General features: G+C 69.5%; 54 protein-coding genes (2 of these 54 only partly in view). 24 read left to right on the plus strand and 30 right to left on the minus strand.

Features of this window, described 5'->3' with window-relative positions:
* Positions 1–808, plus strand: the 3' portion of a protein-coding gene (locus A5700_RS02740; protein ID WP_068074205.1) for an FAD-dependent oxidoreductase. The gene continues 692 nt to the left of window position 1, outside the view; only the last 808 of its 1,500 coding nucleotides appear in the window; the start codon falls outside the window, past its left edge; its stop codon occupies positions 806–808.
* Positions 809–843: 35 nt separating this feature from the next.
* On the opposite strand, the gene A5700_RS02745 is transcribed toward A5700_RS02740, so the two are convergent.
* The 3 genes from A5700_RS02745 to A5700_RS02755 all read right to left on the minus strand — a co-directional run bounded on the left by A5700_RS02745 (position 844) and on the right by A5700_RS02755 (position 3,724).
* Positions 844–1,407, minus strand: coding sequence for a tat pathway signal sequence (locus A5700_RS02745; RefSeq protein WP_068074203.1), 564 nt, complete (start codon positions 1,405–1,407; stop codon positions 844–846).
* Positions 1,408–1,446: 39 nt separating this feature from the next.
* On the minus strand, positions 1,447–2,490 hold the full coding sequence (locus A5700_RS02750; RefSeq protein ID WP_068074202.1) for a bifunctional 2-polyprenyl-6-hydroxyphenol methylase/3-demethylubiquinol 3-O-methyltransferase UbiG: 1,044 nt from the start codon (positions 2,488–2,490) through the stop codon (positions 1,447–1,449).
* A gap of 61 nt (positions 2,491–2,551) precedes the next feature.
* A complete protein-coding gene (locus A5700_RS02755; RefSeq protein WP_068074201.1) occupies positions 2,552–3,724 on the minus strand; it encodes a glycosyltransferase in 1,173 nt (390 codons plus the stop codon).
* Between the two features lie 426 nt (positions 3,725–4,150).
* On the opposite strand from A5700_RS02755, the gene A5700_RS02760 reads away from it, so the two are divergent.
* Both A5700_RS02760 and A5700_RS02765 read left to right on the plus strand, forming a co-directional pair.
* Positions 4,151–5,515: a PPE domain-containing protein gene (locus A5700_RS02760; protein ID WP_068204427.1), complete on the plus strand. Its 1,365-nt coding sequence runs from the start codon at positions 4,151–4,153 to the stop codon at positions 5,513–5,515.
* Between the two features lie 125 nt (positions 5,516–5,640).
* The gene (locus tag A5700_RS02765) at positions 5,641–6,468 is read left to right on the plus strand and encodes an MOSC domain-containing protein (protein ID WP_068074311.1); all 828 of its coding nucleotides are present in this window, start codon (positions 5,641–5,643) and stop codon (positions 6,466–6,468) included.
* 23 nt (positions 6,469–6,491) lie between these two features.
* Here the strand turns inward: A5700_RS02765 and A5700_RS02770 are convergent, their stop codons facing one another.
* The 3 genes from A5700_RS02770 to A5700_RS02780 all read right to left on the minus strand — a co-directional run bounded on the left by A5700_RS02770 (position 6,492) and on the right by A5700_RS02780 (position 7,505).
* The gene (locus tag A5700_RS02770; protein ID WP_068074197.1) at positions 6,492–6,743 is read right to left on the minus strand and encodes a hypothetical protein; all 252 of its coding nucleotides are present in this window, start codon (positions 6,741–6,743) and stop codon (positions 6,492–6,494) included.
* An 82-nt stretch (positions 6,744–6,825) separates the two neighbouring features.
* Complete coding sequence (locus A5700_RS02775) at positions 6,826–7,074, minus strand: DUF6480 family protein (protein ID WP_068074195.1); 249 nt, start codon at positions 7,072–7,074, stop codon at positions 6,826–6,828.
* A 176-nt stretch (positions 7,075–7,250) separates the two neighbouring features.
* The gene (locus A5700_RS02780) at positions 7,251–7,505 is read right to left on the minus strand and encodes a hypothetical protein (RefSeq protein ID WP_068074193.1); all 255 of its coding nucleotides are present in this window, start codon (positions 7,503–7,505) and stop codon (positions 7,251–7,253) included.
* A 254-nt stretch (positions 7,506–7,759) separates the two neighbouring features.
* Between A5700_RS02780 and A5700_RS02785 the strand changes: the two genes are divergently transcribed.
* Positions 7,760–8,317 carry a CsbD family protein gene (locus A5700_RS02785; protein WP_068074303.1) on the plus strand — a complete coding sequence of 186 codons (558 nt, stop codon included), beginning with the start codon at positions 7,760–7,762 and terminating at the stop codon, positions 8,315–8,317.
* Positions 8,318–8,345: 28 nt separating this feature from the next.
* Entirely contained in the window at positions 8,346–9,011 is a 666-nt protein-coding gene (locus A5700_RS02790) for an IF2 family translation initiation factor (protein ID WP_068074191.1), read from the plus strand.
* Positions 9,012–9,020: 9 nt separating this feature from the next.
* On the opposite strand, the gene A5700_RS02795 is transcribed toward A5700_RS02790, so the two are convergent.
* Entirely contained in the window at positions 9,021–9,686 is a 666-nt protein-coding gene (locus A5700_RS02795; protein WP_068074189.1) for a cutinase family protein, read from the minus strand.
* A 73-nt stretch (positions 9,687–9,759) separates the two neighbouring features.
* A complete protein-coding gene (locus A5700_RS02800) occupies positions 9,760–10,101 on the minus strand; it encodes a DUF3253 domain-containing protein (protein ID WP_082966214.1) in 342 nt (113 codons plus the stop codon).
* Positions 10,102–10,171: 70 nt separating this feature from the next.
* On the opposite strand from A5700_RS02800, the gene A5700_RS02805 reads away from it, so the two are divergent.
* On the plus strand, positions 10,172–11,272 hold the full coding sequence (locus A5700_RS02805) for a spore photoproduct lyase family protein (RefSeq protein WP_068074187.1): 1,101 nt from the start codon (positions 10,172–10,174) through the stop codon (positions 11,270–11,272).
* Positions 11,273–11,275: 3 nt separating this feature from the next.
* Here the strand turns inward: A5700_RS02805 and A5700_RS02810 are convergent, their stop codons facing one another.
* The 4 genes from A5700_RS02810 to A5700_RS02825 form a co-directional block, all read right to left on the minus strand.
* Complete coding sequence (locus A5700_RS02810) at positions 11,276–12,049, minus strand: enoyl-CoA hydratase/isomerase family protein (RefSeq protein WP_068074185.1); 774 nt, start codon at positions 12,047–12,049, stop codon at positions 11,276–11,278.
* A 50-nt stretch (positions 12,050–12,099) separates the two neighbouring features.
* Positions 12,100–12,555: a nitroreductase family deazaflavin-dependent oxidoreductase gene (locus A5700_RS02815; RefSeq protein WP_068074299.1), complete on the minus strand. Its 456-nt coding sequence runs from the start codon at positions 12,553–12,555 to the stop codon at positions 12,100–12,102.
* An 82-nt stretch (positions 12,556–12,637) separates the two neighbouring features.
* On the minus strand, positions 12,638–13,663 hold the full coding sequence (locus tag A5700_RS02820; protein WP_068074183.1) for a YihY/virulence factor BrkB family protein: 1,026 nt from the start codon (positions 13,661–13,663) through the stop codon (positions 12,638–12,640).
* A gap of 111 nt (positions 13,664–13,774) precedes the next feature.
* The gene (locus A5700_RS02825; RefSeq protein WP_068074181.1) at positions 13,775–15,034 is read right to left on the minus strand and encodes a mechanosensitive ion channel family protein; all 1,260 of its coding nucleotides are present in this window, start codon (positions 15,032–15,034) and stop codon (positions 13,775–13,777) included.
* Positions 15,035–15,207: 173 nt separating this feature from the next.
* On the opposite strand from A5700_RS02825, the gene hrpA reads away from it, so the two are divergent.
* Positions 15,208–19,119: an ATP-dependent RNA helicase HrpA gene (gene hrpA / locus A5700_RS02830; protein ID WP_068204429.1), complete on the plus strand. Its 3,912-nt coding sequence runs from the start codon at positions 15,208–15,210 to the stop codon at positions 19,117–19,119.
* A gap of 205 nt (positions 19,120–19,324) precedes the next feature.
* On the plus strand, positions 19,325–20,305 hold the full coding sequence (locus A5700_RS02835) for a hypothetical protein (protein WP_156671046.1): 981 nt from the start codon (positions 19,325–19,327) through the stop codon (positions 20,303–20,305).
* A gap of 6 nt (positions 20,306–20,311) precedes the next feature.
* Here A5700_RS02835 and A5700_RS26470 read toward each other — a convergent pair whose 3' ends face one another.
* On the minus strand, positions 20,312–20,482 hold the full coding sequence (locus tag A5700_RS26470) for a hypothetical protein (RefSeq protein WP_197502938.1): 171 nt from the start codon (positions 20,480–20,482) through the stop codon (positions 20,312–20,314).
* A 177-nt stretch (positions 20,483–20,659) separates the two neighbouring features.
* Here A5700_RS26470 and zwf point away from each other — a divergent pair, with 177 nt between their 5' ends.
* Positions 20,660–22,162 carry a glucose-6-phosphate dehydrogenase gene (gene zwf / locus A5700_RS02840; RefSeq protein WP_068074178.1) on the plus strand — a complete coding sequence of 501 codons (1,503 nt, stop codon included), beginning with the start codon at positions 20,660–20,662 and terminating at the stop codon, positions 22,160–22,162.
* On the opposite strand, the gene A5700_RS02845 is transcribed toward zwf, so the two are convergent.
* Positions 22,159–23,085, minus strand: coding sequence for a class I SAM-dependent methyltransferase (locus A5700_RS02845; protein WP_068074176.1), 927 nt, complete (start codon positions 23,083–23,085; stop codon positions 22,159–22,161). The genes zwf and A5700_RS02845 overlap by 4 nt on opposite strands.
* 119 nt (positions 23,086–23,204) lie before the next feature.
* Here A5700_RS02845 and A5700_RS02850 point away from each other — a divergent pair, with 119 nt between their 5' ends.
* Positions 23,205–24,080: a CoA ester lyase gene (locus tag A5700_RS02850; RefSeq protein WP_068074174.1), complete on the plus strand. Its 876-nt coding sequence runs from the start codon at positions 23,205–23,207 to the stop codon at positions 24,078–24,080.
* A 168-nt stretch (positions 24,081–24,248) separates the two neighbouring features.
* Positions 24,249–25,484, plus strand: a complete 1,236-nt coding sequence (locus A5700_RS02855; RefSeq protein ID WP_068074173.1) for an osmoprotectant NAGGN system M42 family peptidase — start codon at positions 24,249–24,251, stop codon at positions 25,482–25,484.
* A gap of 5 nt (positions 25,485–25,489) precedes the next feature.
* Here A5700_RS02855 and A5700_RS02860 read toward each other — a convergent pair whose 3' ends face one another.
* The 4 genes from A5700_RS02860 to A5700_RS02875 all read right to left on the minus strand — a co-directional run bounded on the left by A5700_RS02860 (position 25,490) and on the right by A5700_RS02875 (position 30,240).
* The gene (locus A5700_RS02860; protein ID WP_068074171.1) at positions 25,490–26,947 is read right to left on the minus strand and encodes an aldehyde dehydrogenase; all 1,458 of its coding nucleotides are present in this window, start codon (positions 26,945–26,947) and stop codon (positions 25,490–25,492) included.
* 93 nt (positions 26,948–27,040) lie between these two features.
* Positions 27,041–27,808 carry a class I SAM-dependent methyltransferase gene (locus A5700_RS02865; protein WP_068074169.1) on the minus strand — a complete coding sequence of 256 codons (768 nt, stop codon included), beginning with the start codon at positions 27,806–27,808 and terminating at the stop codon, positions 27,041–27,043.
* Positions 27,809–27,859: 51 nt separating this feature from the next.
* A complete protein-coding gene (locus tag A5700_RS02870) occupies positions 27,860–28,543 on the minus strand; it encodes a GAP family protein (RefSeq protein ID WP_068074167.1) in 684 nt (227 codons plus the stop codon).
* Positions 28,544–28,686: 143 nt separating this feature from the next.
* Entirely contained in the window at positions 28,687–30,240 is a 1,554-nt protein-coding gene (locus A5700_RS02875; protein ID WP_068074165.1) for a GMC family oxidoreductase, read from the minus strand.
* A 339-nt stretch (positions 30,241–30,579) separates the two neighbouring features.
* Between A5700_RS02875 and A5700_RS02880 the strand changes: the two genes are divergently transcribed.
* The 5 genes from A5700_RS02880 to A5700_RS02900 all read left to right on the plus strand — a co-directional run bounded on the left by A5700_RS02880 (position 30,580) and on the right by A5700_RS02900 (position 34,383).
* Positions 30,580–31,137, plus strand: a complete 558-nt coding sequence (locus A5700_RS02880; RefSeq protein ID WP_231973919.1) for a TetR/AcrR family transcriptional regulator — start codon at positions 30,580–30,582, stop codon at positions 31,135–31,137.
* A 30-nt stretch (positions 31,138–31,167) separates the two neighbouring features.
* A complete protein-coding gene (locus tag A5700_RS02885; protein ID WP_068074164.1) occupies positions 31,168–31,635 on the plus strand; it encodes a lipocalin-like domain-containing protein in 468 nt (155 codons plus the stop codon).
* 41 nt (positions 31,636–31,676) lie between these two features.
* Positions 31,677–32,438, plus strand: a complete 762-nt coding sequence (locus A5700_RS02890; protein WP_068074292.1) for an SDR family NAD(P)-dependent oxidoreductase — start codon at positions 31,677–31,679, stop codon at positions 32,436–32,438.
* A 254-nt stretch (positions 32,439–32,692) separates the two neighbouring features.
* Positions 32,693–33,694, plus strand: coding sequence for a zinc-dependent alcohol dehydrogenase family protein (locus A5700_RS02895; protein WP_068074163.1), 1,002 nt, complete (start codon positions 32,693–32,695; stop codon positions 33,692–33,694).
* Between the two features lie 56 nt (positions 33,695–33,750).
* Positions 33,751–34,383 carry a class I SAM-dependent methyltransferase gene (locus A5700_RS02900; RefSeq protein ID WP_068074161.1) on the plus strand — a complete coding sequence of 211 codons (633 nt, stop codon included), beginning with the start codon at positions 33,751–33,753 and terminating at the stop codon, positions 34,381–34,383.
* A 2-nt stretch (positions 34,384–34,385) separates the two neighbouring features.
* Here the strand turns inward: A5700_RS02900 and A5700_RS02905 are convergent, their stop codons facing one another.
* On the minus strand, positions 34,386–35,036 hold the full coding sequence (locus A5700_RS02905) for a heme oxygenase (biliverdin-producing) (RefSeq protein ID WP_068074159.1): 651 nt from the start codon (positions 35,034–35,036) through the stop codon (positions 34,386–34,388).
* Positions 35,037–35,376: 340 nt separating this feature from the next.
* On the opposite strand from A5700_RS02905, the gene A5700_RS02910 reads away from it, so the two are divergent.
* Positions 35,377–37,620 (plus strand): SpoIIE family protein phosphatase, encoded by a 2,244-nt coding sequence (locus A5700_RS02910; RefSeq protein WP_231973918.1) that lies wholly within the window; start codon positions 35,377–35,379, stop codon positions 37,618–37,620.
* Positions 37,621–37,637: 17 nt separating this feature from the next.
* On the opposite strand, the gene A5700_RS02915 is transcribed toward A5700_RS02910, so the two are convergent.
* Positions 37,638–38,546 carry an alpha/beta fold hydrolase gene (locus A5700_RS02915; RefSeq protein ID WP_068074155.1) on the minus strand — a complete coding sequence of 303 codons (909 nt, stop codon included), beginning with the start codon at positions 38,544–38,546 and terminating at the stop codon, positions 37,638–37,640.
* 53 nt (positions 38,547–38,599) lie between these two features.
* Here A5700_RS02915 and A5700_RS02920 point away from each other — a divergent pair, with 53 nt between their 5' ends.
* The 3 genes from A5700_RS02920 to A5700_RS02930 all read left to right on the plus strand — a co-directional run bounded on the left by A5700_RS02920 (position 38,600) and on the right by A5700_RS02930 (position 41,890).
* Entirely contained in the window at positions 38,600–39,070 is a 471-nt protein-coding gene (locus A5700_RS02920; RefSeq protein WP_068074154.1) for a helix-turn-helix domain-containing protein, read from the plus strand.
* A gap of 182 nt (positions 39,071–39,252) precedes the next feature.
* The gene (locus A5700_RS02925) at positions 39,253–40,044 is read left to right on the plus strand and encodes a DUF4436 domain-containing protein (protein ID WP_068074290.1); all 792 of its coding nucleotides are present in this window, start codon (positions 39,253–39,255) and stop codon (positions 40,042–40,044) included.
* Positions 40,045–40,120: 76 nt separating this feature from the next.
* Positions 40,121–41,890 (plus strand): amidohydrolase, encoded by a 1,770-nt coding sequence (locus tag A5700_RS02930; RefSeq protein ID WP_068074152.1) that lies wholly within the window; start codon positions 40,121–40,123, stop codon positions 41,888–41,890.
* 11 nt (positions 41,891–41,901) lie between these two features.
* On the opposite strand, the gene A5700_RS02935 is transcribed toward A5700_RS02930, so the two are convergent.
* The 4 genes from A5700_RS02935 to A5700_RS02950 all read right to left on the minus strand — a co-directional run bounded on the left by A5700_RS02935 (position 41,902) and on the right by A5700_RS02950 (position 45,626).
* Entirely contained in the window at positions 41,902–42,258 is a 357-nt protein-coding gene (locus A5700_RS02935) for a DUF732 domain-containing protein (RefSeq protein WP_068074150.1), read from the minus strand.
* Between the two features lie 102 nt (positions 42,259–42,360).
* Positions 42,361–42,903 carry an FKBP-type peptidyl-prolyl cis-trans isomerase gene (locus tag A5700_RS02940; protein WP_369828209.1) on the minus strand — a complete coding sequence of 181 codons (543 nt, stop codon included), beginning with the start codon at positions 42,901–42,903 and terminating at the stop codon, positions 42,361–42,363.
* Positions 42,904–42,982: 79 nt separating this feature from the next.
* On the minus strand, positions 42,983–44,161 hold the full coding sequence (locus A5700_RS02945; RefSeq protein ID WP_068074149.1) for a serine hydrolase domain-containing protein: 1,179 nt from the start codon (positions 44,159–44,161) through the stop codon (positions 42,983–42,985).
* 10 nt (positions 44,162–44,171) lie between these two features.
* Positions 44,172–45,626 (minus strand): biotin carboxylase, encoded by a 1,455-nt coding sequence (locus A5700_RS02950; protein WP_068074287.1) that lies wholly within the window; start codon positions 45,624–45,626, stop codon positions 44,172–44,174.
* Between the two features lie 331 nt (positions 45,627–45,957).
* Between A5700_RS02950 and A5700_RS02955 the strand changes: the two genes are divergently transcribed.
* The gene (locus A5700_RS02955) at positions 45,958–46,251 is read left to right on the plus strand and encodes a hypothetical protein (RefSeq protein WP_068074147.1); all 294 of its coding nucleotides are present in this window, start codon (positions 45,958–45,960) and stop codon (positions 46,249–46,251) included.
* Positions 46,252–46,264: 13 nt separating this feature from the next.
* On the opposite strand, the gene A5700_RS02960 is transcribed toward A5700_RS02955, so the two are convergent.
* The 3 genes from A5700_RS02960 to A5700_RS02970 are packed head-to-tail and all read right to left on the minus strand — an operon-like array spanning position 46,265 to position 51,826.
* Positions 46,265–49,630, minus strand: a complete 3,366-nt coding sequence (locus A5700_RS02960) for an ATP-binding protein (RefSeq protein ID WP_068074145.1) — start codon at positions 49,628–49,630, stop codon at positions 46,265–46,267.
* Positions 49,623–50,333, minus strand: a complete 711-nt coding sequence (locus A5700_RS02965) for a DUF4194 domain-containing protein (RefSeq protein WP_068074143.1) — start codon at positions 50,331–50,333, stop codon at positions 49,623–49,625. The genes A5700_RS02960 and A5700_RS02965 overlap by 8 nt, the downstream gene beginning before the upstream one ends.
* Positions 50,330–51,826, minus strand: coding sequence for a DUF3375 family protein (locus tag A5700_RS02970; RefSeq protein WP_068074141.1), 1,497 nt, complete (start codon positions 51,824–51,826; stop codon positions 50,330–50,332). The genes A5700_RS02965 and A5700_RS02970 overlap by 4 nt, the downstream gene beginning before the upstream one ends.
* 226 nt (positions 51,827–52,052) lie before the next feature.
* On the opposite strand from A5700_RS02970, the gene A5700_RS02975 reads away from it, so the two are divergent.
* Positions 52,053–52,289: a hypothetical protein gene (locus A5700_RS02975; protein ID WP_068074139.1), complete on the plus strand. Its 237-nt coding sequence runs from the start codon at positions 52,053–52,055 to the stop codon at positions 52,287–52,289.
* An 11-nt stretch (positions 52,290–52,300) separates the two neighbouring features.
* On the opposite strand, the gene A5700_RS02980 is transcribed toward A5700_RS02975, so the two are convergent.
* Positions 52,301–53,134 (minus strand): helix-turn-helix domain-containing protein, encoded by an 834-nt coding sequence (locus tag A5700_RS02980; protein ID WP_068074137.1) that lies wholly within the window; start codon positions 53,132–53,134, stop codon positions 52,301–52,303.
* A gap of 102 nt (positions 53,135–53,236) precedes the next feature.
* Here A5700_RS02980 and A5700_RS02985 point away from each other — a divergent pair, with 102 nt between their 5' ends.
* Positions 53,237–53,938, plus strand: coding sequence for an SDR family NAD(P)-dependent oxidoreductase (locus A5700_RS02985; RefSeq protein ID WP_068074135.1), 702 nt, complete (start codon positions 53,237–53,239; stop codon positions 53,936–53,938).
* Positions 53,939–53,966: 28 nt separating this feature from the next.
* Here the strand turns inward: A5700_RS02985 and A5700_RS02990 are convergent, their stop codons facing one another.
* Entirely contained in the window at positions 53,967–54,479 is a 513-nt protein-coding gene (locus tag A5700_RS02990) for a nitroreductase/quinone reductase family protein (protein WP_068074133.1), read from the minus strand.
* Positions 54,480–54,594: 115 nt separating this feature from the next.
* A complete protein-coding gene (locus A5700_RS02995) occupies positions 54,595–55,431 on the minus strand; it encodes an NlpC/P60 family protein (RefSeq protein ID WP_068074131.1) in 837 nt (278 codons plus the stop codon).
* Between the two features lie 238 nt (positions 55,432–55,669).
* Here A5700_RS02995 and A5700_RS03000 point away from each other — a divergent pair, with 238 nt between their 5' ends.
* A protein-coding gene (locus A5700_RS03000; RefSeq protein WP_255377870.1) for a sensor domain-containing protein crosses the window boundary here: on the plus strand, positions 55,670–56,191 show its 5' portion. 117 nt of this gene lie beyond the right edge of the window; 522 of the gene's 639 nt are visible here — the first part of the coding sequence; it begins with the start codon at positions 55,670–55,672; the stop codon falls past the right edge of the window.

Consider the following 56,191-nt stretch of genomic DNA (forward strand, 5'->3'; position numbering starts at 1 on the left):
GGACCGCGGCGGCTACTTCGCGCGCGTGAAGCCCAGTCGCTCGTACTGCTTCGCCTTCAAGGTCCCCGGCACCATCACCCGGCCGATGATGATCTCCACGGATTCACCGACCCGCTCGGTGCGCTACGCGCCGACCGCAGACGGCGAGCGGCTGATCGTGGGCGGCGGCGGGCACACCGTCGGCCGCAAGAAAAGCCCCACCAAAGCCCTCGAGGAACTGAAGTCGTGGGCGCGTCAGCACTACCCGGGCGCCGAGCAGACGCACTTCTGGTCGGCGCAGGACTACACCCCCATCGACCAACTGCCCTATGTCGGGCCGATCCTGCCGAACAGCGAAACCATCTTTGTGGCAACGGGATTCAACAAGTGGGGCATGACGAACGGCGCGGCCGCGGCGCTGGCCCTGTCCAGCCGCATCCTGGGCGGCCGGATGGACTGGGCTCGGGCGTTCGCCAGCTGGAGCCCCCACGAGCTGTCGGGGATCACCACGGCCCTGCAGGCGAACCTCGAGGTGGGCTTCGACCTGGCGAAGGGGTGGGTCACGCCGGCGCTTCGCACGGGCCGGCGCGACCCCACCGGCGACGAGGGCGGCGTGGTGAGCGGGCCGCCGTGGCACCTGGAGGCGCGGTGCCGCGTCGACGGCACCGAGCACCGGATCTCGCCGGTGTGCCCGCACCTCGGGGGCATCGTGAACTGGAACGACGCGGACAAGGCGTGGGAATGCCCGCTGCACGGATCGCGCTTCGCGCCCGACGGCACCCTGCTGGAGGGCCCGGCGACCCGCGACCTCACGGCCTCGTCGCGCTGAACGCTGCGGCGCGGATCGTCGCCCCGCGGGCCTGATTAAACCTGACGCCACGACGGCTGGGCGGGGTCGGCGAGCCGCTGCTCGACCGGACCGACCCCGAAGACGGCGATCACCGCCGGCTCGGGCTGGTTGGCCGGCACGCCGTCGTAGTGCGGGGTGCGAGCCGCGCGCTTCACGAAGCCACCGGGGCCCACCGGGGCGGCGTCCTGCGGGGCGAAATCGTTGCCGCTGTTGACGAACCACGTCCCCGACACCACCACCTGGATCCGGTCGGTGGCGTAGGTGTGCGGCGCGCTGAACCAGCCCGGGTTCCACCTCATCATCACCAGGTAGGGGCCCGGCCGGTCGAAATCGCCGTACAGCTTTGCCATTTCGCCGCTGTGCGGCGGCAGGTTGCCCCAGGGCTGGAAACTGATCTGGTCGAACGGCTCGACGAACGTCTGGGCCGGGTCGGGGCCGGCCTGCGGGGGTGGCGTGAGTCCGATGTCGCCCAGGCGGCCCGTTGACGTGACGTCGGCCCTGTCGGTGGCCGCCAGCGTCGCCAGCAGCAGCGGCGCCGCCAGCAACAACGCCCGCCGGTTGGAGTCCGTCTCAGCCATCGCGCCTCCCGATCCCGTTGATCCCACGATAGGCGAGATTCAGCCCGACTTCCCAAACACCATCCAGCGCAACTCGATCGGCGAGTCTGCGGGTTCGACGTCGAAGACGTCCAGGCCGTTCGCCCAGCCCTCGAACCAGCCCGTCGGGGGCCAGGACTCGGCGGGAAGGTGCGCCTTCTCGTAGTCGAACGCGGAGTCGTCGGCGATCGGCTCGAGCGGCAGGCCGGCCGCCGCGGCGATCACCTCCTCGCGGGTGAAAATCATGTTGTTGCACTGCTGGCTGAACTGCAGCGTGGCCTCGTCCGGCAGATAGCCGGGGCGCGGCACGAACGTGTTGAACACCAACCGGCCGCCCGCGGTCAGGCACTGGGCGGCGAGTTCGCACATGCCGCGCAGCTCGTGGGCCGTCCGGAAGTCGGGGACCACCTCGGAGAGCACGAGCAACTGGTACTCGTCGCGCACGCCCTCCATCGCGGTGAAGACGTCGCGTTGCACGACGGTGACGGGCAGCCCCTCCCGTTGCGCCTCGCTGCGGATCACGTCGGCGAATTTCGGGGTCATCTCGACCGCGTCCACCGGGTGGCCACGGCGGGCCAGCGCCAGGGCGTTGCGGCCGGTCCCCGCGCCGACGTCCAACACTTTGCAGGCGGCCGGCTCGGCAGCTTCCGCGGCGAGCGCCAGCACCCGCGCGTCCGGTTCGGTGCCGAACAGCGGCGGCGGCCGCACGGCCACCCACTGCTCGTAGTCGGCCTCGATGGTCCGCCAGTCCGCCTGGATGCGGAAGTTGACCCCCGTTCCGAACGGCGAGTGAAAAGCGATGAGGACGTCCGACCGGGACGACGCCCGGAAGGCCTTGGCCAGCTCGGCCCGCAGCACGGTACGCAACTGCGCCGATTGCTGCGGGGTGTACCAGACGCCGAGGCTGGCGCAGATGTTGCCGCACAGCAAGACGTATTCGTCGAGCAGAGCCGGAACCGCGGGCACCCGGATCTGGCCCTCGGCCGCCGAACGCCGATAGAGCCGCCGCACCAAGGCCTCGTGCAGCACCGAGGGGTCGGGCGGGTGGCTCGGCGGATCCTGCACGAGAACCTTCTACACGACCCCGTGGCTTTCCACCACCGCTCGGGCGGCCCGGACGGCTCGATCAGCCTGACTCGGCGGCGGCTTCCAGCAGGTCGGCGGCCGCGGCGAGGCTTGCGCCCGGCGGGGTCATGCGCGCGCCGACGTCCCGGGCGCGGTCGCGGTAGTGCGGCGCGAGCACCGCGCGCAAGTCCGCCACCAACGTATCCAGCGTGCTGGCCGAAAACGGCCTGCCGATGCCGATTTCGAGCTGGTGGATCGAGTCGGCCCAGATCGGCTGGTCGAGCCACAGCCACAGGATCAGCATCGGCACCCCGGCCCGCATGGCCGCCGCGGTGGTTCCGGAACCGCCATGGTGCACCACCAGGCGGCACGCCGGGAACACCGTGGCGTGATTGACCGCGTCGACGATCTTGACGTGGGCGGGCTGCTCGGCGTCGGTGAAGTCGTTCGGGCCGCTGCAGATCAAGGCCCGCTCATCCAGCCGGGCGCAGGCCGCGCTGATCACCGCGACGGTCTCCGCGGGGGAGGTGACGGGGGTGCTGCCGAAGCCGAAGTACAGGGGCGGCGGCCCGTCGCCGATCCAGGACAGCACCTCGGCGTCGGCGGCGGTCGGCATTTCCAGGGTCAGCGAACCCACGAAGGGGCGCCGCAATCCCGACGCCGCCCACTCCGCGGCCAACTTGGGCACACAGAACTCTTCGTAGGCCTGGATCTCCAGGGCGCGGGCCCGCGCCGGTTCCGGCTCCTCGGGCAGCCCGAGGAGAATCCGTTGGGCACCGGCGGCGATGTTGGTGATGTGTGACTGCAGGCCGCCGAGTTCGAGCGCTTCGGCGGGGAAGAAATGCAGGGCGGCCAGCGGGACCTCGTAGCGTTCGGCGACGTTGGCGACGAGCCGCTGCTCGTTCATGCCGGCCACCACCAGGTCGGCGCCGTCGACGAGCGCCGTCAACGCGGTGTTCTTCTCCGACCAGACGCTGGACGCGTCTTCGGCCAGTTGCGGCAGCACGTCCATGGGATTCGGGCCGTGCTGGACGAACCGGGTGGCGAGGTCGATCCGCTCCCGGGTGTCCGGCCCGTAGGCCGCCGCGACCAGGCCCGCCGCCGCGGCGAAGTCGAGCTTGTCCGGCGGAACCGCCAACCGCACCTCGTGGCCCCGGGACAGCAGTTCGCGCGCGACGGCGACGCACGGTTCGACGTCGCCCCGGCTGCCGTAGGCCGCCAGCACAATTTTCATGTACGCCCCATTTCGCGGTGTCGCTCTAGATCCAAGCAGAACCGCGACGACCGCACCGTGCCGCCGCCGCGGCGGCCGCGCGACCTGGGGCTTGCCCCGGCCAACGGTCGCGCCCGGGACGGCGCCCGAAAGCGGGCCGCTCACATCGGCCTGCCGCTGCGGGGCGCGCAACTGAACGCGCTGTAACGTACGCGTTAACCAGCCGCAACCTGGATTCGCGGTCAGCCACGCCGCGGGGCCACGCTGCAGGCCCCCGCACGACCGGCGCCGGCTGCCTGGCCTGGGCCGCAGGCCCGCTGGTCGCCGTGCCCACAGTAGTAAAGGAATGCGATTTGTTTGCTGCCCAGCTGGTTATTCCTGAACGACGGTCGGCGCAGCCGGCGTCGTGTTCGGTTACCCGGGTCTAGGCCGAGGGGAGGAGGCGACATGGACTTTGCGGTGCTGCCGCCGGAGGTCAACTCCGCGCGGATGTATTCCGGCCCCGGTTCGGGACCCATGCTCGCCGCCGCGGTGGCGTGGGACAGCTTGGCCGCCGCGCTGCACTCGGCCGCCAGCGGATATCAGTCCGAGATCGCCGGCCTGACCGCCGGGCCGTGGCTCGGGCCGTCGTCCGCGGCGATGGCCGAGGCGGCCGCCCCCTACGTCGAGTGGCTGCGGATCACCGCCTCCCAGGCCGAGCAGACCGCCAACCAGGCGCGGGTCGCGGCCGCGGCCTACGAGACGGCGTTCGCCGAGACCGTGCCACCGCCGGTGGTGACCGCCAACCGGACGCTGCTGGCCGGTCTGGTCGCCACGAACGTGCTCGGGCAGAACACCCCGGCCATCGCGGCCACCGAGGCGCAGTACGCCGAGATGTGGGCCCAGGACGCCGGTGCGATGTACGGGTACGCCGGTTCGGCGGCATCGGCGACCACGCTGACCGCCTTCGCGCCGCCGCAGCAGAACAGCACGTCCGGATCCGAGCAGTCATCGGCGGTCAACCAGGCCACCCGCCTCGCGGCGGGCAACTCCCAGAACGCCGTGTCGTCGGCCCAGCAGGCGTTCGCGCAGGTGCCCACCACCCTGAGTAACCTCGCGGCGGCGCCCGCCGCCGCGGCCGACCCCTCGAGCGCGATCAGCGGTCTCGACGAACTCAGCGACCTGATCGCGGTGTTCCTGGACGCACCCGCCAGCGTCGCCGGCCTCGGCATCGACTCGCCGTCGGCCGCGGTCGCCCTGCCGTTCGACATCGTCGGCGCCGAGACCGGTTTCCACACCGACGACATCATCAGCGGCTGGGCCGGCGTGCAACCCTTCCCCGGCAACGGCCCGGTGCCGCCCACCCCGTTCCCGGTCATCACCAACCTGGCGGGCGGATCGGCCGCGCCGGCCGCCGCGGGCCTCGGCCAGGCCGGTACCGTCGGCAGCCTGTCCGTCCCGCCGACGTGGACCGCGGCGGCCCCGGCGATCCGCCCGGCCGCCCTCGCGCTGCCCGCCACCGCCTTCACTGCCGCCGCGCCGGCCGCCCCCGCGGCGCCCGTCGCGCCCGGCTCGGGCAGCTTGTACGGCTCGATGGCGGCGGCAGGCATGGCCGGGCGGGCGATGGCCGGCACCGGCGCGCGCGGCGCCGAGCGGGCGGCGGCCGCCGGGGGCGGGAAGGCCGCCAAGGCTGCAACCGAGACCCCGCCGCCGCCGGGCGGACCCATCACGAGCATCGCCGCCGAGCTGCGGGAACTGGCGTCGCTGCGCGACGCCGGGATCATCACCGAGGCGGAGTTCGTCGAGCAGAAACAGCGGCTACTGCCGCACTGAGGTGCCGGGAGCTCGCGCGGCCCGAGCCGCCGGTCCGCCTGCCGGGCCGCAAGGTGATCGCGGCCGCGGACTCTGCGACGATGTGGAACACCACCGACAACAGGTTTCGACACAGGCAGGCAACCGTGCACCTCGACGACCGCGGAGAGTTCCGGGTCCAGACTCTGCTCCGCTACCCGGTGAAGTCGATGCTGGGCGAGACCGTGCAGAGCCTGTTTGTCGACGAGACGGGAGCCGCGGGTGACCGGCGGCTGGCGCTGCTCGACGGGGCGACGGGCCACGTCGCCAGCGCCAAGAACCCGCGACTGTGGCGGGCCCTGCTGACCTGCACCGCCAGCGCGGCCGCCGGCCCGGTGAGCATCCGGCTACCCGACGGCACCCAAGTGCGCGCCGACGATCCTGCGGTGGACGAGCTGATCTCGCGGTTGACGGGGCGAGCGGTCCGGTTGGTCGCCCAACGCCCGGACGGGGCTACGCTGGAACGCCCGGATCCGGAACAGCTGCTGGAGCTGGGGTTGGACGCCGACGTGGGCGGGCGCATCTTGACGATCGCTCAGGCCACGCCGGGGGCGTCGTTCACCGACGAGGCGCCGCTGCACGCGATCACCACCGCCACCCTCGATCACATCGGCGTGGAAGCGCTGCGGTACCGGCCGAACGTGGTGATCGCCACGCCGCCGGGTTACCCGCCGTACGCCGAAAACGATTGGGCCGGTTCACAGGTCGTGGTCGGCGAGGCGCGCCTACGCGCGCTGACGGCAACCTCGCGGTGCGTGGTTCCCACGCTGGAACACGGGCCGTTGCCCCGAGCCCCGCAGGCCTTGCGCGTGCCTGCGGCCGAAAACCGGATCAACACCGGCGGCCACGGTGCGCAGCCGTGCGCGGGGGCGTACCTCGCGGTGGCCGAACAAGGCACCATCCGGGTAGGCGACCCGGTGAGCATCCCGGCCTAGGCGGCCGCGGCCGTCCTGGTCCCTCAGCCGCCGAGGTTGCGCACGGCGGTGTCGAGGTCTTCGGCGAGCTCGGCCAGCTGCCGCTCGGAGGGTTGCGCGTCTCCGGCCCGGGCCACCAGCTCGCCGCGCGTCGAGATTTGCAGAGCGCCTTGATATTCCGGCGAGGCGAGCTGGTCCGGTGTCACCACCTCGACTCGGCCTTCGATCAGAACCAAGGCGGCTTCGGAGTCGCTGCTGCCCAGCAGCCGCTGCACGTCACTCGCGTTGACCGTCATCACTTTCCCCGTCTCGTGCGCCGTCGGCCCGTCGTGGACGTAGCTGTGCCCGCCACGGAGCCGCGTAACCGTGTGTGAACCCTCACCCCAGGACGCCGGCGATCTTGAGCACCAGCAGCACCGCCACGGCCACGAAGGCAAGGACGAAGATGCCGATGCCGACCGCGCTCAACACGCCGCTTGGCCGCAGGCCGCCCGTGGCGGGCTCTTGGTGGTCGATCGCACCCGAGGTTTGCGCCGCGGCCGGGGGAGTGTCTCCCGGTGTGGCGCCTCCGCCCGGTTCGAGGCCCGGCGTGCGCGCGGGCTCGGGGTTGGGAGGTTGTGCGGTCATAGCGGTGCCGACCCTTCCGTCGCAGTGGGTCCTGTCGAACTGTCATGCCGGGCAACGCATGTCGCGACGCCCGGTGGTACGACCCACAGTGGGGTGCCGGTGCCGAGCGCGGGGCGTCGCCAGTGACCCAAGGGGAGGCTACCCGCCGCGCCGCGCCTCTAACGTTCGGCGGGCGATCAGCTTTCGACGTGCGGGGTCGGGCTTTGCGCGGATTCCCATTTCGACTCCGCGGAGCGCTTCACCGCGGTTCCGGCGGCCAGGTCGAGTTGGAACGTTTCACCGTTGTCGTCTTCGAAGGTGACGATGAAACCCCCGGAAGTCGCGTCCTTGAACACCACTTTGTAGGGCCGTTCGCCGCAACCGCGGTCGACGGCGACGATGTCGCCTGGGCTGACGTCGTCGATGGGGTCGTTGCCGGAGACTTCGGACATGGCGTCGACGGTAGTCGATGCCCGCCGACCGGCACCCGCCCGGGCGTTTACCCCGTCCGAATCATGATCCGATGGTGCGAAATGCCCTCGCCCGTAACATGTTTCGTTCCAACGGCAAGCCGCCCATCAGTCCCGCCGCCGGCAGTGGCGGGGATCACAGCGTTGTTTAGGTGGCCGGATCCGTGGAATGCCAGGGCCTGGACACCGAGGACCCGCGCCGGGTCGGAGGCGACAGGCTCAAGGAGACGTTTGGGATGAGTGAGCAGAACAAGGCCGACGAGGCACGCAAGGGATTGATCGATTCGGTCAAGGGCAAGGCCAAAGAGGTCGTGGGCGCCGTGACCGGCAACGAATCGCTGACCGCCGAGGGTCAGCTGGAACAGACGCAGGCGCACGACCGCAAGGAGGCGAACGCCATCGAGGCCGACGCCGAGGCGCAAGCGAAGCAGGCGCAGGACCAGGCCGCCGAGGTCAGGGCGGCGGGCGCCGATCAGCGGCTGGCGGCCGACGCGCAGGCAGTGGCGGCCGAGGACTCCATCGAGAACCAGCAAGCAACCCAGAAACGCGCCGCCGAGCAGGCCGCGCAGCGTCGCGCGGTCGCCGAGACGACGCAGGCCGAGATCGCGGCGCAGCGCGAGGCGCAGCAGGCCAGGGCCGAGGAGCGTGAGGAGATCCGCGACGCCACCGAGGAGGTTGTCGACGCCCTCGCCGAGCACCAGACCTCGGTGCAGGTGGCCGACAACGAGGAATCGGAGGCCGCGCGGCTGCGCCGCCACGCCGAGAACGTGTCCGACGAGGCCGACCTGCCCTGACGGCGGGTCTGAAGACAGGGAGAGAGTCATGAGGATTTCCGAGCTTCCGCTGGCGGTGCTGCGGTTCAACTACCAGCTCGCGCGGTTACCACTGCAGCTGATCGAGGATCGGGTGATCACCCGCATCCCCACCGAGGCGCCCGCGCGGCTGTTCTACGAGCGCTCGCTCGGCATGCTCGACACCACCGTCGGAAACGCGCTGGGAGACCCGGACCTGGTGGAGCGCGGTGCCGCGCTCGTCGAGCGCAGCGACGCGCTGGGGCGGGCGGCGCAGCTCGACGCCAAGGCGTCGACCCGCAAGCAGCAGGCCGACGCGAAACTGCAGGGCGCTCGCGAGGAGGCTGTGCAGGAACGCCAGGAGGCGCAGGCGGCCACCCAGCAGGAGATCAAAGAGGCCCGCAACGCCGCCGAGCAGCGCAAGCGCGACGCCGCCCAGTCGGCCCAGAAGGCCAGCGCCGCGGCGAAGCAACGCGCCGACGAGGTGGCCGCCAAGCAGAAGGAGACGGTCGAATCCACCAGGCGCCAGGTGGAGAACCGGACTCAGGCCACCGAAAAAGCCGCCGCAGAGGCCGCGGCGGCCAAGATCGACAAGGCCGAGGACAAGCTGGGCGAGGCCGCCGCGAAGCGCGCCGAGGCCGACCGGGTCGAGGGGCTGGCCGACGCCGAGAAGCGCGAACGCAAGGCCAACGACTGACGCCGCTGGTCAGACGCGCGGCGGGGGCCCTTGGTTGATCTTGTTGACCGCGTACGTCGCGGCCTGGTTGGTCATCCCCGCCTCGATGTAGGAGACGTGGGCCATGATGTTGCCGCCCGGCGAGCAGATCGGGTCGTCGGGTGCGCACAGGCTCAAGGTCTTGCCGCCGTAGGCCGGGTTGATGGTCGGCAGCGGCTGGCCTCCCCACAGCATGGTGGAGAACCCGCTGGTCGGCTCGCCGAACAGGGCGACTGCGGCGACGTGGTCCGCCACCGACGCCGGCATCGCGTTGGTGGCCAGGTCGATGACGGTCGAGCCTTGCGAGTAGCCGCCGAGCACGAGCCGGGAGTTCGGGCAGTTGGCGACGGTCTGTTGAATGTGGGAGCTCGCATCGGCCGACCCGGCGTTGGCGCTGTTGTGGTAGTCGTCGTTGGCGGGGTAGTTGACCGCGTAGACGTCCACGGACCGGCCGCCCAGCTGCGAGGTCAGCGAGTCGACGAAGGCCTGCCCGATGTTGCCCAGCCCCGGCTCCTGGTGAGTGCCGCGCGCGAACACCACCGCCACGTCCGAGCAAGGATCTGCCGAGGCGGCGGGCGGGCCGAGGGGTGCGCTCAGCAACGCCCACGTCGTCGCAGCCGAGACACCCAGGATCCGAACAGTTGCGCGTGCGGTCATGCCCAAATCCTGACATACCGGTCCGCACGGCCGCGCCCGCGGCTGGAACGGCGGCGGTGAAGGGCGAGCCGGGTCAGCCGCCGGCGGGCCGGATCCGCACGGCGCCCCGCCAGTCGCCGTCGGGTTCGAGGACGCGGCCGCGCTGGACGATCTCCACCTCACCGGCGCGGGCGAGGTGGCGCGCCGCGTCGCGGGCGTCGTCCATCAGCGACCGCCAGTCGGCGCCACCGACGGCCCGGGCGGCGTCCGACGGGCAGATGCTGCTCTGGCGGCCCCGGTGCGCGGCGAGCGCGCGGATCGACGACGTGAGCCGGCTGCGGAGCGGCCCGTCGCCCAGGGCCGCCGCGTCGTCCTCGGCGACCCGGCCGCCGTCGTCGAGCGCCCGCTGCAGCTCCGCGCGCATCCTGTCAGCCATATCACCAGTCAACACCCGGCCGCGGCCGTGGTCCGCGGAACCGCCACCGACGCGCGACCGTTGAACCGGCATGCGCGTCGACACCTCCGCCCTCAGGACGCCGGCCGACCTCGCCGGCCGGCTCCTCGACATCAAGCGGATCTACCACGAGCCCGGCATCGAGCGCTTCGCGCGGGCCCGTGAGGTGCTCGACCGCTTTGCCGGCGCCGAACTGATCGAGGTCCCGTCGCACCAGGCGATACCGGGGTTGTACGGCAGCGAGGGCAACGTCGAGGACTGGGTCCGCAACAAGCGCGAGGTGCTGGTCCTCGGGGAGAAGAAGAGCCTGTCGGCGCGCCGCAACGAACGGTCCAGCGACTGGATCGCCCCGTCGACCGCCAACGGCTGCGCCATGGCCTGCTCGTACTGCTACGTGCCGCGGCGCAAGGGGTACGCCAACCCCATCACGGTGTTCGCCAACATCGACAAGATCACCGGCTACCTCGAGCGGCACGCCGCACGGCAGGGCGTCAAACCGGAACCCAACCAATGCGACCCGGTGGACTGGGTCTACGACATCGGCGAGAACAGCGACTGCTCGGTGGACGCCCTGGTGTCGGCCAACGTGCGTGACCTGGTCGACCTGTTCGCCCGCATCCCGAACGCCAAGGCCAGCTTCGCCACCAAGTTCGTCAACCGCGACCTGTTGGCCTACGACCCGCGGGGCGGCACCCGCGTGCGGTTCAGCCTGATGCCCGCAGGCGTGTCCCGGATGGTCGATATCCGCACCTCGAAGATCGCCGACCGCGTCGCGGCCATCGACGACTTCGTCGAGGCGGGCTACGAGGTGCACCTCAACTTCAGCCCGGTCATCGTCTACGACGGCTGGCTGGACGACTGGGCCGAGCTACTCGACCAGGTCGCGGATCACACCAACCAGCGGACCAAGCGGCAGTTGGCGGCCGAGATCATTTTCCTCACGCACAACCAGGGGCTGCACGACGTGAACCTCGGCTGGCACCCCAAGGGCGAGGAGTTGCTGTGGCGGCCGGAGCTGCAGCAGCTCAAGCGCAGTCAGAGCGGGCAGTGGAACGTGCGCTACAAGAGCCCGTGGAAGGGGCGCTGGGTGCAGGACCTCACCGACCTGATCGCGGTCAAACTGCCCGACTGCCGGGTGCGGTACGCCTTCTGACCGTCATCGCCCACGCCACCGCGGCGTGCGCTTCTCGGCCCACGCCCGCAGCCCCTCGGCGACGTCCTCGGTCGCCCCGGCCACCTTGCGCATGGTCTCGCCGAAGCGCACCGCTTCGATCCAGCCCATGTCCGCGGCGCGCCACGCCACCTCCTTGGTCGCCCGCTGGGCCAACGGCGCGGCCTCGGTGAGGGTGCGGGCCCAGGCCGCCGCCTCGGTCTGCAGGTCGCCGGGCTCGACCAGCTTCCAGACCAACCCCACCTCCTTGGCCCGCTCGGCGCTCATCGGCTTTCCGGTCAGCAGCAGCTCCATGGCGTTCGCCCAGCCCACCCGCTGCGGCAACCGGATGGCGCCCACGATCGTCGGCACACCCAGGGACACTTCGGGGAAGCAGAAAGTCGCCTCCGTACTGGCAATGACGAAGTCGCAGAACAGGACTCCGGTCACTCCGTAGCCGATGCAGGGGCCGTGCACCGCGGCGATGGTCGGCTTGAACAACTCCATCCCGCTCTCGAACGAGTTGATCGTCGGCTTCTCCCAGAAGGTGCCGCCGAACGTACCGACCGAACCCTCGCCGTCTTTCAGGTCGCCCCCGGCGCAGAAGACGCTGCCGTTGGCCGTGAGGATCCCGACCCAGGCGTCCAGGTCGTCGCGGAAGCGGTCCCAGGCCGCGTTGAGCTCCTGGCGCAGCGCGCCGTTGATGGCGTTGCGCGCCTCGGGCCGGTTCAGCGTGAGGGTCGCGACGTGGTCGTGCAACTCATAGGTGACGAGGCTCATGGCTGAACCCTATTGCGCCCCGCGCCCGCTGCGGGGGCCGCGGGTGCCCGCTAGCCGTCGCGCCGCTCCAGCGCGAAGACGGGGATGACCCGGCTGGTCCTGCTCTGGTACACGCCGAAATTCGGTGCACGGGAGACGATCTCGTCGAACACGGCATCTCGCTGCGCCCCGTGCAGCTCCTCGGCCACCACCGCGAAATCCGCCCCGCCGGCTTCGACCCGTGCCGAAGGACGCGCGCGCAGGTTGTGCACCCAGGCCGGATCTTTGGGGGCGCCGCCGCGCGATCCCACCACCGTCATGCGCCCGTCGACCGTGAAGTACGCGAGCGGCGTCAACCGTGGCCGGCCCGACTTGGCCCCGGTGGTGGTCAGCAACAGGACCGTGTGGTCTTCGAAGACGCCCCCGACCTTGCCGCCGGTCGCGTAGAACTCGTCGACAATCTGGTCGTTGAACGTTTTCAGCGCCGCGTCGTCCGTGCGGAACAATTCGTCGTCGAACTCCTGCATGAGCACGAGGATACGCAACACGGCCTGCCTACAGGCCGCGCGAATCATGTTGCGTTGCAAGCCTTGTGCTAGCCAGCAGCTCTCACGGCACGTGGGGGCGGTGCATGTTGTGCAGCCGGGCGCCGAGGTGGTCGATGCCCTTTTCGCCCGCGCGTTTGATGTCGTCGAAGGTGACGCTGACGCGTTCGTAGGCCTTGACCCGCTCCGCCTTGACCTTCTTGGTATAGGTCCTGCGGTCCGCCGGGGTCAGGTCGACGTCGTCGGTGAACGCGCCCAGCAGCGCGCGCGGGTAGAGCCGCTCGACCAGGACGACGTTGATCTCCGCGCACACCACCAGCGCGACGGACGCGAGGAACAGGAACGCCAGCGCCCCGAGCACGAGCGCGAACACGCTGTTGGTGGCGCTCGCCCGCCTCACGGTGTGTGCCACGTAGCCGGCGCCGAACCACTGCAGCAGCTGCCAGATGAACGCCGCCGCGACGGCTCCCGGCCACACCTCGCGGTAGGTGAGGGGCCGGGCGGTGGTCACCTTGAACGCGATCAGACAGATCACTGCGTTGATCGCCACGGCGAGCAGGGCCAACCCAATTTTGCCGAAGGCGCCGAGCGCGCCGGTGGCGTGCCCGACGGCCGACAAGGCGGTGGCCGCGACCGCGGCCGACCCCAGGCACAGCAGAAGCAGGCCGCTGCGCAGCCGCGCGCGCAGGGGATCCGGGCGTTGATGCTTAGGCACCGCCCACACCGAGTCCATGGCGTTCTGCAGCGCCTGGCCCACGCCCAGCCCGCCGTAGAGCGCGCCGAGCAGCCCGATGACGACGCCCGTCGGCCCGCCGCTCAGGCCCTCGGGGTGGTGGAGCTGGTTGCCGATGACGGGAAACTGGCTCAGCGTGCTGTGCAAGACCTGCGCTTGCAGGTCCGGCCGCCCGGCCAGCACCACGCCTAGGCCGGTGGTCAGCAGCAACAGCAGCGGAAACAGCGACACCAGCGCGTAGTAGGTGATCAGGACGGCGAGGTAACCGCCCTGGTCGTCGTTGTACTTGTAAACGACAGCCACCAGCACCCCAACGGCCCGATTCCGTCGCTGCAGGTCATCCAGCCAACCGACCATCGCCGATCACTTTTCTTCGCGGGGGCCACAGGCCCGGTCAATGCGCTGGGTGATACCCAATTGCGGCCGCCTCGTAACCACATCGGTTCGGTGAAGCGGGGCCGGCCGCGATCAGCCGCCGTTACGACGCGCCCTGGCCAACACCTGATCGTCGGCGCGGTCGTCGTCGCGGCGGGGTCCCTCGAAGGCCCGGGCGCGCTCCTCGGCGTCCGGGCTACCCGTGAAGGTCCCCGACACGGCGGCGTCCACGCGCGATTGCGCGGCGTCGGGGGCCGCCGGCTGGCCGCCGTCCAGCACGCCGGGAAGCGACCCTTGCGAGTGCTCGACGCGGTGGCGCAGCAGAGCGCCCTGCTGGGTGCGATGCAGCCAGGTGACCATGCCCTCGCGGACCGCGCAGCGCAGGTCGAACAGCAGGCCCGCGTTGGCGGCGCTGACCAGCATGCGCACCCGGACCCGGCCCTCGACCGCGTCGGTGACCTGCAGCACTCCGGCGCGGCCGTCCCACAGCTCGTTGCAGCGCAGCAGCCGGTCCAGCTCTTCGCGCATCGCGTCCAGCGGAACGCTGAAGTCGACGTCCATCTCCACGGTGCCCAGCAGCGCGGTGGCGTTGCGGGTCCAGTTCTGGAACGGCGTCTTGGTGAAGTAGGTGCACGGCAGCACCAGCCGACGCTCGTCCCACAGGTGCGCGACCACGTAGGTCAGCGTGATCTCCTCGATGCGGCCCCACTCGTTCTCCAGCACCACCACGTCGCCCACCCGGATCGCGTCGGAGAACGCGATCTGCAGGCCCGCAAACACTGCGCCCAGGGAGGTCTGCGCCGCCAGACCGGCGACCACCGACAGCACCCCGGCCGAGGCGAACAGCGTCTTACCCAGGTTGGAGAAGGCGGGGAACGTCATCAGGATGGTCGCGAGGCCGAACGCCACCACCAGGGCGACGACCAGGCGGCGCAGCACCGTGATCTGCGTGCGCACCTTGCGCCGGTGCCGGTCGGCATCGCTGATTTCCTCGCCGCCGGCGAACCGCGCGATGGCGCGCCGCTCGGCGACGAACACCAGGCTGGCCACCAGCCAGGTGCCCGTGGCCATGACGGCGATCACCAGCAGGTGGTCCGCCCAGCCGCGCCACATCGCCGACGAGTCCGACGTGTGATGCATCGCGTTCGTCGCGGCGATGACCATGAAGGTGGCCCGCAGGGGCCCGCGGGTCAGCACGTCGATGTCGGCGATGATCGCGCTGCGGCCCTTCACCCGCTGCAACAGCCACGACAACGCGACACCGAGGCCGTAGGCGAACACCACGGCGCCCACCACCCAGCCGACGTTGAGGGCCGTGTGGGCGAAGGTCTCGGGCACGATCGTTTTCGGCATAGCGAAGGCTGCTCCTGGGTGGGGGAGGGTGGGATTCACGCCATTGGGGCCCAACTCGGGGCCTCATAGGCCTTCCCCGGATGCGGCTCGAAAAAAACGTCAGCCCACAGTTTTTCGGATTGAGACCGTCGTCACAGCAAACGCCGGTTCGCGGCCGCGCCTATCGTGGCCTGGTGGCCGAACCGTCCGTCGTGCAGTTACGCGAGCGGCTCGACGGTCTGACCTTTCGCGACGCCGCCCGGCTGGGCCGGCGGCTCAAGCAGCTGCGCGGCGCCGCCCCGGAGAAGCTGCAGCCCCTGGCCGACCAGGTCGCCGCGTCCGAGGCGCTCGTCGCCGCGCGCCGCGCGGCGCTGCCGGCGATCAGCTACCCCGACCTGCCGGTCAGCGAGCGCCGCGAGGAGCTCGCCCACGCCATCGCCGGCAACCAGGTGGTCGTCGTCGCCGGAGAGACCGGGTCCGGGAAGACCACCCAGCTGCCCAAGATCTGCCTGGAGGCGGGCCGCGGCATTCGCGGCACGATCGGGCACACGCAGCCACGCCGGTTGGCCGCGCGCACTGTCGCCCAACGCATCGCCGACGAGCTGGGCAGCCCGCTGGGCGACATCGTCGGCTACACCGTGCGTTTCACCGACCAGGTCAGCGACCGGACGCTGGTCAAGTTGATGACCGACGGGATCCTGCTCGCCGAGATCCAGCGGGACCGCCGGCTGTTGCGCTACGACACGTTGATTCTCGACGAGGCCCACGAACGCAGCCTCAACGTCGATTTTCTGCTCGGCTACCTGCGCGAGCTGCTGCCGCGCCGCCCCGACCTCAAACTCATCGTGACGTCGGCGACCATTGAGCCGCAACGCTTTGCGGCGCACTTCGGCGGCGCACCGATCGTCGAGGTGTCCGGGCGGACGTATCCGGTCGAGATCCGCTACCGGCCGCTCGAGGTCGCCGTGCCGGCCGCCGCCGCGCCCGACTCCGGGGATCCCGACGACCCGGACCACGAGGTGGTGCGCACCGAGATCCGCGACGAGATCGAGGCGATCGTCGACGCCATCGGAGAACTCGAGGCCGAGCCGCCCGGCGACGTTTTGGTGTTCCTGTCCGGCGAACGCGAAATCCGGGACACCGCAGAGGCGTTAGCGGGCCTGCGGCACACCGAGGTGCTGCCCCTGTATGCGCGCCTGCCGACCGCGGAGCAACAGAAAGTGTTCGCGCCCCACACGGGGCGCCGCGTCGTGTTGGCCACCAACGTCGCGGAAACGTCGCTGACCGTGCCCGGCATCCGCTATGTCGTCGACCCCGGCAACGCCCGCATCTCCCGGTACAGCCGCCGGCTGAAGGTGCAGCGGCTGCCGATCGAGCCCATCTCGCAGGCGTCCGCGGACCAGCGGGCCGGGCGCTGCGGCCGGATCGCCCCGGGGGTGTGCATCCGGCTGTACGCGGAGGACGACTTCGCCGCCCGACCGCGCTACACCGACCCCGAGATCCTGCGCACCAACCTCGCGGCCGTGCTGCTGCAGATGGCGGCCTTGCAGCTGGGGGACGTCGAGCTCTTTCCCTTCCTCGACCCACCGGACCGGCGCAGCGTCCGGGACGGCGTGCAGTTGCTGCAGGAACTCGGGGCCTTCGACGCCGGCGGGGCGATCACCGACCTCGGCCGCCGCCTGGCGCGGCTGCCCGTCGACCCGCGGCTCGGCCGGATGATTCTGCAGGCCCAATCCGAGAGGTGCGTGCGCGAGGTGCTGGTGCTGGCCGCGGCGCTGACGATCCCCGACCCGCGTGAGCGTCCACACGACCGGGAAGAGGCCGCCCGCCAAAAGCACGCCCGCTTCACCGACGAGCATTCGGATTTCCTGTCCTACCTCAACCTGTGGCGGTATTTGCGCGAGCAGCGTAGAGCGTTGTCGGGTAACGCTTTTCGTCGGATGTGCCGCGAGGAGTTCCTGCATTACCTGCGCGTGCGGGAGTGGCAGGATCTGGTGGGGCAGCTGCGCAGCGTGGCCCGCGATCTGGGCGTCGTCGAGGAGACCGGCGAACCGGCCGACCCGGGCCGCGTCCACGCGGCGGTGCTCGCCGGCCTGCTCTCCCACATCGGGATGCGCCGCGAGGACGACCGGGATTACCTGGGCGCCCGCAACTCGCGCTTCGTCCTGGCGCCCGGGTCGGCGCTGAGCAAGCGGCCGCCGCGCTGGGTCGTGGTGGCCGAGCTGGTCGAGACCAGCCGCCTGTACGGCCGGACCGCGGCGCGCATCCAGCCCGAGGCCGTCGAGCGGATCGCGGGCGAACTGGTGCAACGCAGCTACAGCGAACCGCATTGGGACGCCAAGCGCGGCGAGGTCATGGCGTACGAGCGGGTCACCCTCTACGGCCTGCCGCTGGTGGCGCGCCGCCGCGTCGGCTACGCCGGCGTCGACCCGGTGGCGGCGCGCGAACTGTTCATCCGGCACGCGCTCGTCGAGGGGCAGTGGCAGACCCGGCACCACTTCTTCGGTGACAACGCGCGCCTGCGGGCCGAGGTGGAGGAGCTCGAGGAGCGGGCCCGCCGCCGCGACCTGCTCGTCGGCGACGAGGAGATCTTCGCGCTCTACGACGCCCGCATCCCCGCCGACGTGGTCTCCGCCCGGCACTTCGACGCATGGTGGAAAAAGCAGCGCCACCGCACCCCCGACCTGCTCAGCTTCACGCGCGAGGACCTGCTGCGCTCGCCCGACATCGCGGACGCCGAACGGCCGGACGCCTGGCAGGCCGGCGACGTCGCGCTGCCCTTGACCTACCGGTTCGAACCCGGCGCCGCGGACGACGGTGTCACGGTGCACGTGCCGATCGACGTGCTGGCGCGCCTCGGCGGCGACGAATTCGCCTGGCAGGTGCCGGCCCTGCGCGAGGAACTGGTCACCGCGCTGATCCGCTCGCTGCCCAAGGATCTGCGCCGCAACTTCGTCCCGGCCCCCGACACCGCCCGCGCCGTGCTGGCCCACATCGACCCGGCGGGCGAACCCCTGCTGCCGGCGCTGCAGCGCGAATTGCGCCGCCGCACAGGGGTTGTCGTTCCCCTCGAGGCGTTCGGACTCGACAAGCTGCCGCCGCATCTGCGGGTGACGTTCGCCGTCGAGGCCACCGACGGCACGGAGGTCGACCGCGGCAAGGACCTGGCGGCGCTGCAGGAGCGGCTCACCACGCCGGCCCGCCGGGCCGTCGCGCAGGCGGTGGCGGCTGAGCTGGAGCGCACGGGCCTGCGCGGGTGGCCGGACGACGTCGACGAGCTGCCCCGCGCGGTCGAGCGCACGATCGACGGGCGCACGGTGCGGGGGTACCCCGCCCTCGTCGACGCCGAGTCTTCCGTCGAGCTGCGGGTGTTCGCGACGCCGGCCGAGCAGGCCCGGGCGATGGGATCCGGCACGCGGCGGCTGTTGCGGCTCAGCCTGCCGTCACCCGTGAAAGCCGTTGAGCGCCAACTGTCCCCGCGCACCCGGCTGGGGCTGGGCGGCAACCCCGACGGGTCGCTGTCGGCGCTCATCGAGGACTGCGCCGACGCCGCGGTGGACGCGTTGGTGCCAGAACCCGCGTGGACCCGCGCCGGCTTCGCCGCGCTTCGCGACAGGGTCGCGACGGCCCTGGTGCCGCAGACCGTCCAGGTTTTGGGACGCGTCGAAGACGTGTTGGCGGCCGCACAGCATGTCCGCCTCGCGCTGCCCGCACAGGCGCCGCCCGCCCAGCAGGAGGCGATCGCCGACATCCGCGCCCAGCTCGATCGGCTGTTGCCAACCGGTTTCGTCACCGCCACGGGTGTCGGCGGTCTCACCGACCTCACCCGCTACCTGACCGCGGTCGGCCGCCGCCTCGACCGGCTGCCGCACGGGCTGCAGGCCGACCGCGAACGCCTGCAGCGGGTGCGGGCCGTGCAGGACGCCTACGCCGAACTGCTCGCGACCCTGCCCGCGGCGCGCAGGGCGGCCGCGGAGGTGCGCGACATCGGACGACAGATCGAGGAGTTGCGGGTGAGCTTGTGGGCACAACAGCTGGGCACGCCCCGCCCGGTCAGCGAACAGCGCATTTACCGCGCGATCGACGCGGTACGCGACCACGCCTGAGCGCTCGCTCAGCCGCCGATAGCGTTGCACCTCAAGGCCTTTCGCAGCGTCGCCGTCCTGCCCGGTGCCACCACCGCCCCCGGGTAGGCCGGGCCCGCGACCGCCGCGCCCGCGGCGCCCGGCGGGTTGCGACCAAACGACGGCTCGCGGCGACCGCCGGGGTGTAACGTGCCGGTGTTCGCTCATCAATTCCCAGGAAGCACTCATGGTGGACATCCCAAGCGACGAACCGGCCGAACCGCCGCTGGAGTGGGCAGAGGCGCAGCCGCTGCTGCGCCCGGTGCTGCGGCCGCAGAGCTACGTCAACCACCTGGTCAACAACGAGGCCCAGCCCTGGGTGCGCCAGGTATTGCCGTTCATCAGCGAGTTGGTGGTGGTGGACCTGCCGGACGCGCGCGCCATGGTCACCCCGCAGGAGACCACCGCGTGGGGAATCAGCGGCGAGCAGGCGTTCGCCGTCGCCCGGGAGAACCTCACCGCCCGCCAACAGACGTTCGCGCCGGGCGAAAGGTTCCTGTTGCAGGACGCCGACGGCAGCTCCTACATCGATTCGATGATCCTGGCCACCGGCTGGCTGGGCTCCCTGTCCGTCCCCGGCGGCCCGCGACCCCTGGTGTTCTTCCCCGGCGACGGCGCGTTGCTCCTGGGCACCGACGCCCCCGACGTGGCCCCGGAGCTGTTCTCGATCGCCGAGCAGATGTACCGGGACGCCTCCGTGCCGATCTCCCCACAGGGCTACACCTTCGAGGGCAGCACCATCGTGCCGTTCGACCAAGCCGGCCCGCACCCGCTACGTGACCTGGCGCTGCGGGCACGAACGATCTTGGCCGCCAACGAATATCGGCAGCAGACCGAGTTCCTTCGGGAGCACTACGAGCGCGAGATGTTCCCGCAGTACGTCGGCGCGGCGCGCATCGTCGAGACGTCCTGGGGGATGCGGACCACCGCCGTCTGGGGGCAGGGCATTCCGTGGGAGTTGCCGCAGACGGACTACGTGACGTTCCTGGCCGGCGACCCGGCCAACGTCTCCGACACGTTCTCGGTACCGTTCGCCACCGTGGTCGACGTGGTGGGCATCCTGCCCGTGGTCGGGCTCAACCCGGTGAGGTACCGCGCCACCGAATGGCCGACGCCCGACGCGCTGGCGGCGCTCAAGGCGCACACCGTCAGCCTGCCCAACGCCTGAGCGGCCTCAGTCCGGGGGCTCGTTCTCCGAGCCGCGGGTGGCGGTGTTCTCACGCTCGCTGGGCTTGCCCGGCACATCCGCGGCCTCCCGGTCGTCGGCGACCTTCTCCTCGAGTTCGTCGACAATGTTCTCCAGCTGCTGAGCGCGGCTCACGGGGTCTTCGTCGGGTTTTGTCATATCGCCTTCCTGGAGTGGCAAGGGCACGGATCCCACCGCTGAAATCCGCCGCCATCCCATACCCCGCCGCAACGCGGGTAATCGGATTGCGACGGACGTCGCAGTGCGCCCGCCGTGCGGAACGGCGAGACGCCGAACGACGAGACATAGCGGCGCGGCAATGGAAGTATCGCAGAGGTGGCCACCCAGAAACCGCAGACCATCTCGTACCCGGCTCCCGACCGACGCCCGCACCGCCACCAGGCCGACCCGCTCGACCCGCACGTCATCGTCCTCTTCGGCGCCACGGGTGACCTGGCCAAGCGCAAGCTGCTGCCCGGCCTGGCCTACCTGGACCAGTCCGAGCTCGCCCCCCACATCCAGATCGTCGCCACCTCGCTGGAAGACCTCAGCGACGACGACTTCCGCGACCTGGCCAAGAAGGCGATCGACGACTTCGGCACCCACAAGCTGACGCCCGAACAATGGGCCAACTTCGAGAAAATCGTCACCTACGTGCCGCAGGGCGCCGGACCTCAGGCGCTGGCGGATGCGGTCGCCCAAGCCGAGGAGAATCTCGGCGGCGACAACGTGCGCCGCCTGCATTACCTGTCGGTGCCGCCGAAGGCGGCGCGCGACGTCATCACCATGCTGCGCGACGCGAAGCTGGTCGAACGGTCGCGGGTGGTCATGGAGAAGCCGTTCGGGACGGACCTGTCCAGCGCGGTCGCCCTCAACGACTTCGTGCACGAAACCTTCGAGGAATCCCAGATCTTCCGGATCGACCACTTCCTGGGCAAGGAGGCCGCGCAGAACATCCTGGCGTTCCGATTCGCCAACGGCCTGTTCGAGCCGATCTGGAATCGCAACTTCATCGACCACATCCAGATCGACATCCCCGAAGCCCTCGGGCTGGACCAACGCGCCAACTTCTACGAGGAGACCGGCGCGTACAAGGACATGGTGGTCACCCACCTGTTCCAGGTGATGGCGTTCGTGGTGATGGAGCCCCCGACGGCGCTCGAGCCGTTCGCCATCAGCGAGGAGAAGAACAAGGTCTTCCGCTCCATGCTGCCCATCAAGCCCTCCGACGTGGTGCGCGGGCAGTACTACGGTTACCGCGAAGAGAACGGCGTGGCAAGGGATTCCGACACCGAGACGTTCATCGCGCTCAAGGTCGGCATCGACAACTGGCGCTGGGCCGGGGTGCCCATCTACCTGCGCACCGGTAAGAAGATGGCCGAGGGAATCCGGGTGATCTCGATCGCCTTCAAGGAGGCGCCCCGCACCATGTTCCCGCCGGGTTCGGGCGTGGGGACGCAGGGCCCGGACCACCTGACCTTCGACCTGGCCGACAACTCGAAGGTGTCGTTGTCGTTCTACGGCAAACGCCCCGGCCCGGGAATGAAGCTGGACAAGCTGTCGATGCAGTTCTCCTCGCAGGAGATCGACACCGTGGTCGACGTCCTGGAGGCCTACGAACGGCTGATCCTCGACGCGATGCGCGGCGATCACACGCTGTTCAACACCGCCGAGGGCATCGAATCCCTTTGGGAGCGTTCAGAACAGCTGCTCGAGGACCCGCCCCCGGCCAAGCTCTACCAGCCGGGCACCTGGGGCCCCAACGCGATTCACCAGCTCATCGCGCCGAACGCGTGGCGCCTCCCGTTCGAGCGGGGCTGGCGGGAATCCAAGCGCTAACCTTGCAGTTCGGCGGTCAGATAGCTGATCGCCCGCCGGAAGGAAGCCAGAATCTCGTTGTCCGGCAACACGAATCCGTAGCGGTCATACAACTGCTCGGTGGGGAACTGGGTGACGCGCCAGCCGGTGGCGCTCAGGTGATCGGCGGCGGGCCGACGGGCGCCCAACCACACCAGTTCGGCCACGTCGACGTCGAGGCCGTGGTCCCGCCAGGCCGCGCGCATCGACCGGGCGCGCTCGTCGGTGAAAACGCCCATGTCGGTGATGTTTTCGGTGGCCAGCCGGCTGCCGGGCGCGCTGAGCGCGGTGATGCTGTCCAGCAGCCGGTCCTGGGCCTCGGGCGGCAGGTAGGGGAGCAGGCCTTCGGCGATCCAGGCGGTGGCCGCCGTATCGTCAAAACCGTTGTCCCGCAGGGCCCGCGGCCAGTCGTCGCGCAAGTCGATGCTCACGGTGCGCCGCTGCGCGGTCGGCTCGGCGCCGATCCCGGCCAGGGTCTCGGTCTTGAAGGCGATCACCTCGGGCTGGTCGACCTCGAACACCACCGTGCCCTGCGGCCAGGCCAGTCGGTAGGCGCGCGCGTCGAGCCCGGCGGCCAGGATGACGGCCTGGCGCACGCCGTCGGCCGTCGCGGCGCCGAAGAAGTCGTCGAAGAAACGGGTCCGCACCGTCATCTGCTCGGACCGCTGCCGCAGCGTCATCGGCATGTCGTCACTGTCGAGGGGGACCTGCCCGTCGAGCATCCGCGTGAAGAATGGGTGACCCACCGCGCGCACCAGCGGCTCGGCGAACCGGTCGTCGAGCAGCGGCTCCGGCTGCCGCGAGGCCAGCGCCCGCGACGCCGCCACCATGGTGGCCGTCGCACCGACGCTCGAGGCCAGGTCCCAGCTGTCGCCCTCGCTGCGTGCCGTTCCGGACGGTGACATGGATTCCCCTTCCTGCGCGTTGCGGCCCCGCGGCCGTCGAGATCGACGCTAGCGCGGCCCGGCCCGAAACGGCACCACGATAACGTCGGTCTCGACGCCACGAGGAGAAAGCACACTTCATGACACCGAGCCTGCGCCCCCGCCGATCGGCCCTCTACCTGCCCGGCAACAAGCCGCGGGCGCTGGAGAAGGGGCAGAGCCTGCCCGCCGACGTGCTGGTGTTCGACCTCGAAGACGCGGTGGGACCGGACACCAAGGCCGAGTCGCGGGCCGCGGTGTGCGAGGCGGTCCGCACCGGCAGCTATGCGCCCCGCGAGGTCGTCGTGCGCATCAACGGCCTGGGCACCGAGTGGCACGAGGACGACCTGGCGGCGGTGGCCGGTTCGGCAGCGCACGGCGTGCTGGTGCCGAAGGTCGAAGGCGGCGAACAGGTCCGGGCGTTGGCCGCGTCCCTCGACGCCCTGGGCGCACCGGAGTCCTTGCACCTGTGGGTGATGATCGAAACGCCCAAGTCGTTTCTGCGTGCCGAGGAGATCGCATCGGCCAGCGAGCGGCTCGCCGCGCTGGTCATCGGCACCAACGACCTGGTCAACGACCTGCACGGCCTGCACGTGCCGGGCCGCGCGCCGATCGCCGCCGCGCTGTCGCTGGCCGTGCTGGGGGCGCGGGCGGCGGGCAAGGCCGTGCTGGACGGGGTGTTCAACGACATCACCGACGAAGCGGGGTTTCGCGCCGAGGCCCGGCAGGGCCGGGAGATGGGGTTCGACGGCAAAACCCTGATCCACCCGTCCCAAGTGGGCCCCGCCAACGCGGTCTTCGGCCCCTCGGAGCAGGAACTCGCCCACGCACGCAAGGTCGTCGCCGCCTACGACGAGGCGCGGGCGGCGGGCACCAGTGTCATCACCGTCGACGGCCGCATGATCGAGAGCCTGCACGTGCGCGACGCCCAGCGCATCCTCGCGCTCGCCGAGCGCATCCTAGAACTCGAGTCCTGACCGGCGGGCGCGGTTGCGCCGCCCCGGCGCCGACTGCACAGTCGTAACCGGGGACGTTCCCCCATCGCGAACAGGCGAGACCGCCGCGCCGCGAGAACCCGGGCCGACCGGCCGCGGTCGGCTACACGGTAGGTTGAACGCGGTTTCGACGACCCGAGAGGAGATGACGTGGGCCCAACCGCGGCCATGGCCGAGGCCGACCGCGCGTGGATGATCGACACGCTGCTCGCGCTGCTGCAGACCCCGAGCCCGTCGGGTCGCACGGACGCGGTGATGCAGTTGATCGGCGACATCTTCGACGACTTCGGGGTGCCGTTCACGCTGACCCGGCGCGGCGCGCTGACCGCCGAACTGGCCGGCGAGTCGCGGACCACCGACCGGGCGGTGGTGGTCCATTCGGACACCATCGGCTGCATGGTGCGCGAGCTCAAGGACAACGGCCGCCTCGAGCTGGTGCCGGTCGGTACCTTCTCGGCGCGCTTCGCCGCGGGGGCCCGCGTGCGCATCTTCATCGACGACCCCGACGAGTTCATCACCGGCACCGTGCTGCCGCTGAAGGCCAGCGGGCACGCGTTCGGCGACGAGATCGACACCCAACCCACGGGCTGGGAGCACGTCGAGGTACGCATCGACCGCAAGGTGTCCTCCCGGGAGGACCTCGTCCGGCTGGGCCTGCAGGTCGGCGACTTCGTCGCGCTGATCACCAGTCCGGAGCTCACGGCCGACGGCTTCATCGTCTCGCGCCACCTGGACGGCAAGGCGGGCGTGGCCATCGCGCTCACGCTGGCCAAGAACTTCGCCGAGAACAAGGTGCTGCTGCCGCACCGCACCACGATCATGGTCACCATCACCGAGGAGGTCGGCCACGGGGCCAGCCACGGCCTGCCCGCCGACGTCGCCGAGCTGGTGTCGGTGGACAACGCGGTGTGCGCGCCCGGCCAGCATTCCCTCGAGGACGGCGTGACGATCCCGATGGCCGACATGCACGGACCGTTCGACTATCACCTGACCCGCAAACTGTGCCGGCTCGCGCAGGAGTGCGGAATCCCGTTCGCGCGCGACGTGTTTCGGTATTACCGGTCGGACGCCGCGGCGGCCATCGAGGCGGGCGCCAACACCCGCGCGGCGCTGGTCGGTTTCGGACTCGACGGCAGCCACGGGTGGGAGCGCACCCACATCCAATCGCTGGAGGCCGCGTACAACCTGCTGCACGCCTGGCTGCAGACGCCGTTGACCTTCGCCAAGTGGGACGCCAAGCCGACGGGCAGCCTGCGCGACTTCCCGTCGTCGAAGCAGCCCGCCCCCAGCGAGCGGTGGGTGCCGTTGTCCCGCGGGGACTACGAGCTGCCGGGCGATGCTTCACCGGGCACGCACTGGCCGCCCTCGGAGGGGCCGCAGGCGTAGGCCCGCTACAGCTGCGCCCAGACGATCTTGGTCTGCAGGTAGGTCTCGAGCCCGGCCTTGCCGGATTCGTGGCCCCAGCCGGACTGCTTGTATCCGCCGAACGGCATGGAGTGGTCGTACTGGAACTGGCAGTTGAGGCCCACGGTCCCGGCCTTGATCCGCTTGGCCAACCGGTGGGCGCGGCCGAGGTCCTTGGTCCACACGGTCGCTGCCAGCCCGTAGGAGCTGTTGTTGGCCAACGCGACGGCTTCGTCCTCGTCGTCGAACGGCAGGATCGTCACGACGGGGCCGAAGATCTCCTCCTGGAAAAGCCGGCTGGAGTCCGGGTCCACGTTGGTCACCACCGTCGGGTGCACGAAGAACCCCTTGCGGTCCAATCGGTAACCGCCGGTGACGAATTCGGCGCCCTCGGCCCTGCCCTGCTCGAGGTAGCCGAGCACCCGGTCGAGCTGCTTTCGACTGATCAGCGGGCCGCTCATGGTGCCTTCCTCGTGGGGACCGCCCATTTTCATGGCGTCGGCGATCGCCGTCATGCCCTCGACCACACGGTCGTAGACGCTGCGGTGCGCGAAGATTCGCGACCCGCACACGCAGGCCTGCCCCGAGTGCACGAACGCGCCGAACGCCGCCAGCGTCAGGGCCTTCTTGACGCTCGCGTCGTCGAAGATCAGCACCGGGGACTTGCCACCGAGCTCCAGGGTGACCTTGTTGAGGTTGCTGTCGGCCGCGGCGTGCACGATTGCCCGGCCGACTTCGGTGGAGCCGGTGAACGCGACCTTCTCGACGTCGGGGTGCGCGGTGATGGCCGCACCGACCGTATGTCCATAGCCGTTGACCAGGTTCGCCACCCCGTCGGGCACCCCCGCCTCGGCCAGCAACCGCATCAGGACCGACGCCGAAAGGGGCGTCTCCTCAGCGGGTTTGACGACGCTGTTGCAGCCCGCGGCCAACGACGGAGCCAACTTCGCGCAGAAATTGAACACCGGCCCGTTCCACGGGAAGATCAATCCGACCACGCCATAGGGCTCGCGCAGCGTATAGGTGTGCAGGTGCGAGTCGACACCGGTGAGGCCGCCGGTGTTGACGTCGCGGGCGATGCCGTCGATCTTGGTGCACCAGCCGGCGTAGTAGCGGAACCACTCCGAGCCGACGGCCACCTGCATCTTGGCCTGGGCCGGATACATGCCGGCGTTGAGCATCTCCAGCTCGGCCAGCAGCTCGGCGTTCTCGTCGATCAAATCGGCCATGCGCCATAGGATCTTGGCTCGTTCGTAGTCGGGTTTGCCCGACCACACCCCGGACTCGGCGCTCGCCTTCGCACGCGCGACCGCCTCGTCGACGGCGTCCACGCCGCAGTCGGCGAATTCGGTGATCTGTTCCTCGGTCGCCGGGTCGAAGACCGGGATGACGTCCCCGGTGCCGCGGCGGTTGCGCACCTCGTCCAGCACAGCTTGCACCGACATGCCTGACCTCCTCGTCGAGGGATGCGGCCGAAGTTACGCGCTTAACCTCTCGCTGTCTACGGCATCGACGCGCGCCGCGGGCAAGCGCCGCGCTTAGCCGCCGCGGGCGATCCGATCCGCGCGCCAGCACCGCGACTGCATGGGGACGTCGATGGTCTGCGCCCCGGGAAACCGGTCGGCGAGGACCCCGCGGGCGTTGGCAAGCCGCCGGTCACGGTCCTGCGGGTCGGCGACGATGACCCGACTGTAGGTGGCGAGCATCGCCACCACGTTGTCGACCGTCATGGTCCGGACGAACGCGAAGGTCTCGCGCTCGACATGGTGGAAGATCTGCGGATCGGGCAACACCACGTTCTCGTGGCGCCGCCGGAATCGGTCGGGCGCGTCCAGCTCGGTCGGGGCGTCACCGGGCAACACCTCGAGGTTGCGCACCCAGTCCACGTCGCGGTCCCGGCTGGTCCAGATCAGCCCGAAGCGGCCACCGTCGCGCAACACCCGGCCGATCTCCGGAACGGCGCGTTCGGAATCCATCCAGTGCCACGCCGACGAGACGAACACGGCGTCCGCGCTCTCGTCGGGCAGGGGAATCGCCTCACCGCTACCCTCGACCGCGCGCACCTCGGGGGACCGTTGCGCGAGCACCGCCCGCATCCGCGGGTCCGGCTCGACGGCGACGACCCGTGCCGCCCGGCCGACGAGCGCGCGGGTGAACAGCCCCGTCCCCGCACCGACGTCGACGGCCACATCGCAGCCGGCCGGCAGCAACCATTGCACCGCCTGCGGTGGGGCCTGCGGCCGCAGCTCGTCGTAATCCTCGGCGATTGCGCCGAACGACATCGCACGTTCTCGACGATCAGTCACAGCGCCAACGTAATTCAGCCGGCTGTGCAAAGCATGTGAAAGGGGCGCGTCTCACCACAGCGCGCTGTGGTTGACCAGCGCGTCGGCGACCAGCCCCACTCCGAAGACCAGGAACAGCAGCCGGACCGACAACGGGCCATAGCGAGTGAGGATGCGCACCAGCCGGCGCTGGATGCGGTTCGCTCGGATGGTCCTCCGCATGGACAGGGCGAGGATGAGCAGCGGTGGAGCGAGCGCGATCATCCAGTAGCTGATGATCACCAACGGCCACAGTGGTGGCCGCGGATGCAGGGCGGCGAGCATGGCCAGCCCGGTCAGGTAGGGCACGGCGGTCGGGGCTTGGCCGGTGCCGACCGCCAGGCCCAGGAAGCCGAGCAGCCACGGCCGTCGCCGCATGGCGGCCAGGGCCCACCCGGGGGCTGAGGACTGCGCGGTCAGAGGGAAGTACGCCACACCGGCCAGGACGAGCCCGAGCACCAGTTCACCGCGGAACCGAATCGTCGGGGTCATGTGGAAATCGAGGAGCGTGGTGAGGGCGCTCAGACCAAGCACCGTGCACAGGCCGAAGGCCGTCGTGATGGTGAACACACCCGCGATGTAGCTCATCGCGCCGGGGACCGGGGACCGGCGACACAAGCGGCTGTCGAAGATGACGGCCGATACCACCCCGACGTTGAGGACGTTCAACGAGTCCAGCAGCGCCAGTCCTACCAGCGCAAAGACGAGGGTTAGCACCGGTGTTGGGCCTAGCGGGCGGCCGCGCCGGCCGCCCGCACCCGGACGAGGACGGCCGGCCGGGCCGCGACCGATGCGTCGTTCATGCCGCTGAGGATACGAGTTGGGCGACGCCGTGTCGGCCCAGGGGAGTGCCGCCGCGGCTAGAACCGGTGTTCGGCGGAGATGAACTGCGCGGCCCGCTCGCCGATGATCGCGCACGGCGCCATCGTGTTGGCACACGTGATCCGCGGCATGATCGATGCGTCGGCGACGCGCAAGTTCTCGAAGCCGTAGGCCTTCAGCCGGCCGTCGACCACCGACATGGCGTCCCGCCCCATCTTCGCGGTCCCGCACGCGTGCCAGTAGGTGCTCACCGCGTTGCGCAGGTAGGTTTCCAGCTCGGCTCCGCTGAGATCACCGGGCATCACCTCGCGTTTGACGAATGGCCGCAGCTCGGCGGAATTGCCGATCTCGCGGAGGGTTTCGATGCAGGCGATGGACGCCTTGAGGTCGTCGGGATGCGACAACGCATTGGCTTCGATGCGCGGGGGATCCGCGGGATCAGCGCCGCACAGTCGCACCCGACCGCGGCTCTTCGGATGCGTGGGCGAGCCGAACAAGATCCAACTGTTTTTCGGCAGACCGTATTTCGCCGCATTCTCGGAGGTGGCCTTGGGGAAGTCCCCGAGGCAGGCGAACAGGTCGGGGACCGCGATGTCCGCGGCTCCGGAATCCCAGAACAGCGTCGCCCCCGCCTGGAAGTTGCCCCGGACACCGTCCGGGAACTCCCAGACGCAGTCGAACCCGTAGTGGTCGTGGAAGTTTCGACCGACGCCGGGCAGGTGCTGGCGGGTCGGCACCCCGGCGCGCTTCAGCTCGGTTTCGTCGCCGACGCCCGACTGCATCAACACTTTCGGAGTCTGCACCGCACCGAGGGACAGCACTACCTCGGTGTCGGCGGCCACCCGGTGGACCTCACCGTCGTGAACCACCTCGACCCCGGTGGCCCGGTCCCCGTCGAATACCACGCGCGTCACCAGCGCGTCGGGCACCACGGTGAGGTTCGGCTTGCCCAGGTGCGGCGCGGTATAGGTGCGAAACAGCGACAGTCGCCTGCCGTCGACGCAGCGCAGATCGGTGATCGCGGCGCCGCGGATCTCCTCCATCAGCCTGCCGTTCGGGCTCTGATAGGTGGGGATCCCCAGCGCGCGCGCCGCCGCGACGGTCGCCGGCGCGAGCGGATGGACGCCGGGTGCCGGTTGTACGAACACCGGGCCGCCCCGCCCGCGGTGAGCGGGTTCGCCGCGGCCGTGCCAGTCCTCGATGTCGCGGTACAGGCTCAGCACGTGATCGTATGCCCAGGCCGGCTCTCCGGATTCGCGGGCGAACAGATCCCAGTCGTCGCGGTGCCCGCGGGCCCAGATCATGATGTTGATGCTGGATCCGCCGCCCAGCACCTTGCCCATCGAGAACGGGATGGAGCGCCCGAACAGGCGCGGGTCGGGTTCGGAGGCGAACACCCAGTCCCGTTCGCTACCGAGGTTCGACGGCCATTGGGCGGCCTCGGTCACACCGGGCACGTTGTCGGTGCCGCCCGCCTCCAGCAGAAGGATGCGCACGGCGGGGTTCTCGGCCAGCCGGCCGGCGACCACCGCGCCCGCCGATCCGGCTCCACACACGATGACGTCGTACCCGGCCTTTAATGCGTTGTCCACGAATCAATCTCCCACCGGCTCGCAACCAGCACAGTCGATACACCTTGGAGACGAGCCGTTCGGCGGACCGGTTCAAAAGTGGCGTTGATTCTCCAGAGTGGGAGATCGAATCATGTTGCTGCACTGCGCGTTTGATAATCCACATGCGAATCTGCAACGCGCAGAGATTATCTGGCGCTCGCCGAGCTGCGATCGACGGGGTGCACCAAGCCGCGCTACCCGGCAAGCTATGCCGTACGTCATACTACCATAGCGCGGGATACGCCCGATATGTCCTGTAGTTGCACAACGACATGTATGATGATCGTCATGGTACGTCGTACTGATGTCCGAGAGAGGATGGTCGCAGCCGCCCGCCGGCTTTTTCGTGAGCACGGTTACCTGGGCACCGCGCTGTCCGACGTGATCGCCGAAAGCGCAGCGCCGCGCGGCTCGCTGTACTTCCACTTCCCGGGCGGCAAGGATGAACTGGCGACCGAGGTGAGCCTGCTGCACTCCTCCGAGGTCATCGCCCACGTGAATCGCGTTGCGGGCAACACCGATTCGGCCGAGGAGTTCATCGCCGGTTTCATGGCCCACTTCCGTGACGAAATAGTGGGCAGTGGTTATCGACAAGGGTGCGCCGTGGCGCCCATCGTCATCGAATGCACGCCCGCCTCGGCCCCGCTCAGTGACGTCACCCGGCGCGGCTTCAGTGACGTCATCACCACGGTTGCGGCACGCCTGGCGGAGAAGTCCGTCCCCGAGGAAGCTGCGCGCAGCTTGGCGACCCTCGCCGTCACCACCATGGAGGGAGCCCTGATCCTCAGCCGCGCCCTGCGCAATCCCGAACCCTTCGATACGGCCATCACCGTGCTGACCGCCGCCACGCAGGACGCGGTCGGTGCGCACCGGTAACGACAACACCCACCGCGGGAGGACGCCATCATGACCGTCACTGACATCCAGACCCTTCGCGACTACCTCGTGGGAGCGTGGACGCTCGAGTCCTATCAGAGCAGCGCGCTCGACGGGTCCGACGTCCGCTACCCACTGGGCCCCGACGCCAAGGGGATCATCATGTACACCCCCGACGGTTACATGTCGGCGCAGATCATGCGGACCGACCGGGCTCCCGTCCGGCGGGGCGACCTGCAGGCCGCCGAAGACAGCGAACTGGCCTCGGCGGCAAGCGGATACCTTGCCTATTCGGGGCCGTACAGCGTGCTCGACAACAACGTCGTCGCGCATCACGTCGACGTCAGCCTGCTGCCCAACTGGATCGGCGGGACACAGTATCGCGCCGCCCAGATCGGCGACTCCAGGCTCCAACTCAGCCCCACCGAACCGGTGCTGATCCAGGGACAGCCACGCAACGGCCGCCTGGTGTGGCGGCGCGCGACCCCGCGCGCTTGATCGATAGGGCCTTCACCCACCGCCGACGTCAGGAGCTCTGGATGGGACTGCTCGACCACAAGACCGCCGTCATCACGGGTGCCAACTCCGGCATCGGCCTGGCCACCGCCCAGCAATTCATCGCCGAAGGGGCCGAGCGGGTGTTCATCACCGGTCGGCGCCGACCCGAACTGGAGGACGCGGCAAGGTCTTTGGGGCCCCGCGCCACCGCTGTCCCCGGCGACGTCGGGATGCCCGCGGATCTGGATCGCCTCTATGCCGAGGTGGCGGCGGCCGGCCGCGGCCTCGATATCGTGATGGCCAACGCCGGGTCCACCCGGGTGGCCCGGCTGGGCGAGATCAGCGACGACGACCTGGATGCCCTCCTCACGACCAACGTCAAGGGGGTGGTGCATACGGTGCAGAAGGCACTGCCGCTGCTCAACGATGCCGCTTCGATCATCCTGACCGGGTCCACCACCGCTGATCGTGGGCGCGCGGGACTGAGCATCTACGCCGCCAGCAAGGCCGCCGTCCGGTCGCTTGCGCGCGCCTGGGCCAACGAGTTGGCCCCCCGCAACATCCGGGTCAACGTCATCGTCGCGGGGTCCACCGCCACCCCGGGAAGCAACGCGTTGGCGGCCCAGACCGATCCGGACGCCTCGATCGAGGAATTCCGCGCGGCCCGCATCGCCACCATACCGCTCGGGCGATTCGCCGATCCCTCCGAAATCGCCAACGCCGCAGTGTTTCTCGCCAGCGACCTGTCCAGCTTCACCACCGGCTCCACGGTCACCGCGGACGGCGGTTTCAACCAGGTCTGAACTCGACACCGATGAGCGGGCGCCGCGGGGGGATCCCGCGGCGGCAACCGCCGTGTGTCATTGCATCCAAACATGCTGCAGGCGAATGTAACTGAATGCATGTTACGTCAATGACGTTCGGCGGCCGCGGAATAGGCGACACGGAAATGACGCTTTGGCTGTCATGCGCCGGGGCCGATCGCTGCGGCACTCCGGAGTGGCTGCGGCGCATGCGTTCACCTGTCAACGATGCACCGATCACGTAAGGAAACACCATGCAGCGACTGGAGCTCATTCAAGCCGGCGATCCCACGCAGGCCCTCACGCTGACCGAGTTTGATACCCCGACGCCCGGGCCCGACCAGGTGCTGGTCGCGGTGGAAGCCGCCACCGTGAATTCGTCGGACTTCCTGTTCATCAGCGGGCGCTACTTCGTTCCGGCCAAGCCGGGCGCACCGGCGGGGGCGGAGGGTGTCGGCCGGGTAGTGGCCGTCGGCCCGGGCGTGGACCAAGGGTTGCGCGGGCGCCGGGTCGCGTTGTTGCCCACCTACGGACACGGAACCTGGGCGACCCACACGGTCGCGGCCGTGACCGACGTCATCGTCGTGCCCGACACCCTGGACGTGGAGCAGGCCGCGATGCTGGGCATCAACCCGATGACGGCGCTGCTGCTGCTGCGCGACTACGGGGATCCGGACGCGCCGCAGCGGTGGATCGGCCAAACGGCCGGAAACTCCGCGGTGGGCCAATATGTGGTCAGGCTCGCCAAGCACTTCGGGCACCACACCGTGAGCATCGTGCGACGGGACGAGGCCGCCCAGTCGGTCCTGGATGCGGGCGGTGATCTGGTGATCGTCGACGGCCCCGACCTGTCCAACGATCTGGGGAGCGCGCTCGACGGCAACCGCCTGGACCTGGCGGTCGACTGCATCGGGGGTCCTGCCAGCACCCAGTTGGCCCATCACCTCCGTTTCGGCGGCACCCTGGTGTCGTACGCCGCCCTGTCCGGCCAACCGCCGGCGATCGCCGGGGCGGACCTCATGGGCAATCACCTCAACCTCACCGGCTTCTGGCTGATGAACTGGCTGCGCCGGGCCTCGCACGCCGAGGTCCAAGCCGCGTACGGCGAGCTGATCGCGCTGATCGCCGACGGCACGCTGTCCGCCCGTGTGCAACGGCGTTTCGCGCTGAGCGACTGGCGTGACGCCGTCGCGTTGGCCCGGGCCGGCGAGCGAGACGGCAAGGTGCTGTTCACGTTCGCCAACAGTCGAGGCTGAGCCCACGGCGCGAAAATGGGTGGCGGCGCCCGGGCGCGCCGCGCAAGACTCGGGTGATGCCGTTGCCGCGCTTCGCCCGTGACCCGGGCACCGCAGCCTATTACGACCAACGCGCCGCCGAATACGACGAGTGGTACCTCGGCCAAGGCCAGTTCGCCCAGCGTGACCGCCCCGGATGGGACGCCGAAGTCTCGCAAGTGGTGGAGCTGGTTGCCGCGCTGCCCGCCGCCCGAACGCTGGACGTCGCCTGCGGCACCGGCTTTCTCACGCGGCAGCTGCGCGGTCTCGTGGTCGGAGTGGATCAGAGCCCAGCCATGGTGGCGCTCACTCAGTCGCGATTGCCGCACGGCGTGGCGGTCGTGGCGGACGCGTTGGCGTTGCCGTTCGCCGCGCACTCTTTCGACCGGGTGCTGACCGGGCACTTCTACGGGCACCTGCCCACCGACGAACGCCGGGCGTTCCTCGGGGAGGCCCGACGGGTGTCGGGGGAGTTGATCGTGATCGATTCGGCGCTGCGCGCCGGCGTCGAACCGGAGCAGTGGCAGGAGCGGGTCCTCAACGACGGCTCACGCCACGCCGTGTACAAGCGCTATCTCACCGGCCGGCAATTGGCGGACGAACTCGGCGGCGAGGTGTTGTTGCACGGCACCTGGTTCGTCGCCGCGCGGGTGCGGTGGCGACGGCCCTGAAGTCAGCGGGGTCGACTGGCCGCGCTGCCGGCGAGCTCGTCGAGCAGCGCCCGGTTCAGGCCGAACGCGGCCTTGACCTCGTTGACGATGCGATCCGTGTCCTCCGGCCGGGGACACAGCGCATCGAGGCGGGCCCGATACGCGTCCTTATACGGCTTCGGCCGGACCGGGAATTCGTAAAACGCGAGGCCGGCGCCCCGCAGGTCAAAAGCCCGGTCCAGCGCGTTGCGAAGCATCCGGCCCCCGGAGAGGTCGCCCAGGTAGCGCGTGTAGTGGTGGGCCACCAGGGCGCCGCCCCAGCCGGAACCGGCGATCCGCCCGGCATAGGCTGCCGCCGCGGGCGACTGGGCGACGCGGGCACCGCCGCGGCTCCAGTACGCGAGGTCGGCGTCGATGGCGGGAACCCGTTCCAGGGCCGGGTCGTAGACGGCGCGCACCATGGGGTCGTCGCGGCGGGCGCGCACGGCCTCCTCCAACGCGGCGTACACCGGGCGCAGCCGAAGCAGATAGTCGGCGTAGCCGCTGGCGGCCACCCGGCCCGCGAGCAACTCGGTGACGAAGACGCTCTGTTCCGCGGCCTCGTGCTCCGCCGCCGACCCCTCCTTCATCGCCACCGAAAGGCGGCGCGCTGGACGGACGGCGGTCGGGGACATGGCCTGCCAGATTACACTGGTAGACGCCGCGGGGGCGGTGACGACCAGCCGGAAACAACGTTCAAGATCATTTGTTGTCATATGCACTCAAGTGTCGCTTCGCGGGTCTCGCCGTGCGGCGAGGACAATGCTTGTAGACGTGCCCGACGTCGCCAGTCGGGCGAATCCGAAAGGGAACGCAGATCGCGGCTGAATCGACTCAGCGACGACGGGGCCACCTCAACAGGGTGCTGGCCTCGGCATCGGCCTGCCGCCCAGCCCTCCCCGCACCGTTGGGGCTGATCGGTTGACCAGCGGCGGCGGCCGGGCAGCGGGCTTCGGGGGCACGATCCCCGACGCGGTGCCCGATCTGCTTCCGGTCGGCACGCCCATCGACCTCGACAACTGCGCTCGCGAGCCCATCCACATCCCCGGCAGCATCCAGCCCCGCGGTGTCCTGGCGGTCGTCCGCGAACCCGGCTTCGAGGTGCGCCAGGTCAGCGCCAACGTCGCGGAGTTGCTGGGTCGCCCGGCGGAGGCCGTCCTGGGACGGCACCTCTCGGACCTGATCGGCGCCGAGCAGTCCGCGCGCATCGAGCAGGCGGCCGCGATCTTCGGCAACCTAAGCCGACGGAACCCGGTGGAGTGCGTCGTAGAGGTGGGCGGCGAGTCGCGTCCGTTCGACGCCATCTTGCACCGCGACCCGGCCGGCGTGTTGCTCGTCGAGTTCGAAATGGCTTACGGGGAGCGGCCGTTCTCCTTCCCGAATACCTACCAGGCGGTCCGCAACTCGGTGGAGGAGCTGAACCGGGCCGACACCCTGACCGAGCTCTACGACACCGCCGCCCGCGCGGTCCGGGAATTGACCGGATTCGACCGCGTCATGGTGTACCGCTACGACGAGGACTACAACGGCGAGGTTGTCGCCGAGGCCAAGCGGGAGGACCTCAACTCCTTCCTCGGCCTGCACTATCCTTCTACCGACATCCCCGCGCAGGCCCGGGCGCTGTACGAAAAGAACTGGTTGCGGCTGATTTCCGACGTCGACTACACGCCCGCACCGCTGGTGCCGGCCGTCGACCCGGAGCGGGGAGCCCCGCTGGATCTGACGTATTCGACGCTGCGCAGCGTCTCCCCGATGCACATCGAGTATCTGCAGAACATGGGCGTGCACGCCTCGATGTCGATCTCGCTGCTGCGGCACGGGCGGCTATGGGGTTTGATCGCCTGCCACCATTACGCCGGCCCGCACCTGCCGCCGTTCGGCACCCGGGTGGCGGCCGAATTCCTCGGCTCGACGCTGTCGCTGCGACTCGTCGACCGGTTCGAGGGCGACTTGCTGCAGAAGCGCCTCGCCGCGCAGGCGGTGCTGGCCAAGCTCACCGGCGCCACGCTCTACGACGGGGAGCCGCTCGCGGCGGCGCTGCTCGGGGCTCCCGACCTGCTCGACCTGGTGCCCGCCGACGGGGTCGTGGTCGACATCGAGGCGGAGCGCCGGGTCCTCGGGTCGGTTCCACCACCGGACGTTGTGGCCGCCGTGGTGGCCTGGGCGCGCGGTGCGGGCGAAGAGATCGCGAGCACCGAGTGCTTGTCGCGCGACGTCCCCGACCTCGACCTCGCGCCGCAGCTGGCCGCCGGCGCCCTCGCGCTGAACCTGCCCGACGGGCAGTACGCCGTGTGGTTCCGGCGGGAGGTGCTGCGTTCGGTGGACTGGGGTGGGGATCCCCACAACAAGGCGATCGAGATCCGGGAGGGCGTCGACGGCCGGGAGGCGCGGCTCAGCCCGCGCAAGTCGTTCGAGCGGTGGCGCGAGGTCGTCCATCAGCGCAGCGAACCGTGGGCGCCCAGCGAGACCGAGTCGGCCGAGGCGTTGCGGCGCCACCTGGTGGAATCGCTGTACCGCCGGACCCGCGGCGCCTTGCGGGTGGCCGAGACGCTGCAGCGAAGCCTGTTGCCCGAATCCATCCCGACGCTGTTGCGTAGCTGGCAACTGTCCGCGCATTACGAGCCGGCGGCGGGCGGCAACGTCGGGGGCGACTGGTACGACGCGTTTCACCTACGCGACGGGCGCCTGGTGGTGCTGCTGGGCGACGTCGCCGGGCACGGCATCACCGCCGCCGGAACCATGGCCCAATTGCGCAATGCCCTGCGCGCCCACCTGTTCGCCGGCGCCGCCCCGGCAGAGGCGTTCAACCAGCTCAACGACTTCTGCATCCACATGTTGCCGGGTGCGTTCGCCACCGTGATCGCCGCGCGGATCCACCTGGACACCGGGGCGGTGGAGGCCGCGTCCGCCGGTCACCTGATGCCGTACGTGACGAACTCCTCGACAGTCGCCTATGCGCCCATCCGACTCTCGCCGCCGATCGGAGTCCGTGGTGTGACGTTCGCGCCCAGTACGTTCACCGTCGAGCCCGGGCACGGGTTGGTCCTCTATTCCGACGGGCTCGTGGAACGCCGCGGTGAGGTGATCGACGACGGTCTCGACCGGCTCGCCCAAGTGCTTTCGGGCACGAGCGACGCGCAGGCTTCCTGGATCTGGGCGGCGATGGCGTCGGACCGCATCGACGACGACGTCACCATCGTCACCGTGCGCCGTCCCTGACGTCGCCCGGCGCCCGATTACGAGGGTGTCGCTGCGGCGCCGTCGATGTGAGCGAACAGGTGCTCCAGCACCGCGTCGGGCGCTTCGATCTGGGGCCAGTGGCCGATGTCGTCGTCGAGCAGCACCACATCCGCGTTGGGAATGACCTGCCGGTAGCGCGTGGCCATGTGGCGGCCCGAGTTGGGATCGGCAGGGCCGTCGATGAAGCGAAGCGGCACAGATGTTTCCCGCATGGTTCGAACCCATCGATTGCGGTGCACCACACGGTCTTTGACAAAACCGCCGACCTTGTGGGTGACCCGCTTTCCGTCGTTGTATTCGAGGATCTCGTTGAACTGGCGACGCATCGCGCGGGACGGCTTGGTGTCGGCCCCGAAGAGTTCGTCGATGGATCGGTCGAGCGCGCGGCTCGACAACAACACCCGCCGAAACCGGCTCGCCACCGCGCCGAATGGTGTCTGCGAGAGCAGCGTCTGGATCGGCCGCGGGCGGTACGCCTCGTTGAACAGACCCCCGTTCAACCACGTGAGCGTGTCGATCCGCATCGGCCCCTGTAACTGCCGCCCGTCGTCGTGGCGGGTGAGCAGTTCCTGCGCCACAGAGTTGCCGAGGTCGTGCGCCAGGATGTGACAGTGCCGCAGCCCGAGCTCCGCGAGCAGCGCCTCGTGCATGTCGGCGTGATCGAGTACCGAGTAGCCGTAACCAAATGGCTTGTCGGAGAACCCCATTCCCAGCATGTCGGGGGCGATCACCGTGAAGCGTTGCACCAACTCCGGCCAGATCGGGGCCCAGTCCCACGAGTTGAACGGGTAACCGTGGATCAGCAGCAGCGGCGGACCGCTGCCGTCGATCCGATAGAAGACATTGAATCCCAGATAGTCGAAGTACTGCCCGCGGGATTTCCACCGCTCGAGTTCAGAGTCCACGCGCCGACCATAACTGGGTTCTGATTCAGAACGCAATACCGTAGGCTTGTCGAATGCGCCACGACGAACTCGAATCGCAACCCTGTTCCATCCTGCGGCCACTCGGCCTGCTCGGGGACCGGTGGACACTGGTCCTGCTGCGGCAGGCGTTCGCGGGGGTTCGTCGTTTCGAAGACTTCCACTCGGGCCTCGGGCTGAGCCGGTCGCTGCTGGCGGAACGGCTCGGCCGCCTGGTCGACGCGGACATCCTCGAGCAGCGGGCCTACCGCGACTCCCGGCGGACCCGTCACGAGTACCGCCTCACCGAAAAAGGCATGGACCTGTATCCGGTGCTGATGGCCCTGCGCTCCTGGGGTGACAAGTACATGGCCCCCCTGGGGCCGTTCGCGCACTACCGGCATCGAGACTGCGGCGGTGGAACCGAGGTGCACCTCGCCTGTGACCGCTGCGGCCAGGAGGTCACCGCGCGCGACGTGCAGCTCGAAGCCGGCCCAGGACTACGCGCTCTCGACGACTCGCCCTGACCGCGCTCACGAAACGTCCTGCGCCGCAAGGCGTTGGCGGGCTGCACGCTGTAGGCTGCTGCGGGGCGTCGCTGCGAAGGTGGGAGGGATAGTTGTCGGCTGGGTCGCTTCGGATCGGAAAGCCTTCAGTCAGAACGGTCATTGTGACCGGAGTCGTCGCCCTCGTCGCGGCGTATGTGGGCATGGTGTCGCTGTATGCCGGCACCGGGATGGGGCAGCCCCGTCAGGTCACCGAGGGGCGACCCGGTCCGGACGGCACCACCGTCACCATCGGCCTCAAAGAGGTGCACACGATCGACGGCGAGCTCGTCGCCGACGTCGCCGTCGCACCCGGCCCCGGCATCCTGGACCCGGTGACTCATGACCTGACCCAAGACCTCAGCGTGGTGGTGACGTCCGCGGTCACGCCCAGCAAGCGCACCTGGTCAAAAGGCATGCTGCCCGGCGTCTTTCCCATTCCGCTGAACCTCATCGGCGACGTGCGGCACTGGCCGTTGGACAACTACCACTCGGGTCCCGTCTCGGTGGAGATCTTCCGGGGAGCGGGGCCGCCGCAACGCGCGTCGGTGACCTTCGTCGACCGCCTTCGCGGCTGGCGGGTCAACGTCGCTGGGGCCGATCAGGGGGGTGAGCCGGCCCCGTATCGCGTGGAATTGCAACGCTCACCGACCACCGCGGCCTTCGCCACCGCCGTGGTGGGCGTGCTGGTTCTCCTGGCCGCGCTGGGGGCGTTCGTGGCGGTCCAGACGCTGCGGGGCCGACGCAAGTTTCAGCCGCCGATGACCACGTGGTACGCGGCGATGCTGTTCGCCATCGTGCCCCTACGCAACGCGCTTCCCGACTCTCCGCCCATCGGATGGTGGGTCGACGTCACAGTCGTGTTGTGGGTGATCGTGGTGCTGGCGTTGTCAATGGGCGTCTACATCTACTGCTGGTGGCGCGACTTGAAACCCGAGCCGGCGAAGCCGGGTTGACCCGCGCAGCGTCGTTCACCATGCCGTCGTCCGCCGGAAAGAAATTGTTGGCCGGACAACCTCATTGGGGGTTCTGATGTGTACCGCGTGTGAGTGGGGTCCGCACTTCTCGACGCGCGGCGGCGCGACAGGGGCGGCCGCGCAACGCTCGGCTCTCGACGCCGGCTCGCGGGGGAGCGGGGGCGGTGACGCCGACCCCGAGCGCGCCAGCTTCGTCTTTCGCAACGGCCCCGTCTACACCGTCGCCGGGCCGACGCTGTGGGCTGAGGCGCTGGCGGTCCGAGGTCACACCATCGCCTACGTGGGAGACGAGGCGGGCGCGATGGCTCTCGCCGGACCGGACACCCGCGTCGTCGATCTGGGCGGCCGGCTGCTGATGCCGGGTTTCGTCGAAGGCCACATCCACCCGTTCTTGGGCGCCTTCTTGACGTCGGGCGTGGACCTGCAGGTGCCGACCGCCGCCGACGCGCTCGACGCCATCGCCGCCTACGCCGGCGCGCACACCGACGGCCCGGTCCGCGGATTCGGTTGGCGCGTGGACATGTTCGGGCCGCAGGGGCCCACCCGCCAGGACCTGGACCGCGTTCTGCCCGACCGGCCGGGCTTCTTCTTCGCCATCGACGGGCACAGCCTGTGGGCGAACACCAAGGCGTTGCAGATCGCGGGGGTCACGCGCGAGACCCCCGACCCCGTTCCAGGGTTCAGCTACTACGCCCGCGACGACGACGGCGAGCCAACGGGTTACGTGCTCGAGGTGGCCGCGGTGCTGGCCGTCGTCGACGCCGTCGAACCGATTTCCACACAGTCGATGGGCAGATTGCTGCGGTCCTGGTTGCCGAAAGCCGCCGCCGCGGGAATCACCTCACTGTTCGACGCCGGGGTGCCACCGATCGGCGACGACCAAGCCGCGATCCTCGACCTCTATGTGCAGCTGGCCGGCGCCGACGAGTTACCGTTTCGGGTCGTCGCCAGTTACACCGTCAACGCCCCACCCGTCGACGAGGTCGTGCCCGGACTGCTCGGCGTTCGCGAGCGAATTTCCAGTGAGCTGGTCCAGGCGAGCGTCGTGAAGATCATCGGCGACGGCACGCAAGGCGGATACACGGCGTGGCTCACCGAACCCTATGCGGACCAACCCGATTCGACCGGCGCTTCGCCCTTCAGCGAGGCCCAGTGGCGGCAGCTCGTCGCCGACGTCGACGCCGCCGGCTTCGACGTCCACGTGCACGCCTGTGGTGAACGCACCACGCAGACAGCGCTCGACTGCATCGCGCACGCGGTCGCGCACAACCCGCCGCGGCAACGTCGGCACAGCATCGCGCATCTGGTGTTCGTACACGACAGCGACAACCGCAGGTTCGGCGAACTCGGTGTGATCGCGCAGTTTTCGGCGAACTGGATGTCGGCCGACCCGGACACCGTCGAGACCATGGCCGCGCGGTATGGCAGCCCGCGGCGGGATCTGCTCTACCGGCCCAAGGATGTGCTCGACGCGGGCGGCCGGATCTCGTTGGGCACCGATTGGCCGGCGGCAGGCTATTTTTCGACGTATCGGCCGCTGGATTCAGTGCAGATCGGGGTCACGCGGCAACTCATCGGCGACGCCGGCGCCGCGGTGCTCGCCCCGGCGCGCCAACGGCTGTCGGTCGCCGAGGCCGTGCACGCCAACACCCTCGGCGCCGCCTATCAGCTCCGGCTCGACGACAAGGTGGGTTCGCTGGAGAGCGGTAAGCGGGCCGACCTCATCGTGCTCGATCGCAACATCCTGCGGACGGACCCGCACGACATTCACGCGGCCCGGGTCATGCTGACCATGATGGATGGCCGCATCCGGCACGAGCTGTGACGAGCCGGCCCTCAGGTGCACAGCGTGGGAGCGTCGCACACGTTTCCGGGGCAATAGGTCGAGTGCGCGGCGTTCACCATGGACCCGACCTCGAGGAGCGTGACGCCGCGGGCGTTGAGGTGCGCGTGGATGTCGTCGGCAATCTGTTGCGGCGTCCACCCCCACGTGAGGTCGTAACAGATGAGGTGGGCTTCCCCGATGAGCGCCTCTTCCGTCTGCGGCGGCCAGGTGAGACCGGCGGCGCGCAGTTGCGCGAGGTAGGCGTCGTCGGCGGGGGTGGTGGCGCTTGCGGTCGCGGCGCTTGCGATCAGCGCGGCGCCGGCGGCAAGGAAGACGGCCAACCGTGCCGGCCAGCGAGATGAGGACATCCGGCTCCCTTTCGTGTCCGCGTGAGCAAGGCCGCCGACACGCGACGGCCAGCACTGACAAGCAGAATAGCGAACCGGAACAGCTGCGGCGGGGTTTGCGACTCAGCCGGTCGCGCTGAGGATCTTGATCGCGAAAACGAGGGAGTCGCCCGGTCGAATCCCCGCGCTCGGCTGTCCCTCGGGGTAGCCGTCCGCGGCGGTCATGGCGACGGCGACCGTGGAGCCGACGTTTTGCCCGGCGATGGCCTTCTGGAAACCGGGCACGACGCCGCCCAGTGGGAAGTCGACCGGCGCACCCCGCTGGTAGCTGTTGTCGAAGACCGACCCGTCCCGCCCGTTAACGCCCATGTAGCAGACGGACACGCGCGCGGTGGGCGCCACCACCGGCCCGCTGCCGGCGCGCAGCGTGTGCACCTGCGTCTGGGTCACGCTGAACGGCGTCGTCACGGTGATCACCGGCGCCGCCGTGTCCGTGGACCCGGTGACCGCGACGCTGCCCGTGGCGCCCGTCAGCGTCCAATCCGTCGCGCCGCCGCCCTGCGGTGCGGCAGTGGGGCACGAATCGGCCGCGGTCGCGGTGCCCGACGCGGCGAACGGCGCGGCGAACGTCGCGGCGCAGGCGGACACGGCGAGAAACGAGCGGATCCGGGGAGCTGTCACGGCCGTCACGCTACAGCCCTCCCGTCGTGCTCCTCCGGAGAGCCCGCGCCGCGTCGACGCGGTTCTAGCTCGCGGTGACGGCCAAGGCCTGCGCGACGGCGTCGAAAGCCCGTAAGGTGTCGAGCATGTGGGGTTCGTGGGAGTCCTGCTGGGTGGACACCTTGGCGGCGACGACCTCGGCGGCGCGGTTGACGTAGATCATCTGACCGCACATCCCCTGGCAGAGCACGACGTTGTTGCCCGGATAGGGGAACCACATCTGGTTGCGGTACATCCCGCCGGGCATCTCGTTGTCGTCGGGGCTGGCGGCGAACGCCTCGCGCGAATCGGGTCCGCCCTCGAGGGTGTCGGCCACCCACGCCGGCGGCAGCACCTGATGTCCGGTCAGGGACACGCCGTCGCGCAGGAACAGCGAACCGAACCGGATCAAGTCGGTCAGGCAGGCGCTGACGCCGCCATCGAAGAATCCGGTGCCGGCCGCGTCCACACCGATGCTGGCGTCGCGCCGCGCGCCGAGGCGGCCCCACAGCAGTTCCGACATCAGTTGCGGCATCCGCGCGCCGCCGGCCACCTCACTGACCCAGCCGAGGACGTCGGATTCACACGAGCGGTATCGAAACGGGCCGCCGTGCGGCGACGTGCGCCGCAGGGTGAGCAGGAACTCCTGCAGGGTGGCCGGGGCATCGGGACGGGTTCTGGGCGCCCAGCCCATCGCCTGGTCGAGCAGGTGGATCTCGGCGCCCGGGTCGCGGTAGTCCTCGGAGAACGCGATGCCCGACCTCATGTCCAACAGGTGTCGCACCGTCGCACCCGCGTAGCCGCTGTCGCGCAGGGCGGGCACGAACGCGGTGACCGGCGCGTCGAGTTCCAGCGCGCCGGCCCCGTGTAACGCCCCGACGACGGCGCCCACGAGTGACTTGCTCACGGAGAACACCAGGTGCCGGCTGTCGGGTTCCAGGCCGTCGAGGTACTCCTCGGCCACCATCGACCCGCGGTGGGCCACGGCCCAGCCATCGGTCGCAGTCGCCGCCATCACCGCGGCGACGGTGGTGGACTCCCCGCCGACGTTGGTCACCGGCATGTCGGCCACCGCGGTGGCGGCCGCCGGCAGCTCCGCGACCGGCCCCGCTCCGCGCGAGATGACCGCCGTCGGCACCATCTCTTCGACGTGTTGGAACGACCACCGCGAGTACGGCGCCGCGAGCCAGTTGTCGAGCGAAATGCCGGCGGGGATTCGACTCACTCGGCCCTGCTCACGCCCGCGCGACAAGCCGCGAGACGATTGGCGCGGCCGGCGTCAGGGGCGTCGAGACGAATTTCGCCTTCATGCCCTTGACCCAGCGCTGGCAGCGCTCGCTGAGCCGATAGTCGTCGGTCTGCAGGTGTGAGCGGGTGACGAGCACGCCGAGTTGCGCACCCTGGGACCGCAGGTCGCCCGGGGCGGCGACGCGCATGTAGAAGGCCTCGGACCCGTCGAGCAGCGTGGCCCAGTCGTTGGCGGACCGGGCGAAGGACACCCGCCCCTCGTCGTCGATGCGCCAGACGCCGGTGCGCGGGGTGGCGGTGAAGATCTCGAGGTCGGGCGACGTCTCGGTGATGATCACCTGGCCCCAGACTTCATCCTCGCCATAGCCCCGCTCCCAACGCGCGTTGATCTCCGCGATGTCGAGTTCGTAGTCGACGTCCATGTATTCGAGCAGGTGGAAGAGGAACAACGGCATGTCGGCGTAGGCCTCGGTCGTCAGGTTCGTCATGGGGCTCGCCCCGGAGAGCCGCGGATTCACCTCGCCGAGGTAGAGCTCGTTGGAATCGAGGTCGTGCAGGAGGTCGACCTCGAAGTAACCGCGATAGCCCTCGCGGCGCATGACGTCGCCCAGCTTGCCCACCATCTCCCGCGCGGCGTGCGTCTGCGCCGGCGGCAGCACTTCACGCCAAATGTCGTTGCCGCACCAGCTGCCGCGGCTGGGTGTCAGCTCCGAGTATCCGACGAGACTGGTCATCGCGGGTCCGATCACGGTGCCGTGGCGGGTCACGGCACCCTCGAGGCACACCTCGACGTTGCGGATGCGCTTCATCACCTTGAATTCGGGCTGGGAGCTCAGTTCGGCGGCGTGCTCGTCCCAGTCGCGCTGGCCGTGCACGAAGAACGTCCCGCTGCCGGCGTTGCCATACGCGATCGAGATGACGAGATCGTCGCCCAGTCCGGCGCTTTCGGCCAGCGCCAGCAGTTCGTCGTAGGAGCCCGCCCGCCCGATGACATGCGGCACGCTCGGAATCCCCGCCTCGTTGGCGAGGCGCGTCATCACGATTTTCGAGCCCAGGCGATTGCGCAACTCGATCGGCGGGTGCATGACGTCCAGACCCGCCTGGCGTGCGAGGGCTTGAATCTCCTCGTTCATCATCACGAAGCAGCACTTGCCACCGGGGCCTCGACCCGCGATGAACTCGAGCGTCTCGGGATCGGAGAGCAGATGGCTGCACACTTCGTCCATGGAGTCGAAGTCACGGCGGTCGCGTCGTCGCGGCACGAACACCCGCGAATGGGTGCCCTCGAAGGAGTCAAAGTAGGTGAGGTAGAAGAAGTTTCGCACCCAACGGTCGATGCCCAACAGGTTGAACGGGGTCGGCGAGATGAAGTAGAGCGGCACTTTGTTGGTGTGGAAGAACGCGCGAATGTCCGACAGACCGTTCAGCGGGGCGGGGGCCATCACGCGGCCCAGGCTGACGTCGACGCCCACGGGCGACACGATGACGGGGCGGGCGGCGGCGCCGTGGCGCAGAGACGAGGGCTTGCGGTCATGCCCCGATTCTGCGTGATGCCGTTGCCGGTGTCGAAGTGGGTGCTAGCGGGGTGCGCGATCTGGACACTGGTCGCCACCGTCCGTTCGCCGCGCGTTCGCAACACCCGACTCTGCGGGGGTGGCGATGACGAAACCGTGGGCGACGGGGCCGCTGCGGTGCGCCCCGATCGTGTCCTCGGCTCTGAGTGGGCGCACCAACGCACCGGGAGCGGCGTCCGCCGCCGCTTACGATCGGCCGATGCCCGACCCACCGAGCGCCGACGACGGCCGCTACGTTGTCATCGCCGGCCGACGATGGCGCGCGACCGACCCATCGATCCCCGACGATCGTCGCTCGGAACTCGTCCGGATCCTGATGGCGTGGCGCCGAGAGGTGCGCCGCACCCGGGGCACCGCTCGGGAGTCGGAGGCCCGGGCGGGCGTGCACGCCGCGAAGGTCGCGTTGGGGGAGCGCGGCACTCCGCCGTGGTGGGAAGAGACGGACAGCGAGCGCCGCGCCCGCTGGCAGGCGCACGTCCCCGCGCCGATGTAGCGCCGCGGGGCGGTCACACGCTGGCGGGCACTCGCTCGGTTGCGGTGGCCCGCATCGTGTGGCGCAGGGCGGTGAAATCCGTGATCGTCTTCGTGGTCACGGTCGCCACGGGGCGGGCGCCGCGGCCGGTCGCTTCGCGTTTGGACACCATCACCACGCTGTCGATGTAGGGCTGAATGGTGGTGGCGTTCTGCACGGTGGCGACGATGACCAGCTGGAAGCCGAATTTGCGGAACGCCTGCAACGCCTGCTGCGCGAATTGCGGGTCGGACTTGGAGAACGCCTCGTCGAGCATCAACTGCGCGAAGACCGGCCTGTTGTCCGCACTTTCGGGGTTGGCCAGGTTGAAGCTCAGCGCCCCCGCGAGGCAGAACGCCATCAGCTTCTCCTGTTCCCCGCCGGAGTTGTCGCCGGCGTTGCTGTGGGTCCGGATCAGCTCGCCGGTGCTGACATCCCACTCGGCGCAGTCGAAGGTGAACCGGTTGCGGACGTCGAGGGCGTCGCGAGTCCAGGCCTTGTCTTCCGGTGCGGTCGAGGCCAATCGATTGCGCAGCCGCAGGATGTCGGCGTACTGGTCCAGGATGGCCTGCTTGTCACCGAGGCCGACCTCGGCGATGCGCCGCGAGATGGCACGGACGATCTCGGTGAGTTCGGCGACCGCGGTGAGGCTGCGCGACGTGGCACGCAGGGTGAGGCGGGTACCGCGATTGAACTCCACCGCGCCCAACCCGGTGTTGACGCGCTCGATCTGTTCGCTGATGCGTCGGGCCTCCTGCTCGGCGACGCGGTGCAGGGTCAGGATGGCGTCGGGCGCCTGCTCGGTGACCAGCCGCAGCATCCGCTCGTAGGCCTCGGGCAGCTCCCGCTCGTCGATATGGCGGCACAACGCGACGTAGTCGTGGACGCGTTCGTCGAACACGTCGCTGTCGTTGGGGATCGCGTCGGGGAACGCGGTGTCGAACGTGTTGAGGATTCGCGCGAGCTCATCGTAGGAGCGCCTGCGGCTCTCGCGGAGTTGTTCGCGTTCGCGCCGGATTGCGGTGAACACCGCGTCGCGGTGCGGTTCGGGGTTGAGCATGTCCAGCGACACGGGTATGTCGGCGGCATAGCGATCGAGCAGCTCGGTCAGCGGTTCGGACACGAAGGCCGGTGCGAGCCGCTCCTGCAACTCGAGGAGACGCGTCCGGCGCGCGTCGAGGTCGTCGCGGCGGGTCTGGATGGCGCCGCGACGGGTCATCAGCGCCTGGATCTGCTCCCAGCACTCCTCGGCGCGCGCGGTGAGCGCCTCGATGTCGGGATTGTCGGCCAGCAGCAACTCGAACTGCTCGCGGAGCCGATCGGCATGCCCGTCGGCGGTTTCGGTGTCGACGTGGGTCCACTGCTCGAACTGATCACAGATCGCCTTGAACGCGGCGACGCGATCCCGCCACTGCTGGCGTTGGGCGGCGATGTCATCGGCGACGCTGCGGGCCCGGCGAAACGCCTCCTCCGCCTTGGCCAGCTCCACGGTCAGCGCGTCGATCTTGGCGGCGACGTCGCCCTGGTAGAGGTAATCGGACTGTTTGAGCGGGCGACGGTCGTCCTTGATGGCCAGTCGCTCGGAGTCCTTGTACAGCCCGGTGTCGGTCACGGCGCGCCGGAACCGAGGGAACAGGTCCGGCGTGTCCACGCACACGTGATCCCCCGCGGCGGCGATGACGTCGGCGGCCTCGGCCGCGCAGTCGTGGCCCGGGTCAACCACGAACAGCTTGCCGCCCAACGTGTTCGGGTCGGCCTCGGTGACTTCGGCACCGACCAACCTGGCGCGGACGTGATGCAGTTGCAGCCGCCCGCCCATGTTGGTGTCGTTGACGAACCGCAACACCGCCTCGTAGTGGGTGTCCGGGACCAGCAAGCGCAGGCCCACCCCGCGCAGCACTTTCTCGACGGCGACGCGCCAGCGACTCTGCTCGGGCCGCAGGTCCATCAACTCGGCGATGTAGGGCAGCTCGCCGGGGTCGGTCCCGACAGCGGCGCAGATGTGTTCGCGCATCGCTAACGCGAACTCCGGAAGTGCCGACCCGACGTGCTCGACGCGTCTGAGTTCCTTGGCCGCGTCGTCGCGGGCGATGCGGGCGACCTTCTGCGCGTACTCCGCGTCGGTCGAGGCTTCGCGGCCGCGATCCAGTTTGGCGAGCAATTCCGTTGCCCGAGTGCCGAGTTCCTCGCGCAGGTTCCAGAACTCCTCGGCGGTGTCGGGCGCGTCGAGGCCGTGCGCGTTCAGCATCGCTTCGTAGGCGCCGCGTCGGCGCGCCACCTGCTCGGCCTGCGCCTCGGCGGCGGCCACCTGGGATTGCAGCGGCCCGAGGCTGGCGCTGGACCCGCTGATCTGCGCGTTCAGCGAATCACCTTCGGCCTTGGCCAGATTGAGCTGGCGGGTGACGTCTTCGTATTCGTTGCCGAGCTGGTCGATGGTGGCGTCGAGCGATGCGATCTGAACCGGGCACTGGGCCAGTCGAACGTGATCGGTGTGGGCGCGGACCATCGGCTGATCGACGAGGTCGATGATGCCCAGATCGGACGACTCCGAGGCGTAGCGCTGCTGGATCTTCTCGATGTCGCCGAGGATCTTGCGTTTGCGTTGCGCGACGGCCAGCAGCTCGCGAGCCTCCACCAGCGGGTCGATCTGCTTGAGCGCCTCGGGCAGCCGGGCCAGGCTTTCGGGTTCGTCGAGCATGAACTCGCGGACGAACTGCTCCAGCCCGCCAACGCTTTTCAACGACTTCGCCTTGCCGAGCAGCTGCTGGGCTGCGTCGGAGGCGCGGATGCCGATGGTGGCGTAGAGCTGCGCGAGGTATTGCGACTCCACCTTGGTGGAGAACCGCCAGTCGTCTTTGAACACCGCCGCATCGAAACGGCCGGCCGCCCACCGGTTGCACACGTCCTCGATGTCACGATCGCCGTCGGCCAGCGCATATCGGCTCGAGGAATCCGATCGCGATTCACCGGTCAGCCACTTGAGCACGAGCCCGGTGACGGTGCGACCGGTCGTACTGCGGTAGGTGACGGCGACCGCCGACCAGGCGGTGCCGTCACCCCGCAGGTACATGACCTTGCTGGTGCCGGCGTCGCTGCGCTGCCCCCACGCCCCGCGTACGTATTTGTCGACGGTGCGTCGGCCGGCGCCCGAACCCGCCGCGGTGTTGTCACCGGAGGCGTTGAAGTTGCGCCGGTTGAACGGCAGAAAGCCCAGCGAAATGGCGTCCAGCAGTGACGATTTGCCGCTACCGGAGGCGCCGGCGATCAGTGCGCCGCCCTCGCTGAACCGGATCGAATGGTATCCGTCGAAGACGCCCCAGTTGACGACCTGCAGGCGCGCCAGGTGGAACTGTTCAGTCATCGGCCGCTTCCCCCTCGTCATCTAGAACCGCCCCGTCGGGGGCGCCGCCGCCCAACAGGATCTCGAACTGCTGCTGCAGCTCGGCGATCACCGAGGCCGTCATCACGGCGTTGATGACCGGGCTGACCGTGTAGCTGTCCTCGTCGTCGCGGGTCCTGCGCAGAATTTCCAACGACGCCAGCCGCGCGATGGCGCCGTCGATGCGCCCCGAAAACGTGACGGTGTCGCGGTCGACGTCATTGAGAACCCCGGAGAACAAGCCGTGCATCTCGTCACGACTGATCACCACGGCCTGGTCCCCGGAGGCGCGCATCATCTGCGCCAGGTGCAGGGCCAGAATCGAGTCGTAGGTGCCCAGCGGTTCGCGGCGCAACAGCTTGACGCCCCTGGCGGATTCGTAGCGGGCCTGTTCGACGAACGCCACGTCCGCGCCCTCGACGACGCGGAGCAACAGGTCGAGTTCGGACAACCTGACGCACAGCTGGGCCCGGTACTCCAGGACCCAGGTGTAGACGTCGCGGTCGGTTTCGGCGCTGAGGTAGCGGCGGGTCAGCAGCTGCTGTAAGGCCCAGCAGGCGCGGTCGGGCAGTTCGGACACGTCGCCGTCGAAGCGCGGCCGGCGCTGGTGCGGCGCACGCGCGGTCTGGTCGACGTCTGGCAGCGCCGAAAAGCCGCTGTAGTCCGCGATCTCATCGACGGTCATGCACTCGCTCCTTGCGGGGTGGAAACCGGTTCGGTGAACAGCAAGCGCGGCACCTCCATCTCACGGTCGCGCCCGTCGAGTGACCGGAACCGCACGGTGGCCGATCCGGGCACGGTGCCGGAGTCCGGTTGTTTGAGCGCCCAGGACCACAGCACGATGATGTGACCGAGGTAGGCCGACTCGAGCATGGCCACCGCGTCCGGCAGCGACACCGCGGCACCGGAGCCGATAGCCGTATTGATCATCTCCGACATCGCGGGCGCGTCCACCTGGGTGGTCAGGGCGGCGAAACTGGTCAGGTCGACCTCGCCCTCGGCCGCGTGCGCGGGCTTGGGATTCGAGAGGTCGCCAATCCGAAAGCTCAGCGCGCCAACGGATGTGAAGGCGTGGCGGGCCAGGGGAAGCTCGATATCCAGCCGGGAATCGGTCAGCGAGGACTTCAGGAGGTTGCGGGCGGCGCCGATAGCCTCGTTGAGCTGACGGGCCACGCCGCGGCTCTGTTCGAGGGTACCGAAGGCGGTGAATCGTTTGATGCGTTGGGCGCAGCGCTGCTGGATGCGTTCGACCTCGTCGATCTGGTGTCCGACCAACTCGAAGAAGCCGGCCATCACCTTGCGCAGCGCCGGGTCGAGGGCGGGCAGGGCTTCGGCGACCGCGGCGACATCGGCCTCGAACTCGGCGCGGTGGTCGGGATCGTTGATCATCCGCAGGAATGCGCGGTGCGAGTCGCGCCCCTGGGAATCCCACGCGGCCTCGTAGTCGGCGTACATGCGACGCTGCCGATCGCGGTACTCCACGTTGCTGTCGATCGGCTCGTCAAGGGCCGCGGTGGCCCGCTCGATCATGGTCCCGTACTGACCGATGTCGGTGATCAGGCGTTCCATCTGCAAGGCGATGGCGTGGGCTTCATCGTAGGCGTCGGTGAGGTCGACGTCGTGGTCGTCCGGGCGTCCGGCGTCATCGAGCGCATCGAGTTCGGCTTGCAGCGCGCAGATTTCGGCCTCGATGCCGGCGCGGACGCGGCAGGGGTCGTTGCCGACCCGCAGGGCGACCTGCTTGAGCCGCGCCGCGATGCCATTGATGGAGCCGCCGGTCGCGATGGTGTCCTGTCGCCGCATGCCGCGCAGGAAGTCGAGCGCCCGGCGCGCCTCCTGGGTCAGGTAGCACAGGTTGCGCTCGATCCCGGAGCGTTGGTCGGCCACCCGGTGCAGCCAGCCTTGGCTGGCCCATGACTTGATCAGCGCCAGCCCGGACTGCTCGCCGGCCGGATCGAGCGCGGCCAGGTCGCGCTCGAGGCGCACGACGAGGTCGGTCTCGGGCACCACGCCGCCGCTGAGCTGACGCTCCATCAGGCTGGCGTAAAGGTTGAGGTTGAGCGCGGCCAGGAGGCGGATCGTGGGGGAGCCCTGGAGGCCGCGATTGAGCTCGAGCAGGTCGGCAGGCGACAGCGTGGTGTCGTCGTCCAGCACGTGCCCTCCGTTCCTGTCGGTCATAGCTCGGACGGTCCAACATAGGGCACGCGGACGACAAACCGCGTTCACCGGGTCGGGTGTCGGGGGACGGTTCGGGGTGGCGCAGTCACAGCCGCCACATGAACTCCTCCGACCCCAGCAGTACCAACGGGAATGACGTCCGGGCGCGCCGCTCCGGTCATCCGCCGGCCGGGCAGCGTCCCTTCGTTCACACCCCGATGACCGCCGCCGCGGCTAAAATCCCCTCATGGACACGCTGCTGCTCATTGGCAAGGTGTTGTTGCTGAGCTTTCTCGTGGTCGGCTGCGGCGTCGTAATCATCACGTACGCCCGCAAGCGCCGCGCCGGCGTGCGGCCGTGGCGAAACCCCTACGCCGCGCCCTACCTCGATATCTATAGCGGGGGGCCACCGCAGATACCACCGCCGCCGACGGTCGCGGAGCGGCCCGCGGCCGGTGACCCGCCGGCTCCCGGCCGCGTCTGACGCGCCGAGAGCTAACGGGCGAACGGCTGAGTCCCGACGACCGCGAGCAGCGCCAGTCTTTCGGCATCATCGGAACTCGGGTCGGCGGTGTACACCATGATCGTGAGGTCAGCGCCGGGCACCGTCAACACATCGCAGTCGAGGGTGATTGCACCGACCTGCGGATGGTCGATGATCTTGTGAGACGAAAGCTGGTGCGGCGCAACCACCTCGGCGTCCCATAATTCGGTGAACAGCTCGCTTCGCGCACGCAGTTCGTCAATGAGTCGCCGGACGTTCTGGTCGGCGGGGTAGCGTTGGGCGGTCGCACGCAGCGTCGAAACCTGAGCGGCCCGCAGCTCGAGCAGCGACTCCGCCGTATGCCGCACCCGGCCGGGCGCCCCAACGAAATTGCGCCACACCGCATTACGCTCATCGCCGACGTGTTCGCCCATCAGCGCCATGTAAAGCGGGCTGGCCACCAGCTGTGTCATCGCGGCGTCGAAGACGGCCACCGGCGTCTCACGGAGCCGGTCGAGCATCCGCTGCACCCCGGGCGGGATATACGCCGGCACAGTGCCCTGGCCGGGGGGCACCCGACCGGCCAGGTTGAACAGTCGGCCCCGTTCGGGAGCCGACAGCCGCAACGCACGAGCGAGCGCCTCGATGACCTGCGCTGACGGATTGACGGCCCGGCCCTGTTCCAGACGCGTGATGTAGTCCACCGAGATCCCGGCCAACTGGGCCAGTTCCTCGCGGCGTAAGCCCTTGGCGCGTCGACGCCCCCCGACCGCAAGCCCCGCGTCCTGCGGGCTCACCCGGTCGCGGTATCGCCGCAGGGCCAGCCCGAATTCCGCGGTCGCCATGCCTCTACTGTGCGCCTGTCGCCTCGCGACGTCCTGGTATTCGCAATCCTAGGAAGACGAGGCGGCTGGCAAGGGTACCGAGCCCCGGCGCACGGTAGACGCATGACGACAACACTCATCACAGGTGCCAACAAAGGTATCGGCCTGGAAACCGCTCGACAGTTGGCGGCGGCTGGGCACTCGGTGTACCTCGGCAGTCGCGATCTTCGGCGCGGCCACCAAGCCGCAGAGCAGGTGGGCGGGCGAGCCATCCAGTTGGACATCACCGACGAGGCATCGGTTCGGGCCGCGGTTCAGGTCATCGAAGCCGACGGGGGCCTGGACGTACTGATCAACAACGCGGCCGTGGAGGAACGCGCCGACGGTAACGCGATCATCGGTCCGCGCGACGTCACCGCCGAGGTGGTGCGAAAGACGTTCGAAACCAACGTGTTCGGCACGGTGCGCATGTTGCACGCGTGCCTTCCCCTGCTCGAGAGGTCCGCCGCACCGGTGGTGGTCAACGTCAGCAGCGGCCTGGGATCGGTGGCGCTGTTGGCGCCCGCTCCGCCGGATTTGTATCCCGGAGTGGCCTATCCGGCGTCGAAGGCCGCGTTGAACATGATCACGGTGCAGTACGCCAAGGCGTTGCCGCATATCCGGATCAACGCGGTGGACCCCGGATTCACCAAAACGGACTTGAACGGCAACACGGGCACCCAGACAGTGGCCGAGGGCGCCGAGGCGATCGTCAGGATGGCCCAGATCGGTGCCGACGGCCCAACCGGGAGCTTCGTCAACAGCCACTCAGAGCTGCCTTGGTGACAAGCCCGCTGACCGCGCCGCTCGACGGCTACCGCCGTGCCAACGCGAAGACGCGGATTTCGCGGCGGGCGCGGTCCCGGTAGGCGCCGTAGTTGCCCGCGTAACTGACGAATTCCTGATAGATGCGATCCGCCTCGGCGCCCGCGAGTTGCGTTCCGCGAATCGGGATTTCCTGACCCCCGATGGCGACGGTGGCGTTCGGTTCAGCGAGCAGGTTGGCCGTCCACGCGGGGTGCTGCGATTGGCCGAAGTTACTGCCGACGACGAACAGGCGGTCGCCCTCGCGCAGGTAGGTCAGGGCGATTTGGCGGGGGCGTCCCGACTTTCGCCCGGTGGTGGTGAGCAGCAGCAGGGGAACCCCGAACGGCCCCAGCAGGGTACGCCGGCCCGCGGTGTTCCGCAGGACCCTAGCGTCAACTGACGTGAAGTGACGCAGGAGCCAGGCGCCGCCTTTCGATCCGAGAAACCCGGTGATTACTTTCATGACGGCGGGGCCGGGGTCGCGGCCCCACCGCACGTCGGGAAAGGCGGGCTCGGTCATGGTCACTCCATTCAGGCGCGGGCGCAGCTCTGTTCAGCTACTCACCTTGAGGACGATTCCTCAAGCAGAAGCGTTCGCTTTCACCGGCGCCCGCCGACGACAACGCTGGCTTGCGTCAGTCGATCGGACGCCAGGCGCCAAGAACGGCGTCGCGATACCAGCCGCGACGCTGGCGAACCTGCACCCCGGCCAGGCTTTGGGCACTGACCCGGCTGTCGATGATGTGTTCCTCGTCGATGTAGATGACCACATGCGATGCCTGGCTCTGGTCGCCGTTCGGGTGCAGGAATATCAGATCGCCGGGTTCGAACGGGCCCGCCGCGGAGATCCGCAGGCCCATCGGGCCGGCGGTTCCCTCCCACTGCCGATGCACATTGCCGCCGAACTTGATTCCGAGGCCGTAGTTGTAGACCCAGGCGGTGAAGTTGGAACAGTCCAGGCCGGCCCCGGCGGCCCAGGCGGTCGAGTCGGGCGGGGCGTCCGGGTCCAGATTCTCCGGGGCGGCGCCCGCGTAGGTCGCGAAGGAGGGGTCCCACCCGGGGATGTGGTGATGCCGATACTGCAGCGCCAGCGGGTTACCGGGCGTATTGACGTAGCGCAGGGACACCGCGACGATGCGTTCGCGCCGCCATGTCGCGGAATCGCAGCCCGCACCTTGCGGGACGGCCGGTGCCGGCAGGGCGTTGGCGTTCGGCCCCCATCCGTGATTGACGTAGCGGCCGTCGGCGTCGGTGCGGTACCACTCGGCCGGGGGATCCGGCGATTGCGGCAGGTTGTCGCGATCAGCGAAATCGGCCGTCAACGAGGCCCACGCGCAGGAGAAGTGGTAGACCGACGCGGTGTCGGCGCGAGATTGTTCGCCGCACACGTCGGCAGCCAGTCCCCACGCCGCTGCGCAGAAGGCGAGCAGGATTCTGCCGAACAGCGTCGCGCCAGGCGTCCACACGGTCATTCCGGGCTCCCTCGAGCGCGTCGGGTTGCCGGGTGCTCCCCGGCGCAGCCACCAGCCCTGACCACCTAGCCGTTCTGCGAGTCATCGACCGGCCGGCTCACCGAAACACATCGTGCACCAGGCATCGTGGGTCGACAATAAAGTGCCGAGTTGAGAATGCAGCGGCGTGGGGGTGGAGGTTGTGAAGCGGACAGCGACGTCATGGCAGGCGCTGCTAGTAATCGCGTGGAGTGCCGTCGTGACGGGATGCACGGTTACCACTGTCGGCAGGGGTGTCGCGGCACCGACGCTCGGGCACGCTCCCCGGCCGTTGCCGGCGTCCGCACTATCGGGTTTGCTGCTCGACAACCGCGATTTCGACGCCATCATGGGTGCCCGCCTGGAGGTCGTCGACTCCCGAAAGACGATGTACACCAATGCCCCGCTCGACGACGGATGCCTGGTGTGGGCAGAAGCGCAGGACTACAACTACCAAGGCAGCGGATGGACCGCCATGCGCGAAGAGGTACTCAAGGACCGCCGTGACAACGCCGACCATATCGCCTATCAGGCCGTGATCGCGTTCCCAGAAGCGCTCGGCGCCAACAACTTCTACGCCGGCCAGGTGACCAGCTGGTCACGATGCGACAACCGGCGTGTCGATCTTCATGACCCCGGGGATACCGGTCCCCACTACTGGGAGCTAAGTAAGGCCACCGCCCGCGACGGCGTCCTGACGATCACGCGGACCCAGGAAAACGGGCGCGGATGGGCGTGCCAA

It is taken from the genome of Mycobacterium sp. E1214, from assembly GCF_001666755.1.
Lineage (GTDB): Bacteria > Actinomycetota > Actinomycetes > Mycobacteriales > Mycobacteriaceae > Mycobacterium.

Bases quoted from the DNA above. Each gene is read 5' to 3' on its own strand.
- A5700_RS02745 (WP_068074203.1), bottom strand. From the start codon at position 1,407: ATGGCTGAGACGGACTCCAACCGGCGGGCGTTGTTGCTGGCGGCGCCG.
- A5700_RS02755 (WP_068074201.1), bottom strand. From the start codon at position 3,724: ATGAAAATTGTGCTGGCGGCCTACGGCAGCCGGGGCGACGTCGAACCG.
- A5700_RS02760 (WP_068204427.1), top strand. From the start codon at position 4,151: ATGGACTTTGCGGTGCTGCCGCCGGAGGTCAACTCCGCGCGGATGTAT.
- A5700_RS02770 (WP_068074197.1), bottom strand. From the start codon at position 6,743: ATGACGGTCAACGCGAGTGACGTGCAGCGGCTGCTGGGCAGCAGCGAC.
- A5700_RS02775 (WP_068074195.1), bottom strand. From the start codon at position 7,074: ATGACCGCACAACCTCCCAACCCCGAGCCCGCGCGCACGCCGGGCCTC.
- A5700_RS02780 (WP_068074193.1), bottom strand. From the start codon at position 7,505: ATGTCCGAAGTCTCCGGCAACGACCCCATCGACGACGTCAGCCCAGGC.
- A5700_RS02785 (WP_068074303.1), top strand. From the start codon at position 7,760: ATGAGTGAGCAGAACAAGGCCGACGAGGCACGCAAGGGATTGATCGAT.
- A5700_RS02790 (WP_068074191.1), top strand. From the start codon at position 8,346: ATGAGGATTTCCGAGCTTCCGCTGGCGGTGCTGCGGTTCAACTACCAG.
- A5700_RS02795 (WP_068074189.1), bottom strand. From the start codon at position 9,686: ATGACCGCACGCGCAACTGTTCGGATCCTGGGTGTCTCGGCTGCGACG.
- A5700_RS02800 (WP_082966214.1), bottom strand. From the start codon at position 10,101: ATGGCTGACAGGATGCGCGCGGAGCTGCAGCGGGCGCTCGACGACGGC.
- A5700_RS02805 (WP_068074187.1), top strand. From the start codon at position 10,172: ATGCGCGTCGACACCTCCGCCCTCAGGACGCCGGCCGACCTCGCCGGC.
- A5700_RS02810 (WP_068074185.1), bottom strand. From the start codon at position 12,049: ATGAGCCTCGTCACCTATGAGTTGCACGACCACGTCGCGACCCTCACG.
- A5700_RS02815 (WP_068074299.1), bottom strand. From the start codon at position 12,555: ATGCAGGAGTTCGACGACGAATTGTTCCGCACGGACGACGCGGCGCTG.
- A5700_RS02820 (WP_068074183.1), bottom strand. From the start codon at position 13,663: ATGGTCGGTTGGCTGGATGACCTGCAGCGACGGAATCGGGCCGTTGGG.
- A5700_RS02825 (WP_068074181.1), bottom strand. From the start codon at position 15,034: ATGCCGAAAACGATCGTGCCCGAGACCTTCGCCCACACGGCCCTCAAC.
- A5700_RS02835 (WP_156671046.1), top strand. From the start codon at position 19,325: ATGGTGGACATCCCAAGCGACGAACCGGCCGAACCGCCGCTGGAGTGG.
- A5700_RS26470 (WP_197502938.1), bottom strand. From the start codon at position 20,482: ATGACAAAACCCGACGAAGACCCCGTGAGCCGCGCTCAGCAGCTGGAG.
- A5700_RS02845 (WP_068074176.1), bottom strand. From the start codon at position 23,085: ATGTCACCGTCCGGAACGGCACGCAGCGAGGGCGACAGCTGGGACCTG.
- A5700_RS02850 (WP_068074174.1), top strand. From the start codon at position 23,205: ATGACACCGAGCCTGCGCCCCCGCCGATCGGCCCTCTACCTGCCCGGC.
- A5700_RS02860 (WP_068074171.1), bottom strand. From the start codon at position 26,947: ATGTCGGTGCAAGCTGTGCTGGACGAGGTGCGCAACCGCCGCGGCACC.
- A5700_RS02880 (WP_231973919.1), top strand. From the start codon at position 30,580: ATGGTCGCAGCCGCCCGCCGGCTTTTTCGTGAGCACGGTTACCTGGGC.
- A5700_RS02885 (WP_068074164.1), top strand. From the start codon at position 31,168: ATGACCGTCACTGACATCCAGACCCTTCGCGACTACCTCGTGGGAGCG.
- A5700_RS02890 (WP_068074292.1), top strand. From the start codon at position 31,677: ATGGGACTGCTCGACCACAAGACCGCCGTCATCACGGGTGCCAACTCC.
- A5700_RS02895 (WP_068074163.1), top strand. From the start codon at position 32,693: ATGCAGCGACTGGAGCTCATTCAAGCCGGCGATCCCACGCAGGCCCTC.
- A5700_RS02900 (WP_068074161.1), top strand. From the start codon at position 33,751: ATGCCGTTGCCGCGCTTCGCCCGTGACCCGGGCACCGCAGCCTATTAC.
- A5700_RS02905 (WP_068074159.1), bottom strand. From the start codon at position 35,036: ATGTCCCCGACCGCCGTCCGTCCAGCGCGCCGCCTTTCGGTGGCGATG.
- A5700_RS02920 (WP_068074154.1), top strand. From the start codon at position 38,600: ATGCGCCACGACGAACTCGAATCGCAACCCTGTTCCATCCTGCGGCCA.
- A5700_RS02925 (WP_068074290.1), top strand. From the start codon at position 39,253: ATGGTGTCGCTGTATGCCGGCACCGGGATGGGGCAGCCCCGTCAGGTC.
- A5700_RS02930 (WP_068074152.1), top strand. From the start codon at position 40,121: ATGTGTACCGCGTGTGAGTGGGGTCCGCACTTCTCGACGCGCGGCGGC.
- A5700_RS02935 (WP_068074150.1), bottom strand. From the start codon at position 42,258: ATGTCCTCATCTCGCTGGCCGGCACGGTTGGCCGTCTTCCTTGCCGCC.
- A5700_RS02950 (WP_068074287.1), bottom strand. From the start codon at position 45,626: ATGGCCCCCGCCCCGCTGAACGGTCTGTCGGACATTCGCGCGTTCTTC.
- A5700_RS02955 (WP_068074147.1), top strand. From the start codon at position 45,958: ATGCCCGACCCACCGAGCGCCGACGACGGCCGCTACGTTGTCATCGCC.
- A5700_RS02960 (WP_068074145.1), bottom strand. From the start codon at position 49,630: ATGACTGAACAGTTCCACCTGGCGCGCCTGCAGGTCGTCAACTGGGGC.
- A5700_RS02965 (WP_068074143.1), bottom strand. From the start codon at position 50,333: ATGACCGTCGATGAGATCGCGGACTACAGCGGCTTTTCGGCGCTGCCA.
- A5700_RS02970 (WP_068074141.1), bottom strand. From the start codon at position 51,826: ATGACCGACAGGAACGGAGGGCACGTGCTGGACGACGACACCACGCTG.
- A5700_RS02975 (WP_068074139.1), top strand. From the start codon at position 52,053: ATGGACACGCTGCTGCTCATTGGCAAGGTGTTGTTGCTGAGCTTTCTC.
- A5700_RS02980 (WP_068074137.1), bottom strand. From the start codon at position 53,134: ATGGCGACCGCGGAATTCGGGCTGGCCCTGCGGCGATACCGCGACCGG.
- A5700_RS02985 (WP_068074135.1), top strand. From the start codon at position 53,237: ATGACGACAACACTCATCACAGGTGCCAACAAAGGTATCGGCCTGGAA.
- A5700_RS02990 (WP_068074133.1), bottom strand. From the start codon at position 54,479: ATGACCGAGCCCGCCTTTCCCGACGTGCGGTGGGGCCGCGACCCCGGC.
- A5700_RS02995 (WP_068074131.1), bottom strand. From the start codon at position 55,431: ATGACCGTGTGGACGCCTGGCGCGACGCTGTTCGGCAGAATCCTGCTC.